Origin of the sequence: Pontibacter harenae (genome assembly GCF_020907245.1) — a bacterium.
GTDB classification, from domain to species: domain Bacteria; phylum Bacteroidota; class Bacteroidia; order Cytophagales; family Hymenobacteraceae; genus Pontibacter; species Pontibacter harenae.
In genome coordinates this window covers 173,015-230,685 of sequence record NZ_JAJJWH010000001.1, presented here as the reverse complement: position 1 = coordinate 230,685, position 57,671 = coordinate 173,015, and the positions used below count along the sequence as shown (strand labels likewise).

The following is a 57,671-nucleotide window of genomic DNA, read 5'->3' as shown; positions in this document are numbered from 1 at the left end:
TAAATTGTTTAGATATAGCTTGCTACTGGCTTTTACTCAACTCACCAATATTAAATACCGAGTGAGGTAGTGGGTATGGTTTTCTAAAGCTGTCTACCTCTGAACGGCTTGTTTCCGTAAAGCTGCACTTCTTGTAAAACTAGTCTGCTGCCTCGTTTGCTCGTTCACATTAGCCCTGAGCTTTCTTTAAGTTGAGCGGCATATTTGTAGTGTAAGCTTTAAAAAAATGGGGTAACCTGTTGGCTACCCCACTAAATTATGCTTTCTGGCTCGAAAGGCCAAAATTATGCGTTTTAGTATCTGAAAAGAGCTTTAACGTTACCCTGTCCGTCGCTTACCTCAGCCATGCCACCATAGTTGCTTACAAACACTCTACCGCCCTGCGATATAGTTTTTATAGCAGCCAGGTTAATTAGGTCATCGTCGCCCTGGTGGTATTCATCGTGTATCTCGGCAGTAGCTTTTACGGCATCATAAGTACCCCAAACTGGGTCGCTTGGTGCAATAAACAAGGTATCTACACGGCCGTGCACGGCTTCGGCTGCCACTGTGGCAATATCATCGGAAGTAACGCCCGTACCTGCCACATTTTGGTAACGGTCCAAAGATTCGACGTGGCTCTGGTGCATGAGCGGCTTCATAATGTCCACGGCTTTTTCATGTATGGTTTTCATGCCGTCTACACCTTCATTCACGTTAATATTTTGCGGCACTATGTTTTTGTACTTACTTGTAGTGCGGAAAATACTGCAGTAGTGGTCTACACCAGCCAGAATAAGCGGTTCTGTGGCATCATGCAATATTTCCTGCATGCTGCTGTCTATATCCTGCATAAACTGGTGTACGCGATCATATTGTTGGTCGCCTTGCGTAAAGCCTTGAGCGGTATTAAGTATACCTGTACCGTTTACTGCGGTTCTGCTAAAATTATAGTCCTGGTCATTGCCTTTTACGTCAAACTTCAGCGACTCATTCATAGACTCTGGCACAAAAGAAGTAATATCAACTTCTCGGATGCTATCGATAGTTGCTTCGTAGAATCTGATTTTCTCACGGTATAGCCACAGCACAAAGAAGCGACCGTTCTGGCTTAGCAAAGGTAGTATTGGGGTAAAGTAGAACTTATTCATCACATACACTGCCTCAGGCATTACAATAGGTAGCGTGTAGTGTGTAGAGAAGCCTTTCGTGATAAACACAGCCAAACCTTCGCCTTGGTGGCGCCAAAAACCATTAGCGTGCAGTAGTTCTTCTGCTGGCTTTATATATTCGTCTATCTCCGCTTCTGATAAATTACGTACTGCGAGTAATTTTTTTACTTCGTTTATTTTGTTCTTGAACAACGTGCTGTCCTGTCCGTTCAGCGTTTCGGCTCCAGCACGGTGTGTAGGTATGAATATTGAAATGCACAAAGCGTTTTGTGTATTTTCCTGTACATTAAGCAACGTCTCAATGTCTTTCTTATTTATCAATGCCATATATATAGTCGTTTGGTTAAATAATCATTAAAAAGAATGCTTATCTCAACACCCTCTGTAAGCAAGGGGTGGTAGAGATAAAATACGCATCTATTATATGAACGGTTATTTACAGGCAAAGGATAGGTTTTTATAAAGCAAAGGCTGTAAAAGCAAGCAGCCCGACGCTAGAAGCATCGGGCTGCAGGAATATGTGAACGATAAACTATTTTAGAAACATGGTCAGCATCGAGATGCTGTAGAAGTCCGTTGGCTGCTTCTCAATTGCCTGGCCGACGAAAATTGTATTGATTGCCCCCTTCACTCCTCAATGAAGAAGCAAGCAGATATATTTTGTAGCTCGTGAAGTTCAGTTTTACTACTAAATCCAACTCTAAAACACCAGCATCCATGTGATTATTAGCATTTATAGGAGTTACCAGCATTTGCTACATAAACCATAACTAGCCCACTAGAAGTTCAGACAGACCAACTTTATTTTTATATTTTTTAAAGAAGTAGGCACAAAGCTTTTATTGCATTGTGGTTCCAAAACCCTTACCCAAACAAGCTGCTGAACACTTCTTCCAATCTGCCAAGAGCATGTATATTGATGGAGAATTTGCTCAAGTCAACGCCTTTTTTGTTGTACTTAGAGATATAAATGTCTTTGAAGCCCAGTTTTTCTGCTTCCGTGATACGGTTCTCGACACGATTAACGGCTCTTACTTCGCCTCCCAAACCTACTTCTGCTGCAAAACAGGTGGTACTTGGTATAGCCATGTCCTCGAAAGAAGAAAGGATAGAGGCACACACTGCTAAGTCAAGCGCAGGATCTTCCACTTTAAGGCCGCCAGCTATGTTCAGGAAAACGTCTTGAGCACCTAAACGGTAGCCGCCGCGTTTCTCCAGCACTGCCAGCAGCATGTTCAGGCGTTTGCCATCGAAGCCTGTGCTGGTGCGTTGCGGAGTGCCGTAGGTAGCAGGGGTTACAAGGCTCTGCACCTCTATCAGCAGCGGACGGTTACCTTCCAGCGTTGCACCTATCGCAATGCCGCTAAAAGAATCTTCGCGCTGCGATATCAGTATTTCCGAAGGATTACTTACCTCGCGTAGTCCTGTGCCTAGCATTTCGTATATACCCAATTCTGAGGTAGAGCCGAAACGGTTTTTGGTGGTGCGCAGGATGCGGTAGGTCATGTGGCGATCGCCTTCGAACTGCAACACTGTATCTACCATGTGCTCCAGAATTTTTGGGCCTGCCAAATTTCCTTCTTTGGTGATGTGGCCGATCAGGAAGACAGGTACACCGCTTTCCTTGGCAAACTTTAGCAGCTCTGCCGTACATTCCCGCACCTGACTTACACTACCTGCTCCTGCCTCTATAAAAGAGGAGTGGAGAGTCTGGATAGAATCGACAATGAGTACCTGTGGGCGCAACAACTCTATCTGCTTAAAAATATTTTGTGTACCTGTTTCAGTAAGTATAAAGCAGTCGGAGGTTTGGGCTACAAGGCGTTCGGCGCGCATTTTAATCTGCTGCTCGCTTTCTTCACCGCTCACGTACAGTACGCGCAATCCACTCAGCGAAAGCGCAATCTGCAGCATCAGCGTTGACTTGCCTATACCTGGCTCGCCACCAATCAACACCATAGATCCTGGCACTATACCTCCGCCCAACACACGGTTCAGTTCTTCGTCCTTCGATATAATACGCTGCTGCTCCTGGTAACTGATATCGGCAATGGGCTTAGGCTTGCTCGAAACTTGTGCAGAACTAGTGCCTACTTTCCAGGCGCTGGTAGGGGTTACCTCCTCGCGCTGCACCACTTCTTCTACATAAGTATTCCACTCGCCACATGCTGGGCACTTGCCAATCCATTTGGCAGATTGGGCGCCACAGTTCTGGCAGAAGTAAGACGTTTTTATTTTAGCCATTAAATGTCGCTGTTCGTTTTTTGTAGATTGTTTTAGGATGGAATGTCCTTAGATCAGAACAAAGTTAAGGGGCAGAAAATTGCCAATAGCAGCATTATCTTCACTTTTTAGAGCGGAGCTAGCTGAATCTAAAATCTCGTTAAAAAGTAATTTTGCATGGGTTTGTGTTAGCAGCTGTTAGACTTTTTGTGCTTCTATAGGCACCTGCTTAAAGCGTACTTTGAACGTAGTGCCTTTGCCTAACTCGCTCTCTACTTCTATGCGCCCTCCGTTGTTTTCTATAATGCGCTTTACAATATACAGACCTATGCCTGTGCCTTCTACATGGCTGTGCAGGCGCTTAAACATGTTGAATAGTTTGTGCTGCTGCTCTTTTTTTATACCCAAACCATTATCCTGCACCTCCAGCACAATGTATCCATCTTGCTGACAAGTGCTTAGCTGCACCAGCGGCTGGCGTGTAGGGTCTCTGTACTTAATGGCATTCGACACAAGGTTGTAGATGATGCTTCTCAGGTTTTTTCGGGCATATGTAATGTTGTCAACCTGAAAATCTGTTTCTATAATAGCATCGGCTTCTTCAATCAGGCTGCTGATATCGGCTTCTACATCCTGTAGTAAGCTTTGAAATGAAAGCGGCTCTATGCTTTCCTGCAACTCCTTCTGCACCTTCGTTATTTCTGCCAGATCGGCTACCGTAAGCTTTAATTTGTTGATGGAGTTGCCAACCATATCCAGCACCTGACTGTCTTCGCCTTCTAGTTTGCCTTGTAAAATATCACGCAGCAGCGTTATCAGCCCTTCCATATTGGCAATAGGCGATTTTAAATCGTGGGAGGCGGTGTATACAAAGCTATCGAGGTCATCGTTAATGCGCTGTAGTTCCTGGTTTGTCTGGCTTAGCTCCTCGTTTGTAGCTGCCAGCTTTTTGCGGGCTGCCACCAGTTCTGTAACCTCTACGGCAAACAACAATACAGCTTCTACTTTTCCTTTACCATCTAACAGCGGCTGGTACACCAGGTTAAAATAAGCCTCTTGCAGGTTGCCATCGCTGTTTCTATCTATCGGAGCTGTTACTTCCTGCCCCACATAGGCTTTGCCTGACGAAAAAACTTTATCTAAACGTTCGAAGAACCCTATCCCTTCCAACTCTGGATGCGCCTCCCGCAGCGTTTTGCCAACCAAAGGCCTGCTTCCGTACAGCTTGCGGTACTGTGGGTTTGCCAGCACATATTGCTGATCGGGCGCACGAAGCAGCGCCACCAGGGCAGGTACTTCCAAAAACAGCTTCTGCAATAGTTCGGCGTTCTGCTTTATTTTACGCTCTGCCTCTTTTATTTCGGTTATATCTAAAACAGAACCTATATGTCCTAAAAACTCATTGCTAGCACCGAAACGAGGCGTGCCTGTATTTACTACCCAGCGCTGCTGTCCATCACTGCGTTTCATGCGGTACTCTACTCGGAAAGGTGCTGCCTCGGCGCATGCTTTTTTGTAAACATCTTCGTAATAGGTACCATCTTCTGATGCTATAGGCTGTAGCCACCCAAAGTTTATATTTTCTTCAAATGTTTTGCCTGTAAACTCCAGCCACTGGTCGTTCACGTACATGCACTGCCCCCAGGCATCAGCCATCCAAATCATAACAGGGGCACTATCGGCCATGGTTCTGAAACGAGCCTCGCTCTCCAGAATAGCCTGCTGCACCTTTTTCTCTTCTGTTATGTCGCGCACTTCTATAATCGTACCACTGGGCACATTATTTTCCATGATAGGCTTGGCGGCGATTACCACATCAAAAAAGCTTCCGTCTTTCCTGATATACACATCCTCATGCGCCCTTACATCAGTGTTTGTTGGTAATACTTTGCCTATTGAGCATTCTTCCACAGGGAAAGGGCTACCATCTGGGCGGGTGTGATGAATCATCTCGTGCAGCGGCTTTGCCTTCATTTCTTCCAAGGTATAGCCCGTCATTTCTTCCGCCGCGGGGTTCATAAAAGTACAGTAGCCTTTTCCGTTTATCATAAACAGGGCTGCAGTGGCATTGTCTGTTATACTTTGCTTGATGCGGTTAGAGCGGCGGCTGTTAGAGAGCGACCACACAATTAAGAATATGAGCAAGCTCATAATGCTACCGCCCATCAATATAAAATAAGGCAGGCCTACATCGGTAGCGTTTCCAAAGCTGTCGTCGGCAGAACTGTACACGCGCCAGATCCTGTTGCCTACCCTGATGGTGCTTAGCTTACTAAAAGGGCGCTTCTCTTCGCTATGGTAGTGCAGCGTGCTATCGGTGCTAAAGAGCACAGAAGCTTTATCCATTGTATTGCCATCATACACTTCGATATCCAGATCATCGTAATTTTTGCCTAGCACGGCAGACATGAGATCTTTTGCACGGAATGGGCTGTATACAAAGCCTTTTATTTGGAGCTGGCGTTCGCGGATAGATTCAGGGTCAGAGTTATTTTTGTAAATAGGTAGGTAAACAAGAAACCCAGCCTGCTCATCTTCTCCGTTCTCCTGCACTAGCCGAACCTTTCCTGTCATGGTTGGCTTCTTGGTATCGCGGGCCATTTTCATGGCAGAACGCCTTACGGAGTCGCTGTACATGTCGTAGCCAAAGGCCCTGAGGTTGCGGCCTACAAACGGCTCCAAGTATATAATAGAGGTGTAGAAAGGCCTTTTACCTTCGGGCCACAACTTAAAGTTTTCAAATCCTTCTGCTCGCAGCAAGTTGTTGTGTTCTTCCAGCTGGTCGGGCCACACTGCTACTGCATATCCTAAACCTTGTATGCCAGGATAGTTCTTCTCCAGGTTCAGGGCTTCGTAGTATTGCTTCCAGGGTTTCCGCTCTATTGTATCTGATGCGATAAACAATGCCTTCGCACCTATTAACACCTGCACGTAGTCACGCATCTGAAGATCTATTGCTTCCACAGCCTGCGACGCAGTAATATCAAATAGCTTCGCTCTCCGTTCTGCGGCTTTCTGCTTTGTTTCGGAATATACAAATAGGGTGAGCAGGAAGATTAGCAAAAAAGAAACTATAGCCAGAAAGTAATCTCTTATAAAAATGACCAGTTTGGTTACTTTCATTTTAATAATTTAAAAGCTCCAACATCAAAGATCCCCCTCATACCACACATAATTAGAAGTTATACTTTTACCTGAAGCACCAATTTTAGTTGAAAAGATAGTGAAAATCATATTAAATTAACCTTCTTTTCTTAAAACACCTACAGTCTTTACTTGTTGGCCCGCCTGGTTATTAGGCTTTATTTACAGAAAATTAGGTATACCGTATTACCTTTGCGGCATACCTAATTTTTTATGCTCGAAATAATTAAAAGTCTTTTACTGAGTTTCTTTGCAGTGGCTGTGCTGTTGCCTGTGGTGCGGTTTGCCATTCGCAAATTATCCCCTCCAAAGGCGACAGCCGAAAGTGTTACCGCCGATGAGATAAAGTATATCCAGAAGCAGGAGTGGAAGCTGACTCTGCTGTACTTTTTGTTTGCTACCATCTTTGCTGTTTTCAGCGCAGGTATGCTGGCTTTAGTTACCAGCATGATACACATGACTGGCAATGCTATGTATTTGCTTACGCCTAACTTCAGAGCGCTTTTTGCCCCTGGCCTGCTTCTTGGTCTTATATTAGGCTTGCTGCCACTGCGAATAGTACAGCAGTCTGTGCTAGGCCACGATTACCAGTTGTACAGAAAGTATGTTGTTAACCAGGAGGGGCATCGCTCTATGCGCTACTACTATCTTCTATTTGCAATACTCCTCCTGATAGGAGGGACTGTTGCCTGGTACTCCACCCGCTGGCACGTTACTATCGATGAGCAACAAATGCACATTAGCAGCTTATTGCAGGAAGATAAAACTTACCAACTGACCGACATCAGTAGTATAGAGTATCTGGGTGCAGAAGGAGAGTACATGATTACTTTTAACGACCAAAACGTACTGAATACAACATATCTGAAACCTGTGGAGTTAGAGATGATTGCTTTTCTTGCACAGGAGTCGGGCAAACGGGTCATAAGATGATGAGTTCTGAGCCTTGAGTTCTGAATGATGAGTTACGGCTGTAAAAGCCCATCGTTCCTAAACGTATTTGGTAAAGTGTGGCAACAGAAAGTTACAGCAGAGTAGTCTTTTATCTTATGTTCTGCATCTTGAAGAGCAGAACTTTAGCTACAGAAAAGTGGTGCAGTAGATTTAGCAAAAGCCCTACTCAGCACTTAAAATTCGGAACTCGTAACTAAAACAAAAGTTTTGTAGCTTTGCTACAGACAGATAATTCTTCAAACTAACTATAGATTGATATGCAAGTTCGCGTAGAGAAAGACACTATGGGCCCGATAGAGGTGCCTGCAGACAAATACTGGGGCGCTCAAACACAACGCTCAAAAGAAAACTTTACGATCGGTGGCCAGCAAATGCCGCAGGAGATTATAGAAGCTTTTGCTATACTTAAGAAATCTGCCGCGCAGGCCAATGCCGAACTAGGCGTGCTGGCGCAGGATAAAGCTGACATCATTTCGCAGGTATGCGATGAGATTCTGGATGGCAAGCTGAACGACCAGTTCCCGCTGGTGGTGTGGCAGACTGGTTCTGGTACGCAGTCTAACATGAACGTGAACGAAGTGGTGGCTAACCGCGCGCACGTACTACTAGGCGGCGACCTGATGGACGAGAAAAAGAAGATCCACCCGAACGACGACGTAAACAAATCGCAATCTTCGAACGACACTTTCCCGACAGCCATGCATATTGCCGCTTACAAAAAAGTGGTAGAGCACACGCTGCCTATGATTAAGAAGCTACGCGACACGTTGCAAAGCAAATCGGAGGCTTTCATGGATGTAGTGAAGATTGGACGTACGCACCTGATGGATGCTACGCCGCTGACGCTAGGTCAGGAGCTTTCTGGCTATGTGAAGCAGCTGGAGTATGGTTCAAGAGCACTTGAGAATACATTAGATCACCTGAAAGATTTAGCCTTAGGTGGTTCTGCGGTAGGTACAGGTCTGAACACGCCTGCTGGTTATGCTGAACTGGTGGCAGACAAAATCTCTCAGTATGCAGGCCACGAGTTCCGTACGGCTCCAAATAAGTTTGAGGCACTTGCTGCACACGATGCTATCGTAGAAACCTCTGGTGCGTTAAAACAACTGGCGGTAAGCTTGATGAAGATTGCCAACGATATCCGTTTACTGGCTTCTGGCCCACGCTCTGGTATCGCTGAAATCACCATCCCAGAAAACGAACCAGGATCTTCTATTATGCCAGGCAAAGTAAATCCAACCCAGGCTGAGGCCATGACAATGGTTTGCGCTCAGGTAATCGGTAACGACGTGGCTATCTCGGTAGGCGGCATGAACGGCCATTTCGAGCTGAACGTGTTTAAGCCTGTAATGATTTATAACCTGCTGATGAGCGCCCAACTGATTGGTGATGCCTGCGATTCTTTCGATAAGCACTGCGCCGTAGGTATAGAGCCAAATAGAGAACGCATTAAGCACAACCTGGAGAACTCTTTGATGCTGGTTACAGCCCTGAACCCGCACATTGGTTACGACAACGCTGCTAAGATTGCTAAGACTGCTCACAAAGAAGGTACTACCCTTCGTCAGGCAGCCATCGACCTTGGCCTGCTCACTAACGAGCAGTTCGACGAGTGGGTGAAGCCAGAAGAGATGATCGGCAGCTTAAAATAATAAGACGCTACATTCTAAGTACATAGGCCTCTGCCTGTGTTTCATATAGATGAAAAAGCAGCTCCTGCGGGGGCTGCTTTTTTTGTTGTGCCTGCATAGCATACTAGTTCAAGAATATAGTATATTCGTTAGTCCAGTTACGTTTAGCCAAAAGTTAGGCAAAATACTAGCAACTAATAAAATATTATATATATATAAGTAAATATAGAAATATGAAAACAAAGCTTGCAATTATTGGAGACTACAATGATACTTTTAGACCACATAAAGCGACAAACGAAGGAATCGAACATTCTATTAAAAAGCTTGATATCCAACTTCAGTATGATTGGATTGCAACGGATACAATTGAAACAGATTTTGACAAAATTATTACCACTTACAATGGCTTTTGGATAGCACCAGGAAGTCCGTATAAAAGTATGGCAGGAGCATTACGAATTATCAAGTACGCAAGAGAAAACAGTATACCAACGCTTGGTACTTGTGGAGGATTTCAACATATGGTAATTGAGTTTGCCAGAAACGTATTAGGAATTTCAGACGCAGAACACGCAGAATACGACCCTTACTCATCCAAACTTGTTGTTAATCCATTAAATTGTTCACTGGCAGGACAAATTCTTGAGATTGAACTAACCGACAAAACTTCCAAAATATTTGAAATTTTCGGAACAAAGAGAATAAACGAAAGATATTACTGCAATTTTGGGCTTAATCCAGAGTATCAAAACCAACTTGACGGAAAGGGATTTAAAATTGTTGGCACAGACATACATAAGGAAGCAAGAATTTTAGAATTGGAGAATCATCCTTTCTTTATTGTTACACTTTTTGTTCCACAGGACAACTCATCCGTTGAAACACCCCATACATTAGTGACAGAGTTTTTAAGAACAGTAACAAAAAATAAAAGCACTTATGCCTAATCCCGTACATAAGCCAAGCTTCAGCTACGCCTCGCTCGCCTTATGTACAAGCCGTTGTGTGTTATATGAGGTAATCATTAGTTTTTTTAAATATGGAAAAATGGAAGGTTATGATTGTTGCATTACTTCTTTCAGCAGCAATAACATCTTGTTCTACTGAAAAAGAATTTGAGCTGGTAATTGAAAATAATACTGCTTACGTTTTAGATAGTGTGCAATTTAGTTGCGCTGTAAACAAGCAGTTTCAAAGCGTAGATTCTAATAGCTCAACAGGTCCTTTTTTTATCAAGTATAAAGCTCCATTTCTGTCTTTATCCGAACCATTGTTGTGTTTGAGCATTTTGAAATATTCAGATACACAAACTAGTTACAAGAACACATATGGGCGTACCTTTTCAATTAATGATTTGAGCAGGAGAAAAACTAATTATCTGAAAGTCGAAGTAAATCCGTCTCCCCATTATCCTACAAATATTTTTGATATGACGGTACATAATTAAATGAAAAACATAATCTTAATCTTTCTAGGTCTACTAATAAGTTGCAAAACAGCATCTGCACAAAACAACTTATCTGAAACTGAGAAACTAGCGGCAACTGCCAAAATCTGGGGCTTCCTGAAATATTACCACCCGAATGTTGCAAAAGGAAAGTTAGACTGGGACAATCAGCTATTGGCAATCTTACCCTCTATAGAAAAGGCAAGCTCAAAAGAAGAGTTATCAGGCATCTATCTAACCTGGATTGAGTCTTTAGGCGGCATTAAATTGTGTAAAAAATGTCAATCCAATGCTAAATCAGAGCTTTTCGATAAAAACTTCAATCTGACTTGGTTCGAGAACAATAGTGTATTCACCAAAGAGCTTACTGAAAAACTTAAGTTTATTGAACAAAACAGGTTCCAAGGAAAACCTCATTATGTAACTACCGAGGGGCGAAGCTCCATGCTTGTTATCACCAACGAAAAATCGTATGATAACTTCGATTGGACAAACAAACCATTACGCCTGTTGTCCTTATTTAGATATTGGAACACCATTGAGTATTTCTATCCCCACAGGTATCAACTAGATACGGAATGGGATGAAGTTCTCTCCCAGATGCTGCCTAAGTTTTCCTCCCCAAGTTCAGAGTTAGATTATCACTTAGCAATGTTGGAGCTAGTGGTAAAAATTGATGACAGTCATGGCTATTTTACAAGTGATATACTAGAGGAGCACTTCGGATTGAAACAAATTCCAGCCGCTTTCAAAATCATAGATGATCAAATAGTGATAACGGGTATTTATGATAATTCTCTGGCGGAGTTGAATGACATAAAAACAGGGGATATAATAAGCAAAGTGGAAGGAATCGAAGTAGCCGAGGTGTTAAAGCAAAATCTGAAATATGTTAATGGCTCAAATTATAACACCAAACTAAAATATGCTTTTAGCAAAGTTTTAAATGGCTCTTCAGATAGTGTCGATGTTGAAATTAATAGAGGAGGAGAAACTAAAGTCCGAAAGCTAGCAAGATATACGTCTGATCAATTCCAGTATGGCGCTAACCGTAAAGCATGGGAGATTCTTCAAAACAATATTGGCTATATCAATTTAGGAATCATCAATGGAAAAGAATTAACAACCATTCTTAATAGTTTAGTAAGCACCAAAGCCATTATTATAGACCTGAGGAGTTATCCGAAAGAATATTTTGGAAATAGATTTAGAGATTTTTTGGGAGCAAAAAATGCGGTAGTGGTTAAACAAATAAAGCCTGATTATACATATCTTGGTAAATATGTTTTATCCGACCAGACTATAATTCCTAAAAGTGATCCGAAATTTAAAGGGAAAGTGGTAGTTCTTGTAAATGAATACACCCAAAGCAGGGCCGAATATACCGCCATGTGGATTCAAAATGGTTATAATGTAACCACTGTAGGCAGCCAAACTGCTGGGGCTGGCGGAGTGATGATTCGTCAGAAATTTGTAGGAGGTTATGAATCCTATTTTACTAGCTCTGGGATTTTTTATCCAGACATGTCTCCTTTACAAAGAGAAGGTGTCAAGGTAGATATTGAAGTAAGGCCTACACTGCAAGGAGTTATTGCTGGGAAAGATGAAGTACTTGAGAAGGCTATTGAATTTGTGCAGAACCATGAATAAATACTGTTGCATGAAAAAGCTTTACCTGCCTTTTTTACTGTTGCTAGCAGCATGCGCCCAAATTCAGGAAGCAGAAGAGGAGCCTGCTGTTATGCAGGAGCCAGTTATAGAGAACGCCACATCATCAGAAGCCTTACTACAGGATACTACCGTTACGGTACTTTGGCGAGAGAATATCTATAATGCAGACGCAAAGGATTCGGTTAGTACGATTACCTTAAACGACAGCTACTTTAAAACTATTTCTGATCCTGAGAGAGCGGCCATAGGTTACGTTGCTACTTTTGTAGGCAGTGATTGCGATTGGGACGGAGAAGCCAACGAAAGCTTCAGCAACCTGAACTGCAAAGTTATTGATGCCTTGAACTTAGGCTACCAATGTTCCGATAAGCATCTGAGTTTCCTACGGCATTGGCTGCGGAACACCCCCAAAGCTTTGGAAAGACTTGAAAGCTGCCCTGTAGTGCCGTTTACTGCAACATCCCAGAAAACCTTTACAAGCCTTGCTGTAACCACAAAGGCAGATACTATAAAGGTAAACTACGAAGCAAGCGGCATGAACCTACGGGAAGAGGCATTTTGGGAGTGGACGGAAGAGCTTATCTTCAAAGTTGTAGATGACAGACTGGAATTGGTAAGCCAGCAGAAGACCGAAAAATAACTATTCTCGAAAGCAAAACTCGTAAAAGAATAACAGCTACCGTAACGCAAAAGCTATCTGGCAAAGAAACATGAACGGAACATACACAGCAGATCAGGAATTTAAAGGAGTAGATTTTACTGAGACAAAGTTGCCCAAAGGCGAATATGAGAATTGCACCTTTAACAACTGCCTCTTCTCAAACTCTGATTTAGCATACATCACTTTTGTAGAGTGCAAGTTCAAAAATTGCGATTTAAGTATGGCAAACGTGGCCAGTGCAGCTTTCAGAAATGTACAGTTCTCAGCTTGTAAGCTACTTGGGCTGCACTTCGAAAACTGCAACAAGTTTTTGTTGTCTATAGATTTTGATGGCTGCCAATTGAACCTGTCTTCTTTTTACCAGCTAAATCTGAAGGGTAGGAAGTTTACTAATTGTAGCTTGCAGGAAGTGGATTTTGCGGAGGCAGATTTAACGAACGCAGTCATTAGTAACTGCAACTTAGCTGGAGCAACTTTCGATAACACCTTGCTGGAAAAAGCCGATTTACGCGCCTCTCATAGTTTTTCTATTGATCCTGAAAGGAACCGCATCAAGAAAGCCAGGTTCTCAATGACAGAAATACTAGGCTTGCTAGATAAATATGACCTGAAATTTGAATAGCTTCTGAAGCTCTTGAAACGTGCTGATACCACTGCATAAAGAACCATGCTAGTTTTAAAAGTGGTTACCTTTGGCTTTTCGAAAACAAAATAATGGATACAAAAGACAGCAACGGCAATATACTGCAGGATGGAGACGCTGTGCACGTGGTAAAAGACCTGAAAATAAAGGGAATGCCTACCACCCTGAAGCGCGGCAACGTAATCAAAAACATCCGACTGACAAACAGCCTAGATGAAGTAGAATGCCGCATTGGCAAAAGCCAGGTGGTACTCAAAACAATGTTTCTGAAGAAGGCTTAGTAGCAGCACTACTTTTTGCTTCCGCCACTTCGGCATGGCAAACCCTTTTGGTCTGTTATTTGTACATAAGTATACACGACTTATAGAACCATCAGACAAAATATAGATATGAAAGTAGCGAAAGACCCATCAGAATATAACAAGCTTACAAGAGACGAAGAACGCATTATAGTACACAAAGGCACCGAATACCCAGGCACAGGCAAGTACGACAGCCACAAAGCCGAGGGTTTATACTTGTGCAAGCGCTGCAATGCGCCGCTATATACTTCGGAGTCTAAGTTTGAGTCGCATTGTGGCTGGCCAAGCTTTGATGACGAGATAGAAGGAGCCGTAAAGCGCGTACCTGATGCTGACGGAAGACGCATAGAAATTGTCTGCGCCAACTGTGATGGCCATCTAGGCCACGTGTTCCAGGGCGAGTACCTGACCCCGAAGAACCTGCGACACTGTGTAAACTCCCTCTCACTTACCTTTGTACCTGCAGAGGAACTGAAAAAGCAATAGCATTAAAAAGGGCAGCTGTGAAAACGCAGCTGCCCTTTTGGTTTGTATCCTTAATTTATTAGCACACTTTCTTAATCACCTTTCTCTAAAGTGCCGTTAGAACGCATAATAAAGGCGTTGCTGTTAAACAAAAGCGTTGCCATACTTACCATACCTCTTACTTTGGCTGCCGCCTCATAATAATGCCCGTTCAAAAAGTCTTCGCGATTGATCGTTTCCTGCCTTGAGAGCAGTTTAGGATCTTTCGGGCCATTATAGTTCATCTTAATCAGAAATTCATTTGCGGCTTTGTTATCTATCACATCAAAAGTAAAGCTATGTGTCGCAGCGCTATACTTCGTCTTAGGCAGGGCGTTTGGATAGAAAATAAAAGTATTCTTGTTAGATCTGTGTCTCGTCTGACTAGCCACAAAAGCGTTGTTAAAAATACGCATCAGCGATTTCTTTTGCCGCTTCTTAAAAACGGAGGCAAAATGGATAGTATCTATGGCTACTGTAGGTCTGTCTGGCACATCAGGATTAACAGGTGCAAATAACTCATGCGCAGGCATAAACCTTCTGGATGCACCCGCTATCGTAATGCTGTCTCTGTAAAATATAGGCCCATGCATAAAGAAGTTTTCCTCAGGAGAATATAGCTTCACTTCTACATATCTATTATGTAACTGGCCCGTCTTCAACCTCCCAATGCCACTGTTGGGCGTAAAGAGCAGCTGATAGTACAGGCCTGGCTTGTCTTCAATCACCATTTTCTCCAAAGACATTTCTAAGGTATAGTTTAGCTTATGAAACTTCTTTTTTAAATCGGTGTCAATCACAAAAGAGTTGTTTTGCTCCCGAACAGAATCGAGCATGAGCATCTGCCACTCATTAATCTTCTGAAACTTCTCTTCGTATTCCGCGCCTGCCAGGTTTTTAAACTCTATCCGATCAACTGTCATCGGCCTTTTGTAAACATCCCTGGTGCAAGACGATAAGCCCCAGGTAACAAAGAAGCAGAGCAAGGTATAAAAGTGCTTTTCCATGAACTTATATTTAAGAATATAACATTAGTACACAACACAATAGCTGCAGCAGCTTAACTATACACAAGTAAACTAAATTTTTAGTTATATCAAAAAGAAAGGAAAATTCTTTTTTAAGAAATTTGCTTGTCGTGATGAGCTTTTTTGTGTTAAAAGCTAATCCACCTTTAGCCTCTCAAAGGAGGGGAATAAAAGTTGCACCTATAAAAATTGACCTCTCGGGAGGACATAGGGGTGGATTTAAGTTTGGAAGTGACTAGCGTAGCACACAACATTGCAACATTACAAGCTGTACATTCTTATAAACATAAGCTTGTAAAACAGAAGCTATGGTCAGAAACCAGAAGATAGAACCAACACTGCAAACAGAAGGGCAGGGAACATACGTTTGCTCCAATTGTGGCAATAGTCTGTTTCTGCCAGAAGAGAAATTTGATGTAGGCTCAGGTTTTCCCAGCTTCTGGGGCCAGATAGAAGACCATGTAAAGCACAAACCGCTCGATACCTACGGCAGGCACAGAATACAGCTCCTATGCAGCCAGTGCCAGCAGCACCTTGGCCACCTTTTCGAAGATAGCAGAACACCTACCAACGTAAGGTATTGTATTAATGCCGATGCTATACGACTGAAACAAAAAACCTAATCTCACTCCCTAAGCTTTTGCTATAGAGCTCTACCCGTTGCACCTTATCTCTTTGGGTGCATTTGCATTTTGCAACAGCAATTCTTGGGCAACTGGGGATAGGCCGAAGCTACTAATTTCCTGCAAAAGCTTTTCTCTGTTGCCATGGCCGTAGAGGTAACTATTAATTTTTGCAGTGGTGGTAGCATTCACAAAATCAGAAAAAGTTGTGAACTGTTCCTGCAGCTCTTCCAGCAGCAAAGGCTGCCGCTGTAGTTTATACTTTTGGTGCCTGTCTTCGGCCAGGTAAAATGCTTTAAGAGGATAAATAGCACTAAACAATTGCTTTCCTAGCTGCTCTTCTTCCTGCTGCTTTGCCTCTGTTACAAGCTTTTCCTGCTCTTGGCTGTGGTAAAACACCGCCGACATGTACTGCCTTTTCCAAGGTTCTCGGGTAGCTTTGTGGCTAGCGAAAAAGATGTTGAGCAAATCCTGGTAACTAATTTGGGCAGGATCGTAATCAAATTGCACCGTTTCTATATGATCGGCTAGCGTCCAGTAGGTGGGGTTTGCGGTGGTGCCACCCGCATAGCCTACTCGCGTACGCACAACGCCACCTACGCTTCCAAACAGTGCATCAGGGCTCCAGAAGCACCCCATGGCAAAAGTTGCCGTCTCAAAATTAGTGTGGTTCATAAGAGGTTGGGCTTTATAGTTTCAAAACAAAGCTATAACACTATAGTTCAAATTAAACCAGGCTAGACTTTTCTGCTACTAAAGAACCTCCCCTTCATCCTTTGTATTCGCATGTATTCGCACGTTACGTAAACTAAAACCAACTAATTTCTACCAACTCCTCTGGTAGCAGGTCGTACTACAAGTATAAACTATGAAAACAGAAAGCGTGAAAGATATGTCGAAGAATCAGAAAAGTATAGCCGTAGGAATGTTAAAAGGAGCCATAGCTGGAGCTGTGGGAATGTTTGCAATGTATAAAGCCTCTTGGTATCTCTATAAAAACGAGAATCCTTTGGCGTACAAAAAAGAGAAAGAGGCACAGATAGAAGGTAATTATGTTCCGCACGAAATGGCGAAAAAAGCCTCAGATGCCATGGGTGTAGAACTTACAGACCAACAGTTAGACACAGCAGGCAAAGCAGTACAGGTTATACTTGGAATACTGCCTGGCATTATATACGGTACTCTGTACCACAAAGCCGATAAACTTGGCTACTGGCGTGGTTCGGCATTCGGAATAATAGTGTTTGCGCTGGTAGATGAGCTTGCGGCACCACTGGCTGGTTTTAGCTCAGGGCCTACTGCTTATCCGTGGCAAGCACATGCCCGTGGATTTGTAGACCACTTGGTATACGGTGTTACAACAGACAATGCTCTCCGTTTAATAGATAGAGTTACGCCTGCATAATATAATTTAAGAAGTATATACAACAGCGTTGAGCATCTAAAGGCTAATGTTTGTAGAGAACCAAACATTAGCCTGCTCATCCTGTTTACTGTATTAACTTCTTTAAAATTAGAAACTACTCTTTATGAGATATAACTTCTTAGGTTATTTTATAGCTGCTGTACTTCTGATTAGCTGTTCAGAACCTGCCGATGCCCAGTACAGTCTTCAGGAGGTGTACCCTGATGTACAAATTGACAGACCTGTAGAAGCTGTAGCGGAACAGGGCAAACTATATGTCGTTAGTCAGGCAGGAAAAATTTATCAGCTTCCCAGCAAAGAGGCAAAAGCATCTGAAGAAAACCTGCTCCTGGACATTTCAGACAGAGTGGTTTCTGGTGGAGAAAGAGGTTTACTGGGGCTGGCTTTCCACCCTGATTTCGCGAACAACCGCTACTTTTATGTAAACTATACGGCTGGCGATCCGCTAGAAACCAGAATCTCGCGGTTTACTGTAGCAGCAGGTAACAAGGGGCGGGTAGATCCGAAAAGTGAGCAAGTGTTACTAACCTATAGGCAACCTTACTCGAACCACAATGGCGGTAAAGTTGCTTTTGGTCCTGATGGTTACCTATACATTTCGGTAGGCGATGGTGGCAGCGGCGGCGACCCTGAGAACAACAGCCAGGACAGAACAAAACTGCTAGGCAAAATTCTTCGGATTGATGTGAACAGCACCTCGGGTAGCCGCAAGTATAGCATACCTGCCGATAACCCTTATGCCAACAACTCCGAAGGCTTTCGTGAGGAAATCTATGCTTACGGGCTACGTAATCCCTGGAAGTTTAGCTTCGATAAAGAAACAGGTATGCTGTGGGCGGCTGATGTCGGGCAGAATAAATTGGAGGAAATAGATATCATTCAGAAAGGTGGCAACTACGGCTGGCGTGTTATGGAAGGCACTGATTGCTATAACCCATCCTCCAACTGTGACCAAACTGGGCTGATAAAACCCATACATGAGTACAAGCGCTCTGAAGGCGTTTCTGTTACAGGAGGATTTGTGTACCGAGGTAAGAACATACCTGCGTTGCAAGGCAAATATATCTACGGCGACTATGCAACAGGAAAAGTTTGGGCTATTACGCTGAAAAAAGATGGTACCATGGCCGACAATGCCTTGCTGCTAACAACAGGATTTGCCTTGTCATCTTTCGGAGTCGATGAGAATAACGAACTGCTGCTGCTTAGCCATGGCAGGAACGGCAAAGTATACAGGCTCAGCCAAAAAGCAAAGTAATGAGTATGTAGACTGCCACCGTTTGAGGTGGTACACTTTTTGCCCTATCGGTGTTACTTCAAAGGCTCTAGCATTGCAGCAGGACCTTTAAAGCAAGAACAGTGAAGCCAACAGTAGGCTTCACCTCAACACAAAAAACAACCATGGATATAGCAACATTTGGAAACGGATGCTTCTGGTGTACAGAAGCTGTGTTTCAGCAATTAGAAGGCGTAGAGAAAGTTGAATCGGGTTATGCAGGCGGACATGTAGAGAACCCTACTTACAAGCAGGTTTGCACAGGCAACACAGGCCACGCCGAAGTACTTCAGATCACCTACGATCCGCAGAAAATAACGTACGACGAACTACTGGAGGTATTTTGGGAAACCCACGACCCAACAACTTTAAACCGCCAGGGCAATGACATTGGCACGCAGTATCGCTCGGTTATTTTTTACCACAACGCAGAGCAAAAGCAGCTGGCAGAAAAATACAAGGAGGAATTAGAGGCTTCTGGCGCTTTCGCCGATCCTATTGTTACCACTATAGAACCACTTCCTGAGTACTATCCAGCAGAAGACTACCACCAGAACTACTTTAACCAAAACGGCTTTCAGCCCTATTGCAGTTTTGTAGTGCGCCCGAAAGTAGAGAAGTTCAGAAAGGTGTTTAAGAACAAGCTGAAAGCTGAGTATAGCGAGAAGTAGGAGTGAGGCAATCAGGCATCAAGGCTTTGGCAGAACCCAGGGCCCTCGCCGTAGTTGCGTCTTTTAACCAACAACTAAGGGAGAAGTAGTAAACCTAACTTTGAACACTATTCTGGTTGTTGGTGAAAACACACAACAACGGCTGCTGTTAGGCAGCTTTAGCAGCACAATTTAAGAGTAAAGGCTGAGCTTCATCAGAAGTATACATCAAGCGTTAGTTACCTCATTGGTAGCTAACGCTTCTTTGTTTATCCTGTTCAAACTTTCAGAGTTGATGCAGTACCGCAAACCAGTCGGCTCGGGTCCGTCGGGGAAGACATGGCCTAAATGGCAGTCGCACACGTTGCACATGGCTTCCATGCGGTGCATGTTGTGGCTATCATCGAAAGCATATTTTATGGCACCTTTGGTGATGGGCTGCGTGAAGCTAGGCCAACCTGAAATAGCGTGATACTTTTCTGTTGAGTCGAACAAAGGCTCACCGCAGCCTATACAGACATACACTCCAGGCTCATACGAACGGCAATAAGCATTTCTGTAAGCTTTTTCCGTACCCTTTTCACGTGCCACTTGGTATTGTGCAGGTGTTAGTTGCCCTTGCCACTCTTCCTCTGTTTTCTCCACTCGGCGGTATGGCTCAGGATTACTGTACTTGGCATACTTTATCACGTCAATCCAGCGCAGCATAAGGTATTAATTTAGATGTTAGATGATTATTGCTCTTATGAAAAACAGGTGGGTTAACAGTTAGGTTCAGTTGTGATTTGGGGCATGAAACAAAAGACCTTTACCTCTTATTCATTGACAATAACTTATCAAGCATTATGCCCTTGCTGCGTGTTCTCACCAACAAGCGAAAAGCCGTTACCAATGTTAAGTATATTTGAAAACACACAACAACGGCAAATTTACTGCAGGTCTAACTGTTAACTAACTATTTTTACAAATTCAATGTGTTGCAGCTAAAGCAGGAAAAAGCAATGGGTAAGCTTTAGTTCAACCAGGCAAGCCTTAGCCAAGTATACCTACTTCATAAGTTGTAATTAGAAATTCGTAATTCCTTTGCAGACATACTTCAAGAAACGGTACAACAGTTTTAAGTTTGCCTTACGGGGCCTGAACTCTGCTGTTAGATCAGAGCCACACATGCGCCTGCATGTACTGTCAGCTATAGGTGTAGTAATAGCGGGCTTTTTTTTTGACGTAACGAAAACGGAGTGGTGTGCACTTGTCGGTTGTATTGGGCTGGTTTTTACAGCTGAGATTATTAACACCTCCATAGAAACACTTACCAACTTAGTATCGCCTGAATGGCATGATTTGGCTGGTAAAACAAAAGACTTGGCAGCTGGTGCGGTATTGGCGGCTTCTATTACTGCTGCTATCATTGGGCTTATCGTTTTTGTACCTTATCTGCTGGACTTCGTAAACCCATACTTTTAGAAGTTTCGTTTACAGAAGCTGGTTTGCTACATTTGCGACAAAACGCGCTGTGCAGCTGCATGGGTACAAAAGAATCATACTTTAAGAGCATACTCCTGCTGCTTATCTGCCTGATGAGTGCCTGCAAGCCAGGTATATCGCTTCAGATAACAGACCGTGAAGTAGTGAATGCACAGAGTGCACCGTGGCTAAATGAGTTGATACAGCAGTTGCAACAGGAAAAGCCAGTTGATCCGCCTGCCAAAATTTATCGCTATACTTATAACGATCAGGAGGTGTTTTACCTTACTGGCCGCTGCTGCGATTTACCTGGCAAAGTATACGATATGTACGGCAACGTACTATGTGAACCAGACGGAGGCATAACAGGCAGGGGAGATGGTCGCTGCACCGACTTCTTTGAGAAGCGAACGAATGAGAAACTAATTTGGAAAGATAACCGACAACCATAAATAACATGACAGGAAACGACGTACTCAAAAACCTATCGGAATATAACATCTGGGCAAACAAAACTATGCTCGATGTTTTCAGCAGCCTACCAGAGGTGCCTGCAAACGCCGCTCGTTTATTCAGCCACGCGCTTAACGCACAAGCCATTTGGATTGCCCGCATCACTGGCACAGAAAGCCCTGTAAAAGTATGGCAGGAGCATAACCTGGAGGAGTTAAAGAAGCTGCACGAGTATTCTTCGTACAAAATCGCAGAACTAGTAGCAAACGCCGACGAAGCCGAATTCAACCGCCTGATCGACTATAGCAACAGCCTTGGCAACCAGTACAGCACACGCGTGCTCGACATCCTGACACACGCTTTTAACCACGCTACCTATCATCGTGCGCAAACTGCCACAGACCTGCGCAAAAACGGCCATAACCCGCCAAACACAGACTACGTGACGTATGTGCGTGAACTGATGGGACAAGTGTTTTAGATATTAGACACTAGATATTAAACTCTAGATTAAGCAAAGAAGGAGCAGCTGTTGTACCAGTTGCTCCTTCTTTGCTTATAGCTATTCCTGCTGAAGTTTTATAACCAGCTGGGAATGATTGCACCTACAACAATATGTTATATAACCATGCCGCAAGTTTAGCGACAGTGCAACTTGTGGCTTTGTGCATGCATGAGACAAGTCTGTGACTGGCGTTACTCAACATCCATACTCCTGCAAGTTATAAACTTGCTATCATACACTACCGCCAGTTACCGCTTCGCTCAAACTGGCGGTATACCTTAGCCAAGCATTCTGAAAGTACAGCTTATCAGAATCTTCTAAAACAAAGAGAGGCAGCTAGAACAATCTAACTGCCTCTCATTCTCTTGCCCCTCCAAAGAGAGACTTTTCTCTAATATCTAAAATCTAGTATCTAAATTCTAATTACTTGTAGTATCTGGCTTAGCGGCGGGTTTGGTTCCCATCTTTAGCAAATCACCTATTTTATTTGTGGCCTGCTTCCTAAGCTTCTCTTCGGCTTCGCGGCGCTTCTTTTCCAGCTCCTCACGTGCCTTCTGCTCGGCTTCGGCCTTTCTTCTGTTCAGCTCTGTCTGCAGGCTGTCCTGCACTTGCTGCTTGCGCTGCTCTAGCTGGCCTTTGGCATCGTTTACTTTGCTCTGCACTGCATCTTGTACAATGCTTGTAGCCTGATCTTTAACAGATCCTCCAGCCAGAGCCACTTTAGGTTCTTTCAAGGTGCCGCCAATGTTCAGGTTTAGCGTAACACGATCAGCGGCCTGCACATTGCTTCCAATCATACTAGCTAACCTAGCATTTACCTCACGGCCCACTTTGCCAGTTGGCACATTTAAAGCAGCTACATAATCTATCTGGCCGTTGATGTTGTTCGAACCGCCTACTTTCATATCAATGTTTCCAACCTGCACATCAAAAGGCTCTACCACCAAGCTGCCATTCACAATCTGAGCCTTTAGCCTTCGGTTCTCCACTACCAGGTTTGTCAGTTCTTCAATGTTGGTCAGGTTGCTGATTTTTTCTATAACAGGCACATCGCGCACAGCGGCTTTTATAACGTCAATTACTCCTTTGCCATCCATGGTGTTGAACACAGGCACCATATCCTGGCCCAGCACACCAGCAAAGTTGAAGTTTGTAGAGAACCTACCTTCCAGCAAACCAGCAATTGGCGCTACGGCACGTATGGTATTAAAGGTATTGAAGGCCTCTTTGAACTCAAGATTTTTAATATCCAGGTTAAAGTCGAACAGCGGCTGCTGCAGGTCTTGGGTATTGTAGCTACCGCTAGTGGCAAAAGTACCGCCCAGCGTATTAAAACGTACCTGCTCCAGGCTAGCGACCTGATCTTTTAGTCTCACACGGCCACCCAAATTATTAAGTTTTAGGTTGCTGTAAAGTACCTGCTTGGCATCTACATTTAAAGTCACATCTAAGTTCTTAGGCACTTCCACTACGCCTGTAGCGGTTTCTTCTGTTGGTTCGCCTGTGTTCTCATCCACCATCCACTCGTTTACATCAAATGTGTTGGAGCTCAGGTTAAAGTTGCCGCGCAGCGATTGGTTATCGGCTAGCGTGTAGCCTAAGTAATTAGATACAGTGCCGTTTGCCTTAAAATCGCTTTTACCGAGGTAGCCGTTCAGGTTCTCCAGGTTAATGCGCTCGTTGTTGAATTTAGCATTGGCACTGTTGATCTTTATGCCCTGCGGCAAATCGGTGCTTACATAATTCAGGTCATTGATGGCCATGGTACCAGTGGCTGTGATGTTATTATACTTCTCAGCCTCCACATCACTCATCTTACCTTTCGCAGCCACATCAGCATTTATACGGCCTGATACGGTCATGCCTTCCTGCGGGAAAATCTTTGTTAGTTTCGTCAGGTCCAGTATGCCTTTTATGCGGGCATCAAAAGCGGGCTTGTCTATACCTTCCACCAATACACGGCCTTCCAGCGGTTCGCCATCCAGATTCATGTTAAATTTTTCTATGTTGATACGGGTATCGTCGGTGTTGCCAGTGGTGTTGCGCACGTTAGCTACCATGTTCAGGCTCTGGATAGGCGCAGGAAAATCCTTCGACTTAGCATAGCCGTTGGTAAGGTTAAAATCTGCGTCGATGACAGGCATACTGGTTTCGCTGTAGGTACCTCTGGCATCGGCATCTACTTTCAGCAGGCCGCGCAGCGTCAGGCCCTCCACGGGAAACACCTTTGTAATTTCATCCAAATCTATACTTGCCTTCACATTTCCGTTTACCTGCATCGGCTCAAGGCCCTGTACCAGCACTTTAGCATCTACAGGATTCTTGCCTAAATTCAGATGAAACTGGCGCACATTTATAGTAGTGTTGTCCACGTTACCGTCTATGTTGTCGATGCTCATGTCCACGTTAATGTTACGAGCAGCCTGCGGCAGGTCGGGGTACTTGAACATACCATTTATAACCTTCAACTCCGTACCGAAGCCAGGCATCAACGTGTCGTTTAGGCGGCCTTTCAGGTAACCGTCAAAGCTAAGCTTACCTTCTGTAGAAATATCTTTAAACTGCTCAGTATACATACCTGGCACCACTGACAGCACATTTCTGAAATCCGTTTCGGTGGCTGCAAAGGTTAGGTCCAAGTCAATGTCATCGGCAGGCATCAGAATGGTGCCGTCAAATTTAAAGGGTAGTTCGTTTAACCTAATGTTATTATCCTTGAAAGTATAAAGCGATTTATCCAGGTCCATAGCCATAGTTACATCACCTGCCAGTCTGCCGTTTTCGATGTAGTTCACACCATCATAGGTCATGATAAAGCGGTCGGAGGTGGTGTGCGATTCCATATCAAACACGTTCTGCTCAAAGTCGCCGCTACCTGTATGGTTTACATTATAGGCTGCTATGCCAAAGGGTATAGTCAGGTCATCGTAGAAAAGTGTACCGTTATTAATTTCCCAGCCTTTTATAGCTATACTGAAATCTGAGGCCGCTGTATCGGCGGGTGTTTCCACGGCGGTGGTATCCTCAATAAAAATATCCCAGTTGGCTTTTCCACTCTTCAGCACAATAAGTCGTATAACGGGTTCGTCTAAGGTAATAGAGTTTACCTTCAACTCATCGCCGCTGACAACACTCATCAGGTTCAGTCCCATTCTAAAAGAAGGAATTTGTGCCAGAGTGTCCGTTTGAAAAGAATCCTTTCCTACCACGGTAAGATTATCTATACCTAAGGAAAAGTTAGGAAAGTCACGTAAAAGCGAAAGACTGACATCATCAGTCTCATAAATAACGGTGGCATTAATATTCTTGGCTATTTCTTTGTCAAGGGCTTCTTTGATTTTATCTTTGAAAAGAATGGGTACCAGCACTGCTGCAGCAAACAACAGGGCAATAAAAATAAAAAAGCCAATTACTACTTTTTTCATATAGGTGGTTTGTAAATGCAATAGATGTTAAAGCTAAACTATATAATTTATAGCTAAAATCGTGCACAAAATTAATTGTACTAAATTTTCAAGTATAAAGCGTGCACGAGATAGCTTTAGTATAAACATGAGCATAAAAAAGGCGTGCCTGTTTCTAATGTATTGTTTGTACAGCCTGGTAAGTAACGCACAGGACGTACAGTTCACGCAGCAGTATGCCAACAGGTTATATCTGAATCCTGCTTTTACGGGCCTGAACCACGACTGGAGTGTTTCTTTTGCCCACCGAAACCAATGGCCTGCTCTTAATGGCTCCTTCGTTACAAACCAACTCACAGCCGATTTTAGCATACCTGGTCAGAAAGGAGCAGCAGGCTTAATTCTTCAGCAAGACCGTGCAGGTATAGGCGGTCTTCGGAAATTGCATGCGGCGCTGAGTTATGGCTATCATACGACTTTTACTAAGAAATGGGCCATAGCAGCTGGGCTACAGGCTAGTATAACGTCTTTAGCCCTCAGTTATGATAACCTCGTCTTTGGCGATCAGTTATCTGATAACGGTATGGTGGCTGTTACCTCTGCCGAAATTAATAGCTTTGAACCTACTAATTACCTGAGCGTATCTGTAGGGGGTTTGGCTTTTACAGATCAGTTCTGGATTGGTTTAACGGCTGCGCAGCTTAACAAACCCAGCTATGGCTTTGGCCAAAACACAAAACTGCCTATACAATTTACGGCAAATACTGGTTATAAATTTTATGCACGATCTTACGTTAAGCAGGGCAAGTTGTTTGAGCTAAGTTTTTCACCTGCTGTAACTTATACCAGGCAAGAAAATTTTAGCAGAACAGACATAGGTTTGTATACTATCTTAACGCCTCTCACGTTAGGATTTGTATATAAAGGTGTGCCAGTTAGCGATTTAGAGCAAGACCAAACGCTTGCTCTAATAGCAGGCTTGCAGCTGGAGCAATTTAAAGTTGGCTTTAGCCACGATGTAGGTATTAGCGGCTTTAGCAGGCAAGCAGGAGGAGCAAATGAAATTTCACTTATTTTTGAACGATTAGACGTTAACAAATTGTTTCCTAGCCGCTTAAAGTACAAAAATATCAAGCATATTATTTGCCCTGCATTTTAATTTTATCTATAATTGCAAACTAAATTACCTTACAAGAACCTTTTCTAAACTAGGTGCTATTTTATGAAGTTTATTAAGTATTTATCAAGTGTGGTTGTAGGAGGCCTGATGCTGGCAGCCTGTAATAGAGGAGGGCAACCATCCAGCACTAACCCTGGTGACTATAGCACGGCTACAGGTATAGCCTATAGCTACGATGATGAAGATTCGTCCTATTATCGTGTAAATGATTTTGCAGAACTTCCGCAAGGACCTGGATTGGTATTTATTGAAGGAGGCCGTACAACATTAGGTTCAATGGAAGAAGATATCGCTTTAACACGCGATAATATTGAGCGTACTGTAACGGTAGCATCTTTCTACATGGATGAGGCAGAGGTAGCCAATATTCACTGGCTGGAATACCTGCACTCTCTAAAAAGAGACTCTGCTCATGACCTTTCTATTTATACAGCAGCACTTCCTGACACACAGGTTTGGTCAAGACAGCTTTCTTTTAACGACCCATTTGTAACTTACTACCTGCGTTACCCTGGCTTCCGTTTCTGGCCAGTAGTTGGTGTAGACTGGTTACAGGCTAACGATTTCTGCATCTGGCGTACAGCTAAGGTTAACGAGAACCTGGCCATGCAAGCCGAAGGCGGTAATGGTGGCCGTGGTCTTTTCGGAAGAAGAAGCGCACCTGAACCTGTAGAGGGCGAAGAAGCAAAACCAAAACCATCTATCGAATCTGGCTATGTATTGCCGAACTACCGCCTACCAACAGAGGCTGAGTGGGAGTATGCAGCACAGGCAATGATCGGAACACAGTATTCTGAAGACGAAAACCAAAACAACAGAAGACTTTACCCATGGGATGGCCACCAGGTACGTAATCCTTACGGTAAAGAAATGGGCCAATTTATGGCTAACTTCAAGCGTGGCCGTGGTGACTATGCAGGTATAGCAGGTTCGCTTAATGATGGCGCCATGATCACAGATTATATCTACAGCTATCCTCCAAACGATTTCGGCCTTTACAACATGGCTGGTAATGTAAACGAGTGGGTACAAGATGTGTACCGTCCGCTTTCTTTCCAGGATGTTGAAGATATGAACCCATTCCGTAGAGATGGTGCGAAAGATGATAGCACATTCTATGATCCGCAGCACTCTCTGTTATCTGACGAGGTTCGTATTTATAAAGGTGGTTCTTGGAAAGACGTAGCTTATTGGTTATCTCCAGGCACACGTCGTTTCACACACCAGGATTCAGCATCAGCTACTATCGGCTTCCGTTGCGCCATGATTAACGCTGGTTCAAGCAGATAGTCAAACATATTATAGCAATACAAAAAGCCCAGAAGCAGTTCTGGGCTTTTTACTTTTATAGCCAAGCAAGCATAATGAATAATACTTCACAACACGAAGAAATAACCATCAAGTTTTTCAGCGAAATATTTGACAAGGAAATGGAGGAGCCACTTTGGGCAGTTGTAGTTGACAAAGAAAAAGGACACTACCGAATTGACAGCCTTCCGTTTTATGCGCCACTTATAGCCACTAATGATGTAGTGCTAGCTACTTTCGATGAAGAAAATCAAAGGCTAGTATACAAAAATACCGTTGAAGCATCTGGCAATTCTACAATACATGTTGTGGTAACTAATGATGCCCAAGACATAGAAGAAGTAAGGAATATTTTCACCAAGCTCGGCTGCGTATCTGAAAAGCTAAACGAACATTACTTTGCCTTAGAAATTCCTTTTAATGCGGACTACAGCCTGGCAAAAGCAGAACTTGATAAACTGGAAGAAGAGGAGATAATAGAGTATGCTGAACCAAGTTTATCTGAAATTCATCAGAGACAAACATCTTAAAGCTGCGTCAAAACATTTGTTATAACTAAATAACATGCCTGATAGACTGATCCTTTGAGGGGACTAAAGGGGCTTTAATGCTTGTGAAGCGAAGGAGTAACTGACTCAGGAAATATCTGCAGTTGTAAAATCCTTCCTGTACCCCTCGGAGGGAGCGCTAGTACAAACTGGTAGATCAATTGTAAGAGCACCATCCATAATAGAGAAGCCCTGCTACTAATAGCAGGGCTTCTCTATTATGGATATCAAATAAAGTAACTAATTAGAGAACTTAAAACTTGATCTGGAATTTAGGGAAAACTGCTTTAGCCATTCTTCAGCTTTTGGCCTCTCATCAAAAACCTGTGTTTGAAACGCTTTTAAACGGGAGTAAAAGTTAGAGGCCGTAGATTCTGCAAACGTTTCGGGGGTTACAATCATGGCAAAATGCTTTAAACCTGCACGGGCAGCACGTGGTGCCCATTCATTTACAACCCAATCTAAAGAATGATCCCATGAGCCAAGTATCAACCTTGTATCATTCAATACACAATTATAGCCTGACTTAGCCAGTTCTTCTGTATAAGCTATTGCTCCAGTCTTTATATTTTCTGCAGTCAGGTAGCCCATCCAATTTACATGGATCCACTTGTTTCGCTCGTCTTTTTCAATTTTCAAAAAAACTCTTCCAAAAGAATTTTTTAGTTCTTGTGCCATCCTTTGTGTGCCTCTACTTTAGTGTCTATAAGGTTATTCATCTACCTATAGTTCCTAGAAACTTGTCTATTAGTAAGCAACCAGAGAAACTTCAATGGTTTCCAGCGTCTTATATTTACAATATAGGCAAAGCTCCTATCTTATCAGGAACAATAGTTACAGCAAAAATCAGGCCGAAGCTATTGTTGTCACACTAATCTCCGTAGCTCCTTCTGCCAGCAATGCTATAGCACATGCTTCTAAAGTAGCTCCTGTGGTCATTACGTCATCAACTAACAATATTCTTTTGCCTTTTACTTCTGATGGCTGGTTTACCTGAAACACCTGCTCCACATTTTGCCAGCGATCAATGCGAGTCTTTTGGGTTTGCGTGCTGGTATTTACATTTCTAATCAATATTTTGTTGCTCCAGGGCAAGTGCATAGCGTCAGCCAAACCCTTCGCAAAGGCATCAGACTGATTGTAGCCGCGCTTGCGAAGCTTTAGTTTGTGCAGCGGCACTGGCAAAATTAAATCGAACTCGGTAGCGTAGTGGTGGTCGGAGAGGAGGGAACCGTAAAGTTTGCCTAGGTGCTCGCCTAGCTCCTGCGCTCCTCTGTACTTTAACTGATGCAGCAGGCGTTGCACTCTGCCCTTTGGTCTGAAGTATAAATAAGCAAATGCAAACCGTACGGGTACCTTTCCCCAGAAACGCCGCTGTAGTGGGTTCCGTTCTGTAGCGCCATGTACATGAAAATCGGTATAAGGCAGTTTCACGCTACAGTCGGTGCAGATAAATTTCTCTCCACGAGCCAATGCTCCCTGGCAAGCGTAGCAGCTTTCAGGGTATAGCAGGGCCAACAAGTCATCAAACACCTCCAGGAGGCGCTGGTTTAAGGTATTCTTGATAATTTAATCTAACTTTATAGTTATACTTTATTTCTACTTAAAATAACAACAATGAGTCTTATAGAAGAATTCAACGACTACCGCATGCGCATGAACGAGCGTATTATGACTTACGACAACAAAGTAATAAAGCGTTTCTTTAATTTGGATACGAACACCTACATGGAAGGTGCTCTGGATGTGAAAACGAAAGAAATGCTAGGCTTGGTGGCTTCTATGGTTTTGCGCTGCGACGACTGCATTAAGTACCATTTAGGCAAATGCCATGAAGAAGGCGTAAACGACGAGCAGATATTTGAAGTGTTCTCCATCGCCAATCTTATAGGTGGCTCTATTGTGATCCCACACTTCCGCCGTGCTGTGGAGTATTGGGAGGAACTAAAGAACCAGGAAAGCGCGTCTTAAAGTTAGTTTGCTAATAGTTGGTGGCTGATTGTATTTACAAATTAAGCATGAGCAGATATACCAACAATCGGCAATTAACAATTGAAAATAAAGATGATAGAGCAATCCGATAATTTTGAACATAGATGGACCAACCTGCGGGCGGCGCTGATGAAGCAGTTCGGCAAAAAACCCGACCTGAACGCCATTCTTTTCCTGATCGGAATACAGGAGTTGGGCAGAGGCATCAGCAACTTTACAAAAGAAGAGAAGCAGGACTTGATGCACATCGCTACCTGCAAAGTATTTAGCCTGTCGGGCTACTACGAATTGTCGCATGTAGACGAAGAAGGTTGGCCACACTATAAATCCGTGAAACCAATACCTTTTGCAAACCTGAAGGAGCAGGACAAGATGCTCCGCTGGCATATACTGGAGTATTTCGATCAACTGGATTAGGTGTGACATTCGTATTTTGTGTGCCGAGTTAAGTTCAACGATTTTGAATAACGTGAGCTAAAAGTAAATTCATACCTAATCCTCCAGGAACCCCTATGAAGGGGAATTTTCTCCTGTAGTTGGTTGATCCCCTTCATAGGAGTAAGGTCGTTCATTCTAACTTATAAGGTAAAAACCTGCTGTCATTCTGTTAAGAAACTTAGTTGAAGGGAGGTTAAGCCTTTACCATTAGCCGACAAGATCCTTTCAGGATGACAACAAAATAGAATGAAAACCCTACTCCTGGAAGAGGTGGGTAGGCTTTAACTACAACCACATATCAAGAATAAAAACCATGAAACTGAAGCTCATCAACCTGATCCTCCTGTCATCATCTCTCTTCCTCTTAACCCGCGACTCAAGAGGAAAATCAAAATAAGTATAGAACAGAAATTTATAACCGACATACCAAACGCGATCAAGGTATTGTGTCTTGATACGTGCTACATGTGTCGCAAGAAATAGTATGAAAATTATAACCTATAACGTGAACGGCATTCGTGCCGCTCTTACCAAAGGCTTCCAAGACTGGCTGAAGGCGGCAAACCCTGATGTGCTTTGCCTACAGGAGATTAAGGCGGACGAAAGTAAGTTTGATAAAGCCCTTTTCGAGGACATGGGCTACAACGTTTACCTGCACCCAGCCGTTAAAAAAGGCTATAGCGGCGTGGCTATACTTTCTAAGGAAAAACCAAAGCATGTAGAAGTTGGCTGTGGTATAGAATGCTACGACAATGAGGGCCGAGTACTGCGCGCAGACTACGATGATTTTTCGGTGATGAGCGTCTATATGCCTTCCGGATCTAGTGGTGAAGAACGTCAGAACTTCAAGTTCCAGTGGATGGACGACTTCTACGGCTATATCAACGACTTAAAAGAAACATTACCAGGATTGGTAGTAAGCGGCGACTATAATATTTGCCACCAGCCTATAGATATACATAACCCAAAGTCAAACGCCAATAGCTCTGGTTTTTTACCTGAAGAACGCAGTTGGATGAGTAAGTTAATAGATAGTGGCTTTGTAGACTCGTTCAGGCACTTTAACCCTGAGCCGCACAACTATACTTGGTGGAGCTATCGTGCAGGAGCACGCAACAAAAACCTGGGCTGGCGTATCGATTACAATATGGCCACTAACAACCTGAAGGATAGGCTGAAACGGGCGGCAATCTTAACCGAAGCCAAACACTCTGACCATTGCCCTGTGCTGCTGGAGATCGAGTAGGAACTATATACTAAAGCACAAGCTTTCATAGTTAGTATTTTAGAGCAAATCAGGAAGTTTTCGTACTATAGCTTAACGAGTTAGAGATTTAATCTTAACTTATACCTTGAGCTATTTTGACATAAAGAATAGGAGCAGAAGAGCATGGAACAGTACAATGCACTCGACAGGCTGATACAGCAGCTACAGGATTACAAAAAGAAGTTTTACCTAAACCTGTTGCTTAGGGGTAGCATTTTTGCTGTAGGCATGCTCCTTTCTATCTACGTTATCTATAGTTTGCTGGAATACCTTTTCTACTTCCCAGCTTACGTAAGAGCCTTCCTGCTCTTCTCTTTCGTGGCCATTGTTATTTATGTTTTTGTCCGTTGGATCGCTTTACCGCTTTCGGCTATAACAAAGCTGAGAAAACTGCTCTCCGATGAACAGGCGGCTGAGCGGGTAGGGCAGTACTATCCCGAAATAAAAGACAAACTGCTGAATGCGATCCAACTGAAGGATTTCGACAGGACAAATGAATTGATCGCAGCCAGTCTGGAACAACGTACAAGCCAACTTTCTTCCTTCAAGTTTGAAGAGGCTGTTACTTATCAGGAAAATAAGCCACTACTAAAGTATGTTGCTTTGCCCGCAGTAGTTGCCTTGCTTATTGCCTTAGTATATCCTGCCATTTTTGTGCAGGGAACGGAGCGCATCATCAACTATAAAAAGTTTTACGCACCTGCCGCGCCTTTTCAGTTTGTGGTGCAGAACAACCAACTGCAAACCTACCGCGGCGAAGACTATACCTTAAAAGTAGGAGTGGAGGGCACCTCTGTACCCCATGAGGTTTACATTAACTATAACGGCCGCCGCCAGAAACTCACCAAAAGTGCCGATGGCTATACCTATACTTTTAAGCAACCGCAGAAGTCTGTAGCGTTTCAACTGGAAGGTTCAGGCTTTATGTCGGATGAATATAACTTACAGTTGCTTTCCCGCCCTAACCTGAAAGATTTTAGTATGCAAGTGGCTTACCCTGCCTACCTGAAGCGCAAGCCAGAGGTGGTGCAGAACACAGGCAGCACTACCGTTCCTGAAGGCAGCACCATTACCTGGAACTTCTCTGCCACCGAAACCGACAGTGTAAATCTTACTTTTGAAGAACCCAACGAAAAACTGGTTGCTGAAAAAGACGGCAGCAGCTTTAGAGTTAGCAAGAAGTTTAGCCAAAGCCAGAACTACAGTGTCAAGCTGCAGAACCAGCACAGCTCTAACAAAGAGCAGATCAGCTACCAGGTTACCACTATTCCAGATCGCAACCCTCAGATCAGCTTGGAGCAGTATCAGGATACGGCACTTTATAGTTATATGGTGTTGGGCGGCGATGTATCGGATGACTACGGCTTAACCAGACTCGCCCTTATCTACCGCATCAGCAACGATAAAAATCCTGACGCAAAATATAAAAGCCAAGCACTGCCGCTAAACGCGCAGCAGCTGAGCCAAGCTTATTACTACCAATGGAACACTGCCGCCCTTAACATGCAACCTGGCGACAAGCTAGAGTATTATGTGCAAGTGTGGGACAACGATGGTATACATGGTGCTAAAAGCGCCCGCACCCGCACCTTCGAATTAAAGGTACCCGATAAGCGCGAACTGCAGAAAGAACTTGACAGCAACGCACAATCTGTAGCCAGCCAGATGAGCAAGTCATTACAGAAAGCCTCTAAACTGAAAGAAGATGTTGCCAAATCAGAAGACAAACTGAAGACGAAGCGCAACCTTACTTGGCAGGATAAGAAGCAGCTCGAGGAACTGGTGCAAAAGAAAAAGCAGCTGGAGCAGGACATTAACTCTATGAAGGAGATGTTCGACCAACTAAATAAAAAGCAGAACATGCTGAGTGAGCAGGACAAGCAATTGGCTGAAAAAGCACAGGAACTGCAGAAGCTCATGAACGAAATGCTTGATCCTGAAACAAAGAAACTTTACGAAGAACTGGAGAAACTTCTGCAGGAAAAACAGGCCAACGACCCCGAGCTACAGAAACTACTGAGCAAGCTTGACAACCGCGAGCGCAATTTAGAGCGTGAGCTAGAGCGTGCCCTGGAGCTATTTAAGCAACTACAGCTAGAGCAAAAGGTTGGTAATATGACCAAGCAGCTAGAGGAAATGGCTAAAGAGCAGCAGGACCTGGCCGAGAAAACAGAACAGAAGCAGGCAAATAACGAGCAGTTGCAGGAGGAGCAAAAAAAGCTTCAGGAAGAATTTGAGGAAATGAAGAAAGAGATGGAGGAGATGAATGAGCTGAACAAAAAGCTTGATAACCCTAACTCTCTGGATGAGCAGCAACAGAAGGAGGACCAGGAAAGCATAGAAGAGCAGATGCAGCAAAGCCAGGAGCAACTCCAGAAAAAGCAGAATAAAAAAGCCAGCGATTCACAGCAGAAGGCAGGGGAGCAGATGAAGCAGATGGCGAAAAAGATGCAAGAGATGATGGATAGCCAAGGCATGGATGGTATGCAGCAGAACCTGGATGGTCTTCGTGACATACTTGAGAACCTTATCAAGCTTTCTTTTGATCAGGAAGATCTGATGAAGCAGTTCCGTGGTGTGAACCAAAGTGACCCGCGCTTTATAAACCTATCGCAGCAGCAACTTAGCCTTCGCGACAATTCAAAAGTTATTGAAGACAGCCTTTATGCTTTGTCGAAAAAGGTGTTTCAGATAGAATCGTTTGTTACACGTGAGGTGGCTCAGATGAACGAGAGCATGGATAACAGCATGCAGCAGATCAAAGACCGCAACGTTGGAAAAGCCACCGTACAACAACAGCTTGCCATGACGAGCATGAATAACCTGGCACTTATGCTGAACGATGTATTGAAGCAAATGCAGGAGGCCATGCAGCAAATGAACGGCAGCATGGCGGGAAAACAGAAGGGAAACAAGCCGAAGCCAGGCGATATGGGCCAGATGCAACAGCAATTGAATAAAAAAATAGAAGAATTGAAAAAAGGTGGCAAGTCAGGTAAGGCACTATCTGAAGAATTAGCTAAATTAGCTGCTGAGCAGGAGGCTCTCCGAAATGCCTTAAAAGAAATGGAAAAACAGCAGGGGCAAAGCCCTGGTGAAAAAGGAGAAAACGGCAATCTCGGAAATATTAGTAAGATGATGGAACAAAGCGAGACTGATCTCGTTAATAAGCGTTTGACTGAACAAACCATCATGCGCCAGCGCGAAATACTGACTCGCCTGCTTGAGGCAGAAAAGTCGATGAAGGATCGTGAACTGGACAACAAACGTGAAGCTAAAACGGCACAAAATACACAGCGCAAAGTGCCAGCTTCTTTTGAAAAGTATTTAAAAGCAAAAGAAAAACAGACGGAATTACTTAAGACAATACCTCCAGCGCTTTCACCATACTATAAGCAAAAGGTAAACGAGTACTTCCAAAACATTAGCAAATAAAACGCACCTATATTTTACACTTAACGAGTAATATGAATCAGGTAAAAATTCAGATTCCTTCCTTAATCGAGAACATCCGCGTAATCGAAAGCTTTATTGATAATTCTAAGGAAGAATTCGAGTTTGAGGACGACATTTACGGGAACATCATGGTAGCCGTAACAGAGTCAGTTAATAACGCAATACGTCACGGAAACAAGTTCGATAAGGATAAGAATGTGTACCTCACACTCCAGGTAGAGGAGAATAAACTAATATTTGAAGTTGAGGACGAGGGTCCAGGTTTTGATTATGAAAACCTTCCAGACCCAACTGCACCTGAAAACCTAGAGAGCCCTGGTGGCCGTGGTATATTTTTAATGCATAACCTTTGCGACGAAGTTAATTTCATGGATAGCGGCAAAAAGGTTCAGCTAGTATTTAACATCGTCACCTCTCAGAATGGAACATCCAATTGAGTTCTTTAGCGAAGAAACTGACTTCACCTTAGAGAACCCAGAGCAAGTATCAGAGTGGATTGCAAACGTTATTGAGCAACACAATCAGGAGTTAGTAAACCTTACCTATATTTTCTGCTCCGACGAATACCTTCACGAGATCAATGTTGAGTATCTCGATCATGATACACTCACAGACATCATCACCTTCAATAATGCCGACATAGAGGGCACTATTGAAGGTGATGTTTTTATAAGCGTAGATCGCGTACGCGACAATGCTGCTGAGCTCACCATTCCTTTTAAAGATGAACTACACCGTGTAATCATTCACGGCGTGCTGCACCTGCTAGGCTTTAAAGATAAGTCTCCAAAGCAGGAGGCAGAAATGCGCAAACAAGAAGATTCTTGTTTATCTTTGCGTAACTTTTAATTAAAAAAGGAATTACCAATCCGTTTCTGATGTTTCACGTGAAACATCAACAAATCCGAAGTACATGTTTCCAGAATACGATATTATAGTAGTAGGCGCAGGGCATGCTGGCTGTGAAGCCGCTGCCGCTGCCGCTAAAATGGGTTCAAAGGTTTTGCTAGCCACCATGAACATGAACACTATTGCCCAAATGTCTTGCAACCCAGCCATGGGTGGTGTAGCCAAAGGACAGATAGTTCGTGAGGTAGATGCGCTAGGGGGTATGAGTGGAATCATCACCGACCAAACCATGATCCAGTTCCGCATGCTGAATAAATCAAAAGGTCCTGCCATGTGGAGTCCACGAGCGCAAAGCGACAGGATGAGATTTGCTGAAGCATGGCGTTTAAGTTTAGAGCAAACAGAGAACGTTGACTTCTGGCAGGAGATGATTGTTGGGCTGGAAGTAGAGAACGGAAAGGTTGCTGGTGTGAAAACTAGCTTGGGGATAACTATACGTTCAAAGGCTGTAGTATTAACGAACGGCACATTTTTGAATGGTATTATCCACATCGGAGAGCGCCAATTAGGAGGAGGTAGAGCTGCTGAAAAATCAGCTAAGGGTATTACCGAAAATCTGATTGAATTAGGCTTTGAAGCAGGGCGCATGAAAACAGGAACGCCACCAAGAGTAGATGGACGGAGCCTGGACTATAGCCGCATGGAAGAACAGTTCGGTGATGAGAACCCATCAAAATTCTCTTATACTGAAACTGAGCCTTTGCAAAACCAGCGCAGCTGCTACATCACCTACACTAACTCAGAAGTTCACGAGATCCTAAAAACAGGCTTTGAAAAATCGCCGATGTTCCAGGGACGTATTCAAGGTTTAGGTCCACGCTACTGCCCAAGTATAGAAGATAAAATCAACCGTTTCGCTGACCGTGACCGTCACCAGATTTTTGTGGAACCAGAAGGATGGAATACTGTAGAGGTATATGTAAACGGTTTCTCTAGCTCGTTACCAGAAGACGTTCAGTTTAAAGCCTTGCGTAAAATTGTAGGCTTCGAGAATGCAAAGATGTTCCGACCAGGCTATGCCATCGAATACGATTTCTTCCCACCAACCCAGCTGAACCTAACACTGGAAACAAAGCTAGTGGAGAACCTATACTTTGCAGGCCAGATCAACGGGACCACAGGTTACGAAGAAGCAGCTTGTCAAGGATTAATGGCAGGTATAAACGCTCACAATAAGATAAACGAAAAAGCACCGTTTGTATTAAAGCGTTCAGAAGCTTACATTGGTGTATTGATTGATGACTTGGTAAATAAAGGTACAGACGAACCTTACCGTATGTTTACTTCACGTGCTGAACACCGCATCCTGCTACGCCAAGACAACGCAGATATCCGACTTACAAAGCTGGGATATGAGCTAGGCTTAGCTGATGAGAGTCGCCTAAAATCTGTGGATAAGAAGATAGAGGAAACGGCTGAAATCATTGCTTACTTAAATAATAAGCCGGTTGAGCCAGGAGATATCAACAGTTTGCTAGAAGGTTTAGGATCTGCTCCGATAGTAGAAAAGCAGCGTGCAGGCCAACTGATTAAAAGACCGAATATTGAAATAGCAACTATAGTAGCGGCAGTACCAGCAGTGGCAGAATACCTGAGCAAGTTTAAGGCAGATAGCGTAGAACAAGCCGAGATTGCGGTGAAGTATGAAAGCTACATCGAGAAAGAAAATGTGATGGCTACGAAAATGAGCGATCTCGAAAACTACATAATCAAAGACAAAATCAACTACCGAAGCATACCTGCTTTATCGGCAGAGGCGAAAGAAAAGCTACTGAAGATACAACCAGAAACAATAGGCCAGGCATCCAGAATAAGCGGAGTTTCGCCAGCAGACATTTCAGTACTTATGGTATACCTTGGAAAATAAATGAGCTACGAAAGACTTGAGAACTGCCCGATATGCGGCAAAGATGACTTCAAAAATTTTTTAGTAGTAACTGATAACGCGGTATCGAAGGAGAGCTTTGTGCTAGTAGAATGCGAGAACTGCAGCTTTAAATTTACGAACCCTCGACCAGATGCTGCTAGTATAGGAGCCTATTATGAGTCAGAGGAATATATTTCTCATACCAACACCAAGTCGGGCATTATCAACAGAGCGTACCATGTGGTACGCTCTATTACTACAAAGCAAAAAGTAGAGCTTATCAACAGGCATGCACCTACTAAAGGCACAATACTGGATTACGGTTGTGGCACAGGAGTTTTTCTTTCAGCCTGCAAAAAAGATGGCTGGGAAATAAGAGGTGTAGAACCTAATGAAAAAGCGCGAAAAGCATCCTCTGAGGAAACAGGTGAAATAGTAGCATCAGAACTACAGCAAATAAGCGGCGAGAAGTTTGATGTAATTACGCTGTGGCATGTGCTAGAGCATATACACACATTGAATGAAACAATGGCAGAACTGCTGTCGCTGTTACACGAAGACGGCACCTTAATTGTAGCCGTACCTAATGCAGACTCACACGATGCACAACAGTATAAAGAGAACTGGGCTGCTTATGATGTGCCGCGTCATCTTTATCACTTCACACAAGGCACGATGAAACGCTTCCTGAAGAAACACAAGATGAAACTGGAAGAGGTGTTGCCCATGAAGTTTGATGCTTATTATGTAAGTATGCTAAGCGAAAAACACAAAGATGGTAAAGGCAATATGATCAACAGCGTAGTGAATGGATTTAAATCGAACAGCTATGCTGAGAAAAATGGGAATGATTATTCGAGCCTAATTTTTGTAGCGAAGAGAAAATAAAACACAATTATTACTGTTAATAACATTGAACAAGGCAAACGAGAGTTTGCCTATTTTTCTTTTAAACGACCTTTACATGAAATTTATCAACATCGTAATGGCTACGGCAGGTATAGCTGCATTCGTATCATGTGCAACAGTAAGTAGCCCTGTAGGTGGACCAAAAGACATAACCAAACCAACCTTAATAAACAGTAACCCTCAAAGCCAACAGCTGAACGTTTCGACAAGTACTATCACCTTAGAATTTGATGAAGCCGTAATGCCTAATTCACTACAGCGAGAATTACTTATCACTCCAGCTGTAGAAACAAAATACAGCATCAGAAACAAAAAGAATTTGATTGAGCTGACCTTTGAGAAGCCACTGGACGATAGCACAACCTACACCTTCAACTTTAGAAAAGGAGTTCAGGATATAACAGAGAAGAATGTGGCAGAAGGTTTAACCTTAACTTTTAGCACAGGTACTTTTATCGACTCTAGCAGAGTAAGTGGGCAGGTAGTTGATCTGATGACACAGCAGCCGCAAAAGCAAGCTGTAGTAGCTCTTTATCCAGTTACAGATACTGTCAACATCAGAAAAAACAGACCTTACTATCAAACTGAAACAGATGAAACTGGAAGGTATGAATTTAGAAATGTGAAAGAAGGGGACTATCGAATTTTTGCGCTGGTAGAAAAAAACAACAACGCCTTCTACGATAACGAAAGTGAAAAAATAGCTTATCTGGAACAACCAATACGGGTTACTCCACAAGAACAGGAGATAAGATTGCAGACAGTAAGATTAGATACAAAGAAGCCAATATTGCTGCGAAGAGAAACTTACTTAGACAGGTTTGGTGCAAACTATAACGAAGGCATTAAAGAAGTAACTGTACAGCCGCTAGAAGCTAATGTAACAAGCGTGCCTTATAAGGTAAGCCAGGATGGCAAAATAGTAGACTTGTTCAAAACGCAGAACTACCAAGGCGGAAGAGCAGTGTTGACAGCAACAGACTCCGCTGGCAACGTGGCAACAGATACTTTGAATATAGCTTTTGAAGGAAAAATAGCTGCAAGGGTAGAGGGCGCACAGTTAAAGCAAACAAAAACAGGGAACAGAGAATACTCAGCAGGCCAACCAGTCGTGATTATACTACAGACGCCAGTGCGGATAACCTCACCAGAACCTATTACCATATTCAGAGATTCTGTAGCTATCAGCACTGTTAATTATCCAGAAAAAATATCCCTTGATTCAACTAGAACGGAATTAACATTTAACTTACCAACACTTCTTAATAGGATAAGACAGGTTGAAATAGCGTTAGATAGTGCGGCTATTATCCCCTTAGAAGGAGGAAGACTAAGGTATAATAACATAGCCTTAACGGTAGCCGAGGGCAATGGAACAGGTAGTATAGAAGGTAAAATAATTACGTCCGAAAATTCTTACATTATCGAGTTGCTGAACAACTCAGACCAAAAAGTAGCAGAGGTAAGAAACCAACGTACCTACAGATTTAATAATCTGGCTCCTGGTGCTTACAAAATAAGAGTACTAGTAGATGAAAATGAAAATGGCATTTGGGAAGGGGGAGATCCTACCTTCGAAAAAGAACCCGAAAGAGTTTATGTTCATCCGAAAGTACTTGATGTAAGAGCGAATTGGATAATGGAAGAAACAAACATTAAATTCTAAACACCATAACTTAAAAGGAAAGGGAGACAAATTGTCTCCCTTTTTTATTGCTTTCTACTTTCAAAAAGTCATCGAGATTCTTAAGCCTAGCATGGTCAGACTGAATTTGTAGGGCCAAATAAGAAGAGCAACATCAAGCTCCATGAAAACTTCAGGCTTTTAGGTCATTCTTCCAATGGGGCTTCTTTAGAAAAAATGATGCATAGATCTACTTATAGCAAAAGAACATTCCTCATAAACGGGTGCCTCTTCAAAGTATGATGACTTTCGGTGCAGAGCGAAAATACAGAAAACAAACATTTTTTATAGCTGCTTATTTAGGTATGAAGTAGTGTCGTTATCTGCGGTATACCATACTGTACTTCCTTGATCTTGGGCCTTCAATGATTCTTGCTCATAGAACATTTACACTAGTCAATTTACGAGGCTTAGTAAATTCTGGAGTTGCAGCAGTACAGTTACGCCTAAGCTTATAGGCTTCGAATAAACATACATTAAAAACTACTATATCATATCAATTCAATAAAGGACCTCTCAAACAAGCGCCTGGTGTTCTACTTTGACTTGAGGTTAGATTTTACGATGTAGCTACTCCAGATAGAACTCAATACAAATTTCCTCTCGAATCCTTTTATAGCTTTTTGAACACCAGATATAGGTGCAGTCAATTACCAAACTTTCTATCATTTCTAGCTATTATCTCATTCCAAATTCATTTCCACATTCTTCGCAAGCATTATTGATCATCATAGGCTATTGCATTTTTCTGCAGCCGTGCTTTCTCATTTCGCTTTATGAGTTGTTAGCTAAATCTGACTCACTACTACTCTTTACTATTCGCATAACAGCATCAGGTAATAAATAGTATTTGTGTAATTCCCAGCAGGTGGCTCAAAACCTTAGGCGTGTAAAAACATTTTCTATTTGCCCTTATTTGTATAGTGTAAGTTAATCCACAAACGTGTGGGTATAACTGTGGAAAAGAGTGGGTAAATGGTGGTAAAGATTACACACCCTTAGAAGCGGGTGACAGAAAACAGCTGAAACAGGTGGCAAAAGTGGAAACTGGTGTACAATAGTGACCCTAAAAAAGCATTATCAACGTTTGTGTGTAGTGTTGGAAAAGAAATACACATAAATGGGCATAAAGTGGATAAGAGGATTAATAGACTGAGAAATAAAAAGATACCAAAAAAGAAAATGTGGAAGAGTAGTAGACAAGGTGACATGTGTAAACAATTCATGCACAGAAACAGAGTTGAGTAAAAGTTATCAACTTGTAAACACCCTTGATAATGAAAGAAAGATTTATTTAAAGATTAGATAATTTTAAATATTAGGAAAGGAAAGATGTGGAAAGACTGGAAAAAGGAAGAAAAGGGAAGGGCTGAAAAAAAGAGAACTCGAACCAAAAGAGAGAAAATACATATATTTAGAAAAGAAAAAGCAGCTGACGCAAAAAAACTATGACGCTATTAATGTCTTTGACACTTCCGTTTGAAGAGCCAGTACTAATATTTACGCTGGTACTACTTGTGATACTAGTGGTGCCCATAATCCTGAACAAGTTTCGGATACCAGGTATAGTAGGCTTAATTGTGGCTGGGGTGGTACTAGGACCAAATGGATTTAACATACTGGCAAGAGATGCAAGTATAGTGTTATTTGGAACTGTAGGCTTGCTATATATTATGTTTCAGGCGGGTCTTGAAATCGATATGATCGATTTTAAAAAGTATAAAGTAAGAAGCCTAGTTTTCGGAACACTGACTTTTCTTATACCCATAATAGTAGGAACAGCGGTATTTCTATACATACACGGCTATGACATAAAGCCATCTATTCTGCTGGCAAGTATGTTCGCGCCTCATACATTGCTTGCATACCCAATCGTGAGTAGGTTCGGCTTAAGCAAGAATGAAGCAGTAACACTAACAATAGGAGGAACACTAATTACAGATACAGCTGTACTGTTTGTGCTAGCGGTCATCATAAATTCTACACAAGGAAATACAGACGTTTGGTTCTGGATATTTATGATAGTCGAGATGGCCATATTTGTAGCCGTTGTACTATGGATCTTCCCGAAGATTGCAAAATGGATGTTTAAGCAGTTAGAAAGCGAAAAAGGGGCACAATACATATTTGTATTGACAGTAGTGTTTGCTGCTGCGTTCTTATCAGAAGTGGCAGGTATGGAGGCAATCATCGGAGCCTTTTTAGCAGGTTTAGCACTAAACCCTCTGATACCGCATACATCGGCATTGATGAACCGGATAGAATTTGTGGGTAATAACATCTTTATTCCCTTCTTCTTGATAAGTACAGGTATGCTTGTCGATCTGACAGTGTTATTTACAGATACTAATGCAATGCTGATAGCTGGAACCATAGTGGTATTAGCGCCCATCACGAAATATGCAGCAGCATTTGTAACTCAGAAGCTTTTTAAGTTTAGCGTACTACAACGAAACCTGATATTTGGATTGAGCAGCGCACATGCTGCTGCAACACTTGCGGTAGTGTTAGCAGGATATGAAATAGGCCTAATAGGAGAGAGTGCCTTGAACGGAGCAGTTGTACTGATCCTAATATCAAGCATGATCAGTTCTTTCTCTACAGAAAAGGTGGCAAGAAAACTGGCAATCATAGAAAGCAGAAGAAAGCCTGACATAAGTGAGAAGCCGGATAGAATTATGGTGCCTATAGGAAATCCGAAAACTATAGAGAGCTTAATCGACTTGGCTGTGATGTTGAAGAATCCATCTTACCACGAGCCGATATACCCATTGGCTGTGGTGATAGATAATGAACATGCGGAGGAGGAAATATACAAAAAAAATATTATGCTACAGGAAGCTATTGTACATGCCTCAGCAACAGAAACAGATGTACAATTGGTGTCTAAAATAGATGTGAACATAGCCAGTGGCATGCTGAGGGCTATAAAAGAACTAATGATTACGGAAGTGGTTTTGGGATGGAATGCAAAAATTACGACCAGAGATCGCATCTTTGGAACAATACTGGACAGCTTGCTCGAAAACACGGAGCAGATGATACTAGTTTGTAAAATCATTCAACCACTAAATACCACAAACCGATTGGTAGTAGTAGTACCTTTGAACGCTGAATCGGAAAGAGGCTATATAAGATGGATTAAAGCAGTTAAACTGCTTTCGCAGCAGTTAGGGTCTAAAATAATATTCAGAGGCCGTAGAAGGACTCTGAACAAGCTTAAAGCAGCAGTACAAGGAACGAAACCAGAAGTAGAAGCCGAATACATTCCGTTTATGAAGCTGGAGGAGTTTGGCAACATAAAGTCGGAGCTGAAAAAGGATGACATGGTAATTGTTATCTCAGCCCGAAAGCACACTGTTTCGTATGATAGCAACCTGGATAATGTGCCACGGGTACTTTCAAGAAACTACAAAGACAACAGTTTTATCATTGTATACCCAGAACAGTATCCGCAGTACCAAAGTGTGCCGATAAAGCCTATGGCAAGACTGCATGAGAAAACCAGAGGCGATCAGAATGAGTTCTAAAAAAGAAAAAACGTGTAGGAGGAGTAGAAGTTACATGGGCGGAAATTATGTTCAAGCAGAAAGTTAATACCTTTTATGCCTACTAACGTAAAAGCAAAATCATAAGAAAAAGCAGATTAAGTAATTGAAATACGCTAGTTTCTGTAGATATTAGCCAGCATAAAATCGTAGGTAAAACTAAACAACACCATCATGGTGTAGAAAGTAAAACCTATATCTTTGCACAGAAGAAAACTCAAATAAAGTAATGATCAACAAAGACATCAGGTTAGGAAAAGGACTTGGTAAGATTAAGTTTGGCCTAACAAGGGACGAAGTAGAAGAACTATTAGGAGAACCAGAAGAGGTTGAAGAATCGGAAGAGGACGATGAGTTCGAACACCAGGCATGGAATTACTGGGAAGACGGCTACTCATTGTACTTCGATAAAGAAGACGACTACAGGCTGAGTTGCATCGAAACGGCTAACCGGGAAGTACAGATCTGGGGTGAGCGCGTGTTTGAAATGAGCAAAGAGCAGGTTCAAAAACTTTTCGAAGATAACAACATTACTGATGTTGAAGAAGAAGAAATGGAAACTGGCGAAACCAGGATATCTTACGAAAGAGAAATGGTAGATCTTTATTTTGATGAAGATCAGCTAATAGCCATCAATTTCGGAGTGTTTATAGATGATAACTTAGAGGTGCTTTGGCCTGAAAAGTAAACATAAAAGATAGGTTAAAGCAAAAGCCCCAGCAGTACATACTGCTGGGGCTTTTGCTTTAATTAGGAGCTTGTAAACCTCTTATTCGAAAAGGAAGTTGATCAGTTCTTCTTGTATAACAGGGTTAATGGCAATAGCCAGAATAACAGAAACAATTAGACCAATGGTAACTGAAAGTATGTCTTTACCAATCAGCCTGAAAGTCTTGCTGAACTTTTCGCCGCTATCCTGCGCACGCAGGCGTATTCCTAACTCACGTCCAGCCAACAAACCAACAAACACCCAGGTAGTACTCATCGGAATGTTGTTTACTTCTTTAAAATAATAGAGAATAACAGAGTAAACTAAATCTATGATTGTAGCGCTTCGTACGTCCCGCACGTCAGACTTTTCGTTAATGATATTCTGGATTTTCTCGCCGCGCTTGTAGAACATAAAGCCTAGGCCTAAGAAAATAAAGCCTGCAAAGGCTATAAACTCTGTTACCTGTAACTGGCGTGGCAGGTAAACAGCAACGTTTGCTAAGTCCTGAGACAACCAGGTGTGCCATAAAAAGCCACTGATAATCCATTGTGCCCATATCCAGGCACCGTGTGCTTCACCTTTAACTAATTTTTTAAGGAGTTTGGAAAGCAGTATGTATATAATCAGGGCAACACCAAAGGCAGCTACATATCCCATCAAACTCTTAGAAACCATGCTAACAATAGCACCAGAGTTGATAGTGAAAACACTAAGCAGCATGAATGTGGTTGATACCGGAATACGGAAGCGCGTCATCAGCAACAGGATGATAGGTGCTGCCAGCTGCAGGAAAACAAAGCTATCAGGTGTTTGGTCGAAGCCTTTAGAAGCCAGGCGCTGATACGTAACATCGCCGTTGAACATATACCAGCTATAAAAGACAGTGCCTAAGAAAATCAGGCCCATAAAGAGCCACTGCCAGTACCATTTTTTATTTTCGTTAGAAACTATAAATGTACCAAGCGTCTGGATACTATCGTTTGCAATGGCGGAATAACCAGCAAAAGCGAATCCTACCCACATGGCAATAGAGGCGTAAGGATATATTATTCCTGCTAGAATAAGAGAAAATGCTATAAAGTATAGAAACTTCTTTTCCTTCTGAAACACTACATCAGAAAGCGCATAGCGTTTTCTGAATTTATATGGTTGGGTGGGTACTACTGGCTTTTTACCTTTTTTAGACTTGGCCATTTTTAAGGATATAGGTGAGAAATAAAAAGTTGCGCAAGTTAGTCTAAAAACAAACGAGGCTGAAGGAGGCAATGTTAAGAAATTGTTAATACACCTGCATTGGAGATAAGAATCAAAGCGTTCTAAAGGAGATGTATCCGCTTCTTCTGCACAAATTCACAGATAGAATTACCATAGTAAAAATCTAAAAACATATCTTTGCTGCATGGCAACAAATGGAAAAACTACTGAAGAAAGCACAGATTTTAAAGATATAATTTCGCATGCCAAGGAATATGGTTTTGTATTTCCTTCAAGCGAAATTTATGATGGTCTGCAAGCTGTTTATGACTACGGCCAAATGGGCGTGGAGCTGAAAAACAACATTAAAACACTTTGGTGGAAATGTATGACGCAGCTGAACCAAAATGTAGTAGGTTTGGATGCAGCCATCTTTATGCACCCGCTTACCTGGAAAGCCTCTGGCCACGTGGACAGCTTTAACGATCCGATGATTGATAATAAGGATTCGAAGAAGCGTTACCGTGCTGATGTACTGATTGAGGATAAAGCAGCACAGTACGAAAGCGAGGGCGATGTAGAAAGAGCAAGAGCCCTGACCGCAGAAATGGGTAAGTTGCTGGAAGTGGAAAACCTGGACGGTGTACGTGACTTAATCATCCGTGAGGATATCAAATGCCCTATTTCAGGAACAGCTAACTGGACAGAAGTACGCCAATTCAACCTGATGTTTTCCACACAGGTTGGCTCTGTAGCAGAGGAGTCCAGCACCATTTATCTACGTCCTGAAACGGCACAAGGTATTTTCGTTAACTTCCTGAACGTGCAGAAAACTGGGCGCATGAAAGTGCCTTTCGGTATAGCCCAAATCGGTAAAGCTTTCCGTAACGAGATTGTGGCGCGTCAGTTCATCTTCCGTATGCGCGAGTTTGAGCAGATGGAGATGCAGTTCTTTGTTCGCCCTGGCACTGAAATGGAATGGTATAACCAGTGGAAAGAAACCCGTAAAAAGTGGCATGAAGCTATTGGTATACCTGCCGAAAGTCTGCGTTTCCACGACCACGACAAGCTGGCTCACTATGCTAATGCCGCTGTGGATATCGAGTATAAATTCCCGTTCGGTTTTAAAGAAGTAGAAGGTATACACTCCCGCACCGATTTCGACCTGAGCCAGCACCAGGAGCTGAGCCGCAAGAAACAACAGTACTTCGATAACGACCTGAACGAGGAAGGTAAGCCGTACGGAAATTATGTACCTTATGTAATTGAAACGTCTGTTGGTGCCGACCGTCTGTTCCTGATGGTGCTGTGCAGTGCTTATCAGGAGGAGGAGATTACCGAAGGAGAAAGCACGAAGTCACGTACTTTCCTGAAGTTACACCCAGCCTTGGCACCAGTAAAAGCAGCTGTATTACCGCTGACTAAAAAAGACGGTTTGCCAGAGAAAGCAACCGAAATATTTGACGCCCTGAAGTATGATTTCAACATCATTTACGAAGAGCGCGACAGCATTGGTAAACGCTATACCCGCCAAGATTTGATCGGAACACCGTTCTGTATAGCTGTAGACCATCAGACTTTAGAAGATGATACAGTTACCGTTCGTGACCGTGATAGCCGCGAGCAGGTGCGCATGCCTATCAGCGAACTCAGAAGCTACATCGACAAAGCCGTAAACTTCAAGAGCATTTTTGAGAAGCTGGCGTAAGTATAAAATATATTATAGCGAAAAGCGGTGCTGCCTTGGCAGTGCCGCTTTTTTTATGGCTACTAGCGCTAGTGCGAGCTTGCAGCTCGTTTCAATTTGCTTCTTATATTATCTCCTGAAAAAAATGGTAAGTAATTGTGTCTTTTATGAGCAAGTGTTATTTAGTAGGCTAACATCAAGAGTAACTTAAAAGCGATACGAGCTATAAGTTCGCACCAGCACCTAGGGTTTAAATTTCCTACAATATACCCCTTCAGATGAGTCAGAAGTGGGTTAAATTCCAAACTTGTACACACAAAGAAGCATCATCCGCAGCATAATATATCCAATAAAAGCCACTGTGGATTAAAGTATAAAAAAAGCAGCTACAATAGTCCATGAACCGCTTTTATACTTTATCAGCAACACTAAAAACTAAATAAGTGCAGCTACATACAAGTAATGGCGTAAGTGAGTAATTTGGTAAGCTGGGAAAACTCAGCTTAGACAGCAAAAGCATGAATATTAACCTGGAACAGCACTTTCCTGAGTACTTTCCCGTTCAGGATCCTGTACTTATCTTCTCTTTGATGCTTTTCATCATTCTGCTGTCGCCTGTGCTGCTGCAGCGGCTGAAAGTGCCAAGCATTATCGGGCTGATACTAGCTGGTGTGGCAATAGGTCCGAACGGTTTCAACATCCTGCTGCGCGATCAGGGCATCGTGCTTTTCGGAACAGTTGGGCTGCTATACATCATGTTCCTAGCTGGTTTGGAAATCGATATGAACGACTTCCGAAAGAACAGGAACAAGAGCTTGATCTTTGGCGCTTTCACGTTTAGTATACCCATGCTGCTGGGGGTGGTGGTTTCTATTTACGTGCTGAACCTGAGCATGATCTCATCTGTGCTGTTGGCGAGCATGTTTGCCTCGCACACTTTGCTGGCTTACCCCATAGCTAGCCGCTTAGGTGTCACCAAAAACAGGGCGGTAAACATAACGGTAGGAGGTACCATTATCACTGATACACTGGCTCTCTTGGTACTGGCAGTCATCACAAAAGCAAGTACAGGTGAGCTAGATACTCAGTTTTGGATTCAGTTGGGTATATCCCTGGCTATATTTTCATTTATTGTGCTGTGGGTGTTTCCGCGGGTTACGCGTTGGTTCTTTAAAAGCTACGAAACCGATGGCGTGGCACACTACATCTTTGTGCTCGCAATGGTGTTCCTGTCTGCGTTCCTGGCCGAGTTAGCAGGTATAGAACCTATTATAGGATCCTTTGTGGCTGGCCTTGCGCTAAATCCGCTCATTCCGCATACCTCGCCACTCATGAACCGCATCGAGTTTGTCGGCAATGCTTTGTTTATTCCTTTCTTTCTGATAGGAGTGGGCATGCTGGTAGACCTGCGGGTACTGTTTAATGGTCCTGAGGCTTTGCTCGTAGCAGGTGCCATGGTAGTGGTGGCTACTTCTGCCAAATGGCTGGCAGCTTTTATAACCCAGAAAGTGCTGCGGTTCAGCAACACAGAAGGGTTGCTGATGTTCGGACTAAGCAACGCACAGGCAGCCGCGACTTTGGCTGCTGTGCTAATCGGCTACCGAATTGGGTTGTTAAACGAGAACATTCTGAACGGCACAATCCTAATGATATTAGTTACTTGCCTCATTAGTTCTATTGTTACGGAGAAAGCCGCCGTGAAACAAGCCATTGTGGATAACAGTCAGGCACCAGACCTCTCAGAGGCTCCAGAGCGTATTTTGGTACCAATCGCCAACACCGAAACCATGGAACAACTGCTGGACCTAGCTGTGCTGTTGAAAAACGCAAAGTCCGTGGAGCCGATTTATCCGCTCATGGTGGTGAATGATGATCAGCAGAGCAGAGGGAAAATTATAGAAAGCAATAAACTGTTGGAGAAGGCAAAGCGGCATGCAGCGGCTACTTCTAGTGACGTAACGGTACTGACCCGAGTCGACCTGAGTATAACAAACGGTATTATCAGAGCGATTAAAGATCGTATGATTACAGAGGTGGTGATTGGTTGGAACCCGAGAGTAACCACAAGAGAAAAAATATTCGGGGGTATACTAAACAACCTGCTGCTGAAAACAGGGGAGATGATACTGGTGGCAAACTTCATACAGCCTGTTAGCACTATAAAAGCCCTGAAAGTTGTAGTACCGCCACTTGCCGAATTCGAGCCAGGGTTTGTACATTGGGTGCATACTGTCAAAACCATTTCAAAGCAAACCAACGCTGCTATCACCATATATGGTTCCGAACTTACCCACAGTCGCATTAAGCAGGTTTTAAATGAAGCAAAGGCTAATGTAGCAGTAAAGTATAAAGTGTTCGAAGATTGGGACAGTTCTTTGCTACCAGAGCGTGATGTTGCTATAGACGACTTGCTTGTAATTATTAGTGCCCGCACTGGCAGCGTGTCCTATAGTTCGTACTTAGCTGATGTGCCTAAGAAATTATCCAGATTGTACGAGGGAAGTAACTTTATCATTATTTATCCAGAGCAGCAGGGAATTGTTTCCTCCAACGATCCACGTTTGTCGCCTATACCTGCTTATTAATTGAATATTGTTGTGTGGATAATTTTTTTAATAATAAGCCTCAGTAGCGTTAAAAAGTACTTTTTTAGAGTTTATGTAAACAGAAACATCTTTATAAGCTGCGCAAAACATGATTTATTTTACAGCTATAACAGGAGATGAAGATGTAAGGAAATTGGATAAAATGTAGTATCTTCCGTTTTTCAACATCATTTAGTCATCATGAAATTGAAGCTACTGATGTGGTTGTTCATCTTAACCTCAGCCACAACGGGATTCGCTCAGTCTGATTCCACCCTTTCCAAACCTGCAGGTGCACCTGTAGTCCTTTACCAGGACACGCTGTTCTATTTAAACAACTCCGAAGGTTCTTTTTCGAAAGAAGAACGTGCCGCCGCCATAAGTAGCCGTATTTTAAAACTGGCAGAAGACAGATTCTTTATTTCTGATTCTGTTAAAGTACAGGAAGGCGCTCTATTCGCGCATGTGATGTACGGCGGTAAGTCCATATTAATCATCAATGAGGCGGATGCAAAGCAGGCAGAGAAATCTAAAACAGAACTAGCCAATTTGTATGCTTTCAAAATAAAAGAAAGTGTGCTGAAGTCTTTGGAAGAGCATAGCCTAAGAGCTATACTGCTGGAAGTGGGGTTAGCTCTATTGGTATTAGTTGTTTTCTTTCTGTTGATAAAATACGTCAACAAGCTTTTTAGATTCCTTTTCCTGAAAATACAGCGGCAGCAAAACCAGCGTATAAAAGGCGTAAAGGTAAAAAATTACGAGTTGTTAACACCTGACAGGCAGGTGGCGATGGTGCTAACGGTGGCAAAATTTATGCGGGTGCTGGTGCTGTTCATGATGGTATACTTCCTGCTGCCAGTGCTGTTCAGCATCTTTCCCTGGACCGAAGGCTATGCCGATACGCTCTTAGCTTATATCATCAGTCCGCTTCGTAAGATTGGCTTAGGCCTGATCAGCTATGTGCCGAACATGCTCACGATACTCGTTATTGTGGTAGTTACGCGTTATGCTATTAAGTTGCTCCACTACCTAGCCGAAGAGGTGGAGACAGGCAAGCTAGAGATTCCAGGCTTTTATGCGGACTGGGCGAAGCCAACCTACAACATCGCGCGCTTCCTGCTGTACGCTTTCATGTTCATCGTAATTTTCCCGTACCTGCCAGGCTCAAATTCTCCCGTCTTTCAGGGGGTGTCGGTGTTTATAGGTATACTTTTCTCGCTGGGTTCTTCGTCGGCTATTGCAAACATGGTGGCAGGTATGGTGCTCACGTACATGCGTTCCTTCAAGATCGGGGATCGTATCCGTATAAACGATATTACAGGCGATGTAGTAGAGAAAACACTTTTGGTAACCCGCATCCGTACAACCAAGAACGAGGACATTACCATTCCGAATGCGATGATCCTAAATAACCATACCACTAACTACACCACCTGCAGCACCGATGCGCAGAAAGGGTTGGTACTTTATACTACTGTTACCATTGGTTACGACGTACCTTGGCCCAAGGTACACCAAGCTTTAATTGATGCTGCCTTGGCTACGCCGCTAGTGTTGAAAGAACCGAAACCTTTTGTACTTCAGACTAGCCTCGACGATTTTTATGTAAGTTATCAACTAAATGCTTACACTTTGGAAGCAGGTAAGATGACCATGATCTACTCAAATATCCACCAGAACATACAGGATAAATTCAATGAAGCAGGCATCGAAATTCTGTCGCCACACTACCGTGCCCAACGCGATGGCAATGCTGTTACTATACCTGCCAATTATTTGCCAACCGATTACGAAGCTCCGTCTTTTCGTGTGGAACAGGTAGTACAACCGCAGCCTCCTATAACAGTATATGAAAATTAAAATTTAATGGCTATGGCTACTTTGATAATTAAAAGAAGCTCTGAATGGAGCAGCAGGATCCGTGACTATCACATTTATGTAGATGGGAAGAAAATAGGGGAGATTGCCAACGGAGAAACAAAAAAGTTTACTGTACCTGCAGGTTTGCATACAGTTAAAGCCAAGATAGATTGGTGCGGGAGCCAGGAGTTTAAAATTGAGCTAACCGAAGAAGAGGTGCAGGAGGTAGAGGTTTCTGGCTTTGCCTTCGGGAAATGGATGATGCCGCTTCACCTATGCATCCTAGCCCTGTACGTTACACTCAGGTTTTTTGCAGGTGAAGAGTTGGCTAGCATCCTTTTGATACTGGTGCTCCCTATGCTGTTATACTTGCTTTACCTGCTAACGTTTGGCCGCCAAAAATTTCTAAGGCTGAAAGTAGCCTAGCTATCGTTTTCTCTACTTTTAAAGCGAAGGCTTCTGAATGAGATTTTATCATATCTTACGGAGGCTTTCCATTCCGTAAGCGTCACCTCTATAGCTTTTTCAGATATTTTTTGCAAAGAGGTACTCTGTAGGTAGAAAAATAAGGCGTTGCTAATCTTGCCTCTACACCTTCAAAACTATGCTTCAAGTTTTCAACTTGGAGCTTTTCATGAGGCAAGTTTTCAACTTGCGTGGTAGTGCTTTATAATCTGTTATCTATGCCTTTACAAACTGGCATTTATACAACCGCATTTATGTTATCGCTAGGCATGCTTTTAGGTTTGTTCTTGGCTAGAAGAATTCTGCCGTTTTTGGTGAGAACACGCAACAACGGCAGGAGACTTTTGTATTCAGAGTACCTTTTACAGTTGTACCCATCATATTTCCGTCACATCTAATCCTACTCCTAATTCCATTTCCCCCTGTCATTCTGAAAGTATTTTTTGTGAGGGAGGTTGAGCAGCAGTGCAGATCTTATACTTTGTCTCTAAGTTTAATAATTATGTAAAATAAATTTTTGGTAATATTAGTCTCCTTAAAGCTATAAGCTGTGAATAAATGAAAGCATAAAAGCTTTAAAAGCTGCCTAAAACAAGAAGCAAGTGTAGCTTTCCACAAGAAGTAAGAATAAGCAACAGCAGGAGTGAAGGAGGTGACAGTAAGCTCTAAGCAAAATTTAGAAAGCTTATAAGGCTGTGGGAAAAGCAGCTGAAAAAGGCCTCTTACCATAACTAAGAGAAGAAAGGCAGATATTTATAAACAGTTGTAAGTATACGATTTAACAATCAAATGTAACCTGCTGCACCTGAATGTTTTAAGCTTCGGCTAAAGTAAATCGGCCTTCACTAAACCTCTTGTCTGCCTTAAGAAGAAAGCCGTATCTATAGGTAAACCAACAAACTAGAAATGGCAAACAACAAGAACGACAAAGAAAAAGACCCCTGCTGGAAAAATTATGAGCAGGTGGGTATGAAGGAGAAGGATGGGAAGCAGGTGCCGAACTGTGTGCCGCAGAACGACTCAAGCAAATCATCTTCATCTGAAAGCAAATAGTCTCACCTTGGCTGAGGCTATTTGCTTTCATCATAAATAAAGTGTGCAGGAATAATTGGTTTTTAAAGTACTAAGGCTGCAGCAGGCAAAGAAGCACAGGCAATTTTATTACCTTTGCCGAATTGTAGCTGATCATGTGGAATAAGATTGCCATTTTCATTATCAAGAACAGGCTGAGGCTCATCATCCTGTTAAGTATACTTACTGCGTTCATGGCTTACAAGTCCAAGGACGTAGAAATGAGTTACGATTTCGCCAATGTGGTGTCGCCCGACGATCCCGATATGGTTTACTTTACCCGCTTTAAGCAAACGTTCGGCGAAGACGGCAATGTTCTGGTGGTGGGGATGCAGGATAGCAAAGTATACCAACTGCAGAACTTCCAGAAGCTACAAAAGCTTTCGCGAGAGCTAACGAAAGTAGAAGGCGTGAAGGCAGTCATTTCGCTGCCCAACTTGGCGCAGGTACAAAAAGATACTGCAGAGCGTAAGTTCATCACCCGAAACATCTTTGAGCCTTTTCCTACAAACCAGCAGCAACTTGATTCGCTGCTGCAGGAGGTGCGTAACCAAGGCTTCTACGACGGGCAAATTATCAACGAGAAAACAGGCGCTACACTTCTGGCTATAAGTATGGAGCCTGCTTACCTTAACTCTGCCCAGCGGGTGGAGGTGATGGACCAGATACTGGAGCATTCAGCAGCTTTCGCCAAAAATACAGGTATACAATTACACTACGCAGGCCTGCCTTTTGTTCGCTCTGTAATGACGACCAAGGTAGCGGCAGAGATGAAGCTATTTCTGGTGCTGGCCCTACTCGTGACAGGTGTATCGCTGTTCCTTTTCTTCCGATCGTTTTATGCCGTACTGTTCCCGCTGCTAGTTATCAGTGTGGTGGTGGTTTGGGTGCTGGGCATCATCTCGCTGCTCGGTTTCAAAATCTCCCTGTTAACGGGACTTATACCTTCCATCATAGTGGTGATCGGAATTCCGAACTCCACCTACATTCTGGCGCGCTACCACCTAGACTACCGCAGGCATGGCAATAAGATCCTAGCGTTGGCCCGTGTCATCAGCAAAATCGGTTTGGTGAATTTAGTGAACAATACTACCACGGCCATCGGCTTTATTGTGTTCACGTTTACACATATCGCGGTGCTGTACGAGTTTGGTGTGGTGGCAGGCATCAACATCTTCGTGACATTCTTCATTAGCATGATTCTGATACCAGCGGTATTCTCATATTTGCCAGCACCTACCGAACGCCAGCTGCGCCACCTCGATGCCAAGCCACTAAACAAACTGCTGGAGTTCTTCGATTACATCGTGCACCGCAAGCGTCACCTGGTATACTTCTTCCTGGTCATTGCACTGGGGCTCTCGTGCTGGGGTATTTATAAGGTGAAGACTGTCTCCTATATGGTGGATGATCTGCCTGCGGAAAGTAGTGTAAATGCCGACCTTGCTTTTTTTGAGCAGCACTTTAACGGGGTAATGCCGCTGGAAATTATCGTGAATACTGGCACGAAGCAAGGCGTGATGCGCCTGCCGAACCTGCGCAAGCTGGAGAAGTTGGAGGATTTCCTGCGCACGCAGCCAATCCTTTCTGCGCCTATCTCTGTGGTGGGTTTAGTGAAAACTGCCACACAAGCTTTTTACGAAGGCGACCAGCACTCGTACCGCCTGCCCGATAATACCGAGCGCAACTTCGTCTTCAGTTATTTGGCCAAACAAGACAAAGGTGAGAATCAGCGCCTGCTCCGTTCCTTTGTAGACAGCACAGGCCAAAGTGCCCGCATCTCCTTAAAAGTAGCCGATGTGGGTTCAAGAGAACTTGACACGCTTATCCAGAAAAAAATAAAACCAGAACTTGCCGCCATATATGGTGGTGAGGGCGTAACCGTAACCGAGGAAGGCAACATTACTAAATTTACTCGCGATGACACGGGCAGCGAAACATCTGTGAGCCTGACAGGTACAACACTGCTTTTCATCAAAGGAAACGAATACCTTATCAACAACCTGAGCTCCAGTTTGGTTTTAGCATTTGTGTTGGTAACTATAACCATCGCTTTGTTGTTTAAATCTATTCGGGTAGTAGTTATATCGCTGATTCCGAACATGGTACCGCTGCTGATTGCAGGTGGTTTGATGGGATTTTTCAACATACCGCTGAAGCCAAGCACAGCTCTTATTTTTAGCATTGCCTTAGGAATAGCCATAGACGACTCTATACATTTCCTGGCAAAGTATAGGTACGAGCTGCAGCGGAACGGTTTTAACGTGAGCCGCGCAATCACGGCAAGTTTACAGGAAGCTGGTACAAGTATGATTTATACTTCCATTATCCTGTTCTTCGGATTCGTTATCTTTGCATTCTCGGAGTTTGGGGGCACAAAGGCATTAGGCTTGTTGATGTCTATCAGTTTATTGATTGCATTATTCACAAACCTGATTATCTTGCCAACCCTGCTGATGAGTTTCGACAATGGCAAGTATGCCCGCGACCCTTATGCTTTAATAGAGCAGATAGACGAGGCTTATTTTGCGGAGGATGATGAGGAACTGGACCTGGATCAGCTGGAATTAAAATTAGAAAAAGAAGAACCTGAAAATGGTAAAGTACAACGAGTATAAAAATCTGAATTACGCCAAGCTGGGCGATGAAGTACTGGAGTTCTGGAAGCAGCAGAATATTTTCGCGAAGTCAGTTTCGACGCGCGAAGGCCACAAGCCGTTCGTGTTTTACGAAGGACCGCCATCGGCTAACGGTACGCCAGGAATACACCACGTAATGGCGCGTGCCGTGAAAGATATTTTCTGCCGCTATAAAACCCTGAAAGGTTTCCAGGTAAACCGTAAAGGTGGCTGGGACACGCATGGCCTGCCTGTAGAGCTGCAGGTAGAAAAAGAACTGGGCATTACGAAAGAGGACATCGGTAAAACCATTTCGGTAGAGGAGTATAACCAGCGCTGCCGCGAAACAGTGATGCGCTTCAAGCACCAGTGGGACGACCTGACCGAGAAGATGGGTTACTGGGTAGACTTGGACAACCCGTACATCACCTTCGAGAATGAGTATATCGAGTCTTGTTGGGCCCTGCTGAAGCGCCTCTACGACAAAGGCTACTTATATAAAGGCTACACCATACAGCCGTACTCGCCAGGGGCAGGTACAGGTTTGAGCTCGCACGAGCTGAACCAGCCAGGCTGCTACAAAATGGTTAAAGACACCACCATCGTAGCGCAGTTTGAGGTGAAGAAGATCACCCGCAACATGTTCCTTTTCGAGAACGAAGACGAGAAGGTACACTTCGTAGCCTGGACAACTACGCCATGGACGCTTCCTTCTAACACGGCGTTGGCTGTGGGCAAAGGCATCAAATATGTGAAGGTGAAAACCTTTAACCCGTATACGTTTGATGCGATTTCGGTTATACTGGCCAAAGACCTGGTAAGCCGCTACTTCAGCGACAAAGCAAAAGACCTTGCTCTTGAGGACTACAAGCCTGGCGATAAGCTGGTGCCTTTTAAAATAGTAGAAGAGTTTGTAGGCAGCGACCTGGCAGGTGTGGAATACCACCAGCTAATGCCGTACGTGCAGCCAGATAAGCCAGCTTTCAGAGTGGTGGTAGGTGATTTCGTAACAACAGAAGACGGTACAGGTATTGTGCATATCTCGCCAACCTTTGGTGCAGATGACTTTAGAGTTGCAGCACAAAATAACATACCTGCGCTGTTGGTAACCGACGAGAATGGCAAGCCAATGCCGCTTGTGGATAAACAAGGTCGTTTCGTGCCTGAGGTAACAGATTTCGCAGGAATGTACGTGAAAAACTACACAGGC

The 57,671-nt window shown here is 43.3% G+C and carries 47 protein-coding genes (1 of these 47 cut by a window edge); 37 read left to right on the top strand and 10 right to left on the bottom strand.

Translation table 11 applies throughout. The annotated features are described in order from the left end of the window. Positions 1-293 precede the first annotated feature (293 nt). The 3 genes from LN893_RS00985 to LN893_RS00975 all read right to left on the bottom strand — a co-directional run bounded on the left by LN893_RS00985 (position 294) and on the right by LN893_RS00975 (position 6,497). Complete coding sequence (locus LN893_RS00985) at positions 294-1,478, bottom strand: baeRF3 domain-containing protein (protein ID WP_229967390.1); 1,185 nt, start codon at positions 1,476-1,478, stop codon at positions 294-296. Between the two features lie 537 nt (positions 1,479-2,015). Beyond that, positions 2,016-3,395, bottom strand: a complete 1,380-nt coding sequence (gene radA / locus LN893_RS00980) for a DNA repair protein RadA (protein ID WP_229967388.1) — start codon at positions 3,393-3,395, stop codon at positions 2,016-2,018. Between the two features lie 177 nt (positions 3,396-3,572). Then, on the bottom strand, positions 3,573-6,497 hold the full coding sequence (locus LN893_RS00975; RefSeq protein WP_229967386.1) for a CHASE domain-containing protein: 2,925 nt from the start codon (positions 6,495-6,497) through the stop codon (positions 3,573-3,575). A 234-nt stretch (positions 6,498-6,731) separates the two neighbouring features. Here LN893_RS00975 and LN893_RS00970 point away from each other — a divergent pair, with 234 nt between their 5' ends. The 9 genes from LN893_RS00970 (at position 6,732) to LN893_RS00930 (ending at position 14,316) form a co-directional block, all read left to right on the top strand. Beyond that, positions 6,732-7,451 (top strand): hypothetical protein, encoded by a 720-nt coding sequence (locus tag LN893_RS00970; RefSeq protein WP_229967384.1) that lies wholly within the window; start codon positions 6,732-6,734, stop codon positions 7,449-7,451. A gap of 278 nt (positions 7,452-7,729) precedes the next feature. Then, positions 7,730-9,124 (top strand): class II fumarate hydratase, encoded by a 1,395-nt coding sequence (gene fumC / locus LN893_RS00965; protein WP_229967382.1) that lies wholly within the window; start codon positions 7,730-7,732, stop codon positions 9,122-9,124. Between the two features lie 212 nt (positions 9,125-9,336). Continuing rightward, positions 9,337-10,053, top strand: coding sequence for a CTP synthase C-terminal region-related (seleno)protein (locus LN893_RS00960; RefSeq protein WP_229967381.1), 717 nt, complete (start codon positions 9,337-9,339; stop codon positions 10,051-10,053). Positions 10,054-10,145: 92 nt separating this feature from the next. Further along, entirely contained in the window at positions 10,146-10,553 is a 408-nt protein-coding gene (locus LN893_RS00955) for a hypothetical protein (RefSeq protein ID WP_229967378.1), read from the top strand. Beyond that, positions 10,554-12,203: a S41 family peptidase gene (locus LN893_RS00950; RefSeq protein ID WP_229967376.1), complete on the top strand. Its 1,650-nt coding sequence runs from the start codon at positions 10,554-10,556 to the stop codon at positions 12,201-12,203. Positions 12,204-12,213: 10 nt separating this feature from the next. Next, positions 12,214-12,864, top strand: a complete 651-nt coding sequence (locus LN893_RS00945; protein WP_229967374.1) for a hypothetical protein — start codon at positions 12,214-12,216, stop codon at positions 12,862-12,864. A gap of 70 nt (positions 12,865-12,934) precedes the next feature. Beyond that, on the top strand, positions 12,935-13,507 hold the full coding sequence (locus LN893_RS00940) for a pentapeptide repeat-containing protein (RefSeq protein WP_229967372.1): 573 nt from the start codon (positions 12,935-12,937) through the stop codon (positions 13,505-13,507). Between the two features lie 92 nt (positions 13,508-13,599). Further along, positions 13,600-13,809, top strand: a complete 210-nt coding sequence (locus LN893_RS00935; protein ID WP_229967371.1) for an alkylphosphonate utilization protein — start codon at positions 13,600-13,602, stop codon at positions 13,807-13,809. A 108-nt stretch (positions 13,810-13,917) separates the two neighbouring features. Continuing rightward, positions 13,918-14,316, top strand: a complete 399-nt coding sequence (locus LN893_RS00930; RefSeq protein WP_229967370.1) for a methionine-R-sulfoxide reductase — start codon at positions 13,918-13,920, stop codon at positions 14,314-14,316. Between the two features lie 71 nt (positions 14,317-14,387). Here LN893_RS00930 and LN893_RS00925 read toward each other — a convergent pair whose 3' ends face one another. Then, positions 14,388-15,341, bottom strand: a complete 954-nt coding sequence (locus LN893_RS00925; RefSeq protein WP_229967369.1) for a hypothetical protein — start codon at positions 15,339-15,341, stop codon at positions 14,388-14,390. Positions 15,342-15,670: 329 nt separating this feature from the next. On the opposite strand from LN893_RS00925, the gene LN893_RS00920 reads away from it, so the two are divergent. Then, positions 15,671-15,985, top strand: a complete 315-nt coding sequence (locus LN893_RS00920) for a peptide-methionine (R)-S-oxide reductase (protein WP_229967368.1) — start codon at positions 15,671-15,673, stop codon at positions 15,983-15,985. A gap of 30 nt (positions 15,986-16,015) precedes the next feature. Here the strand turns inward: LN893_RS00920 and msrA (LN893_RS00915) are convergent, their stop codons facing one another. Then, entirely contained in the window at positions 16,016-16,660 is a 645-nt protein-coding gene (msrA, locus tag LN893_RS00915; protein WP_229967367.1) for a peptide-methionine (S)-S-oxide reductase MsrA, read from the bottom strand. 193 nt (positions 16,661-16,853) lie between these two features. Between msrA (LN893_RS00915) and LN893_RS00910 the strand changes: the two genes are divergently transcribed. The 3 genes from LN893_RS00910 (at position 16,854) to msrA (LN893_RS00900) (ending at position 19,358) form a co-directional block, all read left to right on the top strand. Then, complete coding sequence (locus tag LN893_RS00910) at positions 16,854-17,390, top strand: DUF1440 domain-containing protein (RefSeq protein ID WP_229967366.1); 537 nt, start codon at positions 16,854-16,856, stop codon at positions 17,388-17,390. A 124-nt stretch (positions 17,391-17,514) separates the two neighbouring features. Beyond that, on the top strand, positions 17,515-18,669 hold the full coding sequence (locus tag LN893_RS00905; protein WP_229967365.1) for a PQQ-dependent sugar dehydrogenase: 1,155 nt from the start codon (positions 17,515-17,517) through the stop codon (positions 18,667-18,669). Positions 18,670-18,812: 143 nt separating this feature from the next. Beyond that, a complete protein-coding gene (gene msrA, locus LN893_RS00900; protein ID WP_229967364.1) occupies positions 18,813-19,358 on the top strand; it encodes a peptide-methionine (S)-S-oxide reductase MsrA in 546 nt (181 codons plus the stop codon). A gap of 207 nt (positions 19,359-19,565) precedes the next feature. Here msrA (LN893_RS00900) and msrB read toward each other — a convergent pair whose 3' ends face one another. Continuing rightward, positions 19,566-20,045 (bottom strand): peptide-methionine (R)-S-oxide reductase MsrB, encoded by a 480-nt coding sequence (gene msrB / locus LN893_RS00895; RefSeq protein ID WP_229967363.1) that lies wholly within the window; start codon positions 20,043-20,045, stop codon positions 19,566-19,568. A gap of 375 nt (positions 20,046-20,420) precedes the next feature. Between msrB and LN893_RS00890 the strand changes: the two genes are divergently transcribed. From LN893_RS00890 to LN893_RS00880, 3 genes are read left to right on the top strand one after another with little or no spacing between them, the layout of a single operon-like run. Then, a complete protein-coding gene (locus LN893_RS00890) occupies positions 20,421-20,801 on the top strand; it encodes a diacylglycerol kinase family protein (protein ID WP_229967362.1) in 381 nt (126 codons plus the stop codon). A gap of 59 nt (positions 20,802-20,860) precedes the next feature. Then, on the top strand, positions 20,861-21,253 hold the full coding sequence (locus LN893_RS00885) for a DUF6970 domain-containing protein (RefSeq protein WP_229967360.1): 393 nt from the start codon (positions 20,861-20,863) through the stop codon (positions 21,251-21,253). Between the two features lie 5 nt (positions 21,254-21,258). Beyond that, positions 21,259-21,735 (top strand): DinB family protein, encoded by a 477-nt coding sequence (locus LN893_RS00880; protein WP_229967358.1) that lies wholly within the window; start codon positions 21,259-21,261, stop codon positions 21,733-21,735. A gap of 443 nt (positions 21,736-22,178) precedes the next feature. On the opposite strand, the gene LN893_RS00875 is transcribed toward LN893_RS00880, so the two are convergent. Then, a complete protein-coding gene (locus LN893_RS00875) occupies positions 22,179-25,184 on the bottom strand; it encodes an AsmA family protein (protein ID WP_229967356.1) in 3,006 nt (1,001 codons plus the stop codon). Positions 25,185-25,311: 127 nt separating this feature from the next. Here LN893_RS00875 and LN893_RS00870 point away from each other — a divergent pair, with 127 nt between their 5' ends. From LN893_RS00870 to LN893_RS00860, 3 genes are all read left to right on the top strand, one after another. Further along, complete coding sequence (locus LN893_RS00870; protein WP_229967354.1) at positions 25,312-26,322, top strand: PorP/SprF family type IX secretion system membrane protein; 1,011 nt, start codon at positions 25,312-25,314, stop codon at positions 26,320-26,322. Between the two features lie 63 nt (positions 26,323-26,385). After that, positions 26,386-27,633 carry a gliding motility lipoprotein GldJ gene (gene gldJ / locus LN893_RS00865; protein WP_229967352.1) on the top strand — a complete coding sequence of 416 codons (1,248 nt, stop codon included), beginning with the start codon at positions 26,386-26,388 and terminating at the stop codon, positions 27,631-27,633. 74 nt (positions 27,634-27,707) lie between these two features. Next, the gene (locus LN893_RS00860) at positions 27,708-28,181 is read left to right on the top strand and encodes a DUF4265 domain-containing protein (protein ID WP_229967350.1); all 474 of its coding nucleotides are present in this window, start codon (positions 27,708-27,710) and stop codon (positions 28,179-28,181) included. A 258-nt stretch (positions 28,182-28,439) separates the two neighbouring features. On the opposite strand, the gene LN893_RS00855 is transcribed toward LN893_RS00860, so the two are convergent. After that, positions 28,440-28,877, bottom strand: coding sequence for an STAS/SEC14 domain-containing protein (locus LN893_RS00855; protein ID WP_229967348.1), 438 nt, complete (start codon positions 28,875-28,877; stop codon positions 28,440-28,442). Positions 28,878-29,045: 168 nt separating this feature from the next. Beyond that, the gene (locus LN893_RS00850) at positions 29,046-29,732 is read right to left on the bottom strand and encodes a ComF family protein (RefSeq protein WP_229967346.1); all 687 of its coding nucleotides are present in this window, start codon (positions 29,730-29,732) and stop codon (positions 29,046-29,048) included. Positions 29,733-29,816: 84 nt separating this feature from the next. Between LN893_RS00850 and LN893_RS00845 the strand changes: the two genes are divergently transcribed. The 11 genes from LN893_RS00845 to LN893_RS00795 all read left to right on the top strand — a co-directional run bounded on the left by LN893_RS00845 (position 29,817) and on the right by LN893_RS00795 (position 44,957). Then, positions 29,817-30,170 carry a carboxymuconolactone decarboxylase family protein gene (locus tag LN893_RS00845; RefSeq protein WP_229967343.1) on the top strand — a complete coding sequence of 118 codons (354 nt, stop codon included), beginning with the start codon at positions 29,817-29,819 and terminating at the stop codon, positions 30,168-30,170. A gap of 93 nt (positions 30,171-30,263) precedes the next feature. Next, a complete protein-coding gene (locus LN893_RS00840) occupies positions 30,264-30,608 on the top strand; it encodes a hypothetical protein (RefSeq protein ID WP_229967341.1) in 345 nt (114 codons plus the stop codon). A 505-nt stretch (positions 30,609-31,113) separates the two neighbouring features. Continuing rightward, positions 31,114-31,875, top strand: a complete 762-nt coding sequence (locus LN893_RS00835; protein WP_229967339.1) for an exodeoxyribonuclease III — start codon at positions 31,114-31,116, stop codon at positions 31,873-31,875. 144 nt (positions 31,876-32,019) lie between these two features. Next, complete coding sequence (locus LN893_RS00830; RefSeq protein WP_229967337.1) at positions 32,020-35,331, top strand: DUF4175 family protein; 3,312 nt, start codon at positions 32,020-32,022, stop codon at positions 35,329-35,331. Positions 35,332-35,363: 32 nt separating this feature from the next. After that, complete coding sequence (locus tag LN893_RS00825) at positions 35,364-35,789, top strand: ATP-binding protein (RefSeq protein WP_229967335.1); 426 nt, start codon at positions 35,364-35,366, stop codon at positions 35,787-35,789. Continuing rightward, positions 35,773-36,201 carry an rRNA maturation RNase YbeY gene (gene ybeY / locus LN893_RS00820; protein WP_229967333.1) on the top strand — a complete coding sequence of 143 codons (429 nt, stop codon included), beginning with the start codon at positions 35,773-35,775 and terminating at the stop codon, positions 36,199-36,201. The genes LN893_RS00825 and ybeY overlap by 17 nt, the downstream gene beginning before the upstream one ends. Before the next feature lie 64 nt (positions 36,202-36,265). Beyond that, positions 36,266-38,128, top strand: coding sequence for a tRNA uridine-5-carboxymethylaminomethyl(34) synthesis enzyme MnmG (gene mnmG, locus LN893_RS00815; RefSeq protein ID WP_229967331.1), 1,863 nt, complete (start codon positions 36,266-36,268; stop codon positions 38,126-38,128). Beyond that, a complete protein-coding gene (locus LN893_RS00810; protein WP_229967329.1) occupies positions 38,129-39,016 on the top strand; it encodes a class I SAM-dependent methyltransferase in 888 nt (295 codons plus the stop codon). A 76-nt stretch (positions 39,017-39,092) separates the two neighbouring features. Beyond that, on the top strand, positions 39,093-40,703 hold the full coding sequence (locus LN893_RS00805; RefSeq protein WP_229967327.1) for an Ig-like domain-containing domain: 1,611 nt from the start codon (positions 39,093-39,095) through the stop codon (positions 40,701-40,703). 1,466 nt (positions 40,704-42,169) lie between these two features. Continuing rightward, positions 42,170-44,251 carry a cation:proton antiporter gene (locus tag LN893_RS00800; RefSeq protein WP_229967325.1) on the top strand — a complete coding sequence of 694 codons (2,082 nt, stop codon included), beginning with the start codon at positions 42,170-42,172 and terminating at the stop codon, positions 44,249-44,251. Between the two features lie 247 nt (positions 44,252-44,498). Next, the gene (locus LN893_RS00795) at positions 44,499-44,957 is read left to right on the top strand and encodes a hypothetical protein (protein ID WP_229967323.1); all 459 of its coding nucleotides are present in this window, start codon (positions 44,499-44,501) and stop codon (positions 44,955-44,957) included. An 81-nt stretch (positions 44,958-45,038) separates the two neighbouring features. On the opposite strand, the gene LN893_RS00790 is transcribed toward LN893_RS00795, so the two are convergent. Next, positions 45,039-46,175: a hypothetical protein gene (locus tag LN893_RS00790; RefSeq protein ID WP_229967321.1), complete on the bottom strand. Its 1,137-nt coding sequence runs from the start codon at positions 46,173-46,175 to the stop codon at positions 45,039-45,041. A 205-nt stretch (positions 46,176-46,380) separates the two neighbouring features. Here LN893_RS00790 and LN893_RS00785 point away from each other — a divergent pair, with 205 nt between their 5' ends. The 7 genes from LN893_RS00785 to ileS all read left to right on the top strand — a co-directional run. Further along, the gene (locus LN893_RS00785; protein ID WP_229967319.1) at positions 46,381-47,883 is read left to right on the top strand and encodes a glycine--tRNA ligase; all 1,503 of its coding nucleotides are present in this window, start codon (positions 46,381-46,383) and stop codon (positions 47,881-47,883) included. Between the two features lie 497 nt (positions 47,884-48,380). Next, entirely contained in the window at positions 48,381-50,447 is a 2,067-nt protein-coding gene (locus tag LN893_RS00780; RefSeq protein ID WP_229967317.1) for a cation:proton antiporter, read from the top strand. Positions 50,448-50,648: 201 nt separating this feature from the next. After that, on the top strand, positions 50,649-52,307 hold the full coding sequence (locus LN893_RS00775; protein ID WP_229967315.1) for a mechanosensitive ion channel family protein: 1,659 nt from the start codon (positions 50,649-50,651) through the stop codon (positions 52,305-52,307). 12 nt (positions 52,308-52,319) lie between these two features. After that, positions 52,320-52,733: a DUF2846 domain-containing protein gene (locus LN893_RS00770; protein WP_229967313.1), complete on the top strand. Its 414-nt coding sequence runs from the start codon at positions 52,320-52,322 to the stop codon at positions 52,731-52,733. Between the two features lie 945 nt (positions 52,734-53,678). Then, positions 53,679-53,825 carry a hypothetical protein gene (locus tag LN893_RS00765; RefSeq protein ID WP_229967311.1) on the top strand — a complete coding sequence of 49 codons (147 nt, stop codon included), beginning with the start codon at positions 53,679-53,681 and terminating at the stop codon, positions 53,823-53,825. Positions 53,826-53,959: 134 nt separating this feature from the next. Beyond that, positions 53,960-56,461: an efflux RND transporter permease subunit gene (locus tag LN893_RS00760; protein ID WP_229967309.1), complete on the top strand. Its 2,502-nt coding sequence runs from the start codon at positions 53,960-53,962 to the stop codon at positions 56,459-56,461. After that, positions 56,439-57,671, top strand: the start of a protein-coding gene (gene ileS, locus LN893_RS00755) for an isoleucine--tRNA ligase (protein WP_229967306.1). 2,124 nt of this gene lie beyond the right edge of the window; the window shows 1,233 of its 3,357 coding nt (coding positions 1-1,233); it begins with the start codon at positions 56,439-56,441; its stop codon lies beyond the right edge, outside the window. The genes LN893_RS00760 and ileS overlap by 23 nt, the downstream gene beginning before the upstream one ends.

Bases quoted from the DNA above. Each gene is read 5' to 3' on its own strand.
- LN893_RS00985 (WP_229967390.1), bottom strand. From the start codon at position 1,478: ATGGCATTGATAAATAAGAAAGACATTGAGACGTTGCTTAATGTACAG.
- radA (WP_229967388.1), bottom strand. From the start codon at position 3,395: ATGGCTAAAATAAAAACGTCTTACTTCTGCCAGAACTGTGGCGCCCAA.
- LN893_RS00975 (WP_229967386.1), bottom strand. From the start codon at position 6,497: ATGAAAGTAACCAAACTGGTCATTTTTATAAGAGATTACTTTCTGGCT.
- LN893_RS00970 (WP_229967384.1), top strand. From the start codon at position 6,732: ATGCTCGAAATAATTAAAAGTCTTTTACTGAGTTTCTTTGCAGTGGCT.
- fumC (WP_229967382.1), top strand. From the start codon at position 7,730: ATGCAAGTTCGCGTAGAGAAAGACACTATGGGCCCGATAGAGGTGCCT.
- LN893_RS00960 (WP_229967381.1), top strand. From the start codon at position 9,337: ATGAAAACAAAGCTTGCAATTATTGGAGACTACAATGATACTTTTAGA.
- LN893_RS00955 (WP_229967378.1), top strand. From the start codon at position 10,146: ATGGAAAAATGGAAGGTTATGATTGTTGCATTACTTCTTTCAGCAGCA.
- LN893_RS00950 (WP_229967376.1), top strand. From the start codon at position 10,554: ATGAAAAACATAATCTTAATCTTTCTAGGTCTACTAATAAGTTGCAAA.
- LN893_RS00945 (WP_229967374.1), top strand. From the start codon at position 12,214: ATGAAAAAGCTTTACCTGCCTTTTTTACTGTTGCTAGCAGCATGCGCC.
- LN893_RS00940 (WP_229967372.1), top strand. From the start codon at position 12,935: ATGAACGGAACATACACAGCAGATCAGGAATTTAAAGGAGTAGATTTT.
- LN893_RS00935 (WP_229967371.1), top strand. From the start codon at position 13,600: ATGGATACAAAAGACAGCAACGGCAATATACTGCAGGATGGAGACGCT.
- LN893_RS00930 (WP_229967370.1), top strand. From the start codon at position 13,918: ATGAAAGTAGCGAAAGACCCATCAGAATATAACAAGCTTACAAGAGAC.
- LN893_RS00925 (WP_229967369.1), bottom strand. From the start codon at position 15,341: ATGGAAAAGCACTTTTATACCTTGCTCTGCTTCTTTGTTACCTGGGGC.
- LN893_RS00920 (WP_229967368.1), top strand. From the start codon at position 15,671: ATGGTCAGAAACCAGAAGATAGAACCAACACTGCAAACAGAAGGGCAG.
- msrA (WP_229967367.1), bottom strand. From the start codon at position 16,660: ATGAACCACACTAATTTTGAGACGGCAACTTTTGCCATGGGGTGCTTC.
- LN893_RS00910 (WP_229967366.1), top strand. From the start codon at position 16,854: ATGAAAACAGAAAGCGTGAAAGATATGTCGAAGAATCAGAAAAGTATA.
- LN893_RS00905 (WP_229967365.1), top strand. From the start codon at position 17,515: ATGAGATATAACTTCTTAGGTTATTTTATAGCTGCTGTACTTCTGATT.
- msrA (WP_229967364.1), top strand. From the start codon at position 18,813: ATGGATATAGCAACATTTGGAAACGGATGCTTCTGGTGTACAGAAGCT.
- msrB (WP_229967363.1), bottom strand. From the start codon at position 20,045: ATGCTGCGCTGGATTGACGTGATAAAGTATGCCAAGTACAGTAATCCT.
- LN893_RS00885 (WP_229967360.1), top strand. From the start codon at position 20,861: ATGGGTACAAAAGAATCATACTTTAAGAGCATACTCCTGCTGCTTATC.
- LN893_RS00880 (WP_229967358.1), top strand. From the start codon at position 21,259: ATGACAGGAAACGACGTACTCAAAAACCTATCGGAATATAACATCTGG.
- LN893_RS00875 (WP_229967356.1), bottom strand. From the start codon at position 25,184: ATGAAAAAAGTAGTAATTGGCTTTTTTATTTTTATTGCCCTGTTGTTT.
- LN893_RS00870 (WP_229967354.1), top strand. From the start codon at position 25,312: ATGAGCATAAAAAAGGCGTGCCTGTTTCTAATGTATTGTTTGTACAGC.
- gldJ (WP_229967352.1), top strand. From the start codon at position 26,386: ATGAAGTTTATTAAGTATTTATCAAGTGTGGTTGTAGGAGGCCTGATG.
- LN893_RS00860 (WP_229967350.1), top strand. From the start codon at position 27,708: ATGAATAATACTTCACAACACGAAGAAATAACCATCAAGTTTTTCAGC.
- LN893_RS00855 (WP_229967348.1), bottom strand. From the start codon at position 28,877: ATGGCACAAGAACTAAAAAATTCTTTTGGAAGAGTTTTTTTGAAAATT.
- LN893_RS00845 (WP_229967343.1), top strand. From the start codon at position 29,817: ATGAGTCTTATAGAAGAATTCAACGACTACCGCATGCGCATGAACGAG.
- LN893_RS00840 (WP_229967341.1), top strand. From the start codon at position 30,264: ATGATAGAGCAATCCGATAATTTTGAACATAGATGGACCAACCTGCGG.
- LN893_RS00835 (WP_229967339.1), top strand. From the start codon at position 31,114: ATGAAAATTATAACCTATAACGTGAACGGCATTCGTGCCGCTCTTACC.
- LN893_RS00830 (WP_229967337.1), top strand. From the start codon at position 32,020: ATGGAACAGTACAATGCACTCGACAGGCTGATACAGCAGCTACAGGAT.
- LN893_RS00825 (WP_229967335.1), top strand. From the start codon at position 35,364: ATGAATCAGGTAAAAATTCAGATTCCTTCCTTAATCGAGAACATCCGC.
- ybeY (WP_229967333.1), top strand. From the start codon at position 35,773: ATGGAACATCCAATTGAGTTCTTTAGCGAAGAAACTGACTTCACCTTA.
- mnmG (WP_229967331.1), top strand. From the start codon at position 36,266: ATGTTTCCAGAATACGATATTATAGTAGTAGGCGCAGGGCATGCTGGC.
- LN893_RS00810 (WP_229967329.1), top strand. From the start codon at position 38,129: ATGAGCTACGAAAGACTTGAGAACTGCCCGATATGCGGCAAAGATGAC.
- LN893_RS00805 (WP_229967327.1), top strand. From the start codon at position 39,093: ATGAAATTTATCAACATCGTAATGGCTACGGCAGGTATAGCTGCATTC.
- LN893_RS00800 (WP_229967325.1), top strand. From the start codon at position 42,170: ATGACGCTATTAATGTCTTTGACACTTCCGTTTGAAGAGCCAGTACTA.
- LN893_RS00795 (WP_229967323.1), top strand. From the start codon at position 44,499: ATGATCAACAAAGACATCAGGTTAGGAAAAGGACTTGGTAAGATTAAG.
- LN893_RS00790 (WP_229967321.1), bottom strand. From the start codon at position 46,175: ATGGCCAAGTCTAAAAAAGGTAAAAAGCCAGTAGTACCCACCCAACCA.
- LN893_RS00785 (WP_229967319.1), top strand. From the start codon at position 46,381: ATGGCAACAAATGGAAAAACTACTGAAGAAAGCACAGATTTTAAAGAT.
- LN893_RS00780 (WP_229967317.1), top strand. From the start codon at position 48,381: ATGAATATTAACCTGGAACAGCACTTTCCTGAGTACTTTCCCGTTCAG.
- LN893_RS00775 (WP_229967315.1), top strand. From the start codon at position 50,649: ATGAAATTGAAGCTACTGATGTGGTTGTTCATCTTAACCTCAGCCACA.
- LN893_RS00770 (WP_229967313.1), top strand. From the start codon at position 52,320: ATGGCTACTTTGATAATTAAAAGAAGCTCTGAATGGAGCAGCAGGATC.
- LN893_RS00765 (WP_229967311.1), top strand. From the start codon at position 53,679: ATGGCAAACAACAAGAACGACAAAGAAAAAGACCCCTGCTGGAAAAAT.
- LN893_RS00760 (WP_229967309.1), top strand. From the start codon at position 53,960: ATGTGGAATAAGATTGCCATTTTCATTATCAAGAACAGGCTGAGGCTC.